Source organism: Crocosphaera sp. XPORK-15E, from assembly GCF_034931425.1.
In the GTDB taxonomy this organism is placed as follows: domain Bacteria; phylum Cyanobacteriota; class Cyanobacteriia; order Cyanobacteriales; family Microcystaceae; genus UHCC-0190.
Window position 1 is genome coordinate 1 of the sequence record NZ_JAYGHQ010000021.1, and the last position, 57,671, is coordinate 57,671.

51 protein-coding genes and 1 pseudogene (1 of these 52 running past the window's edge) are annotated in these 57,671 nt (G+C 38.1%); 26 read left to right on the forward strand and 26 right to left on the reverse strand.

Annotation, left to right across the window (positions count from 1 at the left end; genetic code table 11):
• Nucleotides 1-51: 51 nt before the first annotated feature.
• Nucleotides 52-1,356: an ArnT family glycosyltransferase gene (locus tag VB691_RS21095; protein WP_323293503.1), complete on the reverse strand. Its 1,305-nt coding sequence runs from the start codon at nucleotides 1,354-1,356 to the stop codon at nucleotides 52-54.
• A 176-nt stretch (nucleotides 1,357-1,532) separates the two neighbouring features.
• On the opposite strand from VB691_RS21095, the gene VB691_RS21100 reads away from it, so the two are divergent.
• From VB691_RS21100 to VB691_RS21115, 4 genes are all read left to right on the forward strand, one after another.
• On the forward strand, nucleotides 1,533-3,464 hold the full coding sequence (locus VB691_RS21100) for a cation:proton antiporter (RefSeq protein WP_323293504.1): 1,932 nt from the start codon (nucleotides 1,533-1,535) through the stop codon (nucleotides 3,462-3,464).
• A 126-nt stretch (nucleotides 3,465-3,590) separates the two neighbouring features.
• Nucleotides 3,591-3,713, forward strand: coding sequence for a hypothetical protein (locus VB691_RS21105; protein ID WP_323293505.1), 123 nt, complete (start codon nucleotides 3,591-3,593; stop codon nucleotides 3,711-3,713).
• A gap of 201 nt (nucleotides 3,714-3,914) precedes the next feature.
• Entirely contained in the window at nucleotides 3,915-4,352 is a 438-nt protein-coding gene (locus tag VB691_RS21110; protein WP_323293506.1) for a helix-turn-helix domain-containing protein, read from the forward strand.
• A gap of 82 nt (nucleotides 4,353-4,434) precedes the next feature.
• Nucleotides 4,435-6,108, forward strand: a complete 1,674-nt coding sequence (locus VB691_RS21115) for an MBL fold metallo-hydrolase (RefSeq protein WP_323293507.1) — start codon at nucleotides 4,435-4,437, stop codon at nucleotides 6,106-6,108.
• 30 nt (nucleotides 6,109-6,138) lie between these two features.
• Here VB691_RS21115 and VB691_RS21120 read toward each other — a convergent pair whose 3' ends face one another.
• The 3 genes from VB691_RS21120 to VB691_RS21130 form a co-directional block, all read right to left on the reverse strand.
• Nucleotides 6,139-6,429 carry a hypothetical protein gene (locus VB691_RS21120; protein ID WP_323293508.1) on the reverse strand — a complete coding sequence of 97 codons (291 nt, stop codon included), beginning with the start codon at nucleotides 6,427-6,429 and terminating at the stop codon, nucleotides 6,139-6,141.
• A 6-nt stretch (nucleotides 6,430-6,435) separates the two neighbouring features.
• Nucleotides 6,436-7,485, reverse strand: coding sequence for an ABC transporter permease (locus VB691_RS21125; protein WP_323293509.1), 1,050 nt, complete (start codon nucleotides 7,483-7,485; stop codon nucleotides 6,436-6,438).
• Nucleotides 7,486-7,585: 100 nt separating this feature from the next.
• The gene (locus tag VB691_RS21130) at nucleotides 7,586-8,104 is read right to left on the reverse strand and encodes an adenine phosphoribosyltransferase (protein ID WP_323293510.1); all 519 of its coding nucleotides are present in this window, start codon (nucleotides 8,102-8,104) and stop codon (nucleotides 7,586-7,588) included.
• A 164-nt stretch (nucleotides 8,105-8,268) separates the two neighbouring features.
• Between VB691_RS21130 and VB691_RS21135 the strand changes: the two genes are divergently transcribed.
• From VB691_RS21135 to VB691_RS21150, 4 genes are all read left to right on the forward strand, one after another.
• Nucleotides 8,269-9,771 (forward strand): serine/threonine-protein kinase, encoded by a 1,503-nt coding sequence (locus VB691_RS21135; RefSeq protein WP_323293511.1) that lies wholly within the window; start codon nucleotides 8,269-8,271, stop codon nucleotides 9,769-9,771.
• A 102-nt stretch (nucleotides 9,772-9,873) separates the two neighbouring features.
• Complete coding sequence (locus VB691_RS21140; protein ID WP_323293512.1) at nucleotides 9,874-10,164, forward strand: hypothetical protein; 291 nt, start codon at nucleotides 9,874-9,876, stop codon at nucleotides 10,162-10,164.
• A 75-nt stretch (nucleotides 10,165-10,239) separates the two neighbouring features.
• Nucleotides 10,240-13,512: a histidine kinase dimerization/phospho-acceptor domain-containing protein gene (locus VB691_RS21145; RefSeq protein ID WP_323293513.1), complete on the forward strand. Its 3,273-nt coding sequence runs from the start codon at nucleotides 10,240-10,242 to the stop codon at nucleotides 13,510-13,512.
• Between the two features lie 97 nt (nucleotides 13,513-13,609).
• Nucleotides 13,610-15,388 carry an EAL domain-containing protein gene (locus VB691_RS21150; RefSeq protein WP_323293514.1) on the forward strand — a complete coding sequence of 593 codons (1,779 nt, stop codon included), beginning with the start codon at nucleotides 13,610-13,612 and terminating at the stop codon, nucleotides 15,386-15,388.
• 125 nt (nucleotides 15,389-15,513) lie between these two features.
• On the opposite strand, the gene VB691_RS21155 is transcribed toward VB691_RS21150, so the two are convergent.
• Entirely contained in the window at nucleotides 15,514-16,311 is a 798-nt protein-coding gene (locus VB691_RS21155; RefSeq protein WP_323293515.1) for a DUF3153 domain-containing protein, read from the reverse strand.
• 47 nt (nucleotides 16,312-16,358) lie between these two features.
• Nucleotides 16,359-18,611 (reverse strand): annotated as a pseudogene (locus VB691_RS21160) (ribonuclease R family protein).
• 600 nt (nucleotides 18,612-19,211) lie between these two features.
• Here VB691_RS21160 and VB691_RS21165 point away from each other — a divergent pair.
• Complete coding sequence (locus VB691_RS21165) at nucleotides 19,212-20,252, forward strand: hypothetical protein (RefSeq protein WP_416245401.1); 1,041 nt, start codon at nucleotides 19,212-19,214, stop codon at nucleotides 20,250-20,252.
• A gap of 19 nt (nucleotides 20,253-20,271) precedes the next feature.
• Here VB691_RS21165 and clpP read toward each other — a convergent pair whose 3' ends face one another.
• A complete protein-coding gene (gene clpP, locus VB691_RS21170) occupies nucleotides 20,272-20,982 on the reverse strand; it encodes an ATP-dependent Clp endopeptidase proteolytic subunit ClpP (protein ID WP_323293599.1) in 711 nt (236 codons plus the stop codon).
• Nucleotides 20,983-21,010: 28 nt separating this feature from the next.
• On the opposite strand from clpP, the gene VB691_RS21175 reads away from it, so the two are divergent.
• On the forward strand, nucleotides 21,011-21,511 hold the full coding sequence (locus VB691_RS21175) for a hypothetical protein (RefSeq protein WP_323293517.1): 501 nt from the start codon (nucleotides 21,011-21,013) through the stop codon (nucleotides 21,509-21,511).
• Between the two features lie 62 nt (nucleotides 21,512-21,573).
• Nucleotides 21,574-22,344 carry a sulfite exporter TauE/SafE family protein gene (locus VB691_RS21180; protein ID WP_323293518.1) on the forward strand — a complete coding sequence of 257 codons (771 nt, stop codon included), beginning with the start codon at nucleotides 21,574-21,576 and terminating at the stop codon, nucleotides 22,342-22,344.
• A 6-nt stretch (nucleotides 22,345-22,350) separates the two neighbouring features.
• On the opposite strand, the gene VB691_RS21185 is transcribed toward VB691_RS21180, so the two are convergent.
• The 9 genes from VB691_RS21185 to VB691_RS21225 all read right to left on the reverse strand — a co-directional run bounded on the left by VB691_RS21185 (nucleotide 22,351) and on the right by VB691_RS21225 (nucleotide 29,215).
• Nucleotides 22,351-22,965, reverse strand: coding sequence for a Uma2 family endonuclease (locus tag VB691_RS21185; RefSeq protein ID WP_323293519.1), 615 nt, complete (start codon nucleotides 22,963-22,965; stop codon nucleotides 22,351-22,353).
• Nucleotides 22,966-23,029: 64 nt separating this feature from the next.
• Nucleotides 23,030-23,290, reverse strand: coding sequence for a hypothetical protein (locus tag VB691_RS21190; RefSeq protein WP_323293520.1), 261 nt, complete (start codon nucleotides 23,288-23,290; stop codon nucleotides 23,030-23,032).
• 379 nt (nucleotides 23,291-23,669) lie between these two features.
• Complete coding sequence (locus tag VB691_RS21195) at nucleotides 23,670-23,942, reverse strand: hypothetical protein (RefSeq protein ID WP_323293521.1); 273 nt, start codon at nucleotides 23,940-23,942, stop codon at nucleotides 23,670-23,672.
• Nucleotides 23,939-24,160 carry a hypothetical protein gene (locus VB691_RS21200; RefSeq protein ID WP_323293522.1) on the reverse strand — a complete coding sequence of 74 codons (222 nt, stop codon included), beginning with the start codon at nucleotides 24,158-24,160 and terminating at the stop codon, nucleotides 23,939-23,941. Before VB691_RS21200 ends, VB691_RS21195 begins: the two co-directional genes overlap by 4 nt.
• Nucleotides 24,161-24,324: 164 nt before the next feature.
• Nucleotides 24,325-25,059, reverse strand: a complete 735-nt coding sequence (locus tag VB691_RS21205) for a DUF726 domain-containing protein (RefSeq protein WP_323293523.1) — start codon at nucleotides 25,057-25,059, stop codon at nucleotides 24,325-24,327.
• A gap of 242 nt (nucleotides 25,060-25,301) precedes the next feature.
• On the reverse strand, nucleotides 25,302-27,338 hold the full coding sequence (locus tag VB691_RS21210; protein ID WP_323293524.1) for an elongation factor G: 2,037 nt from the start codon (nucleotides 27,336-27,338) through the stop codon (nucleotides 25,302-25,304).
• A gap of 738 nt (nucleotides 27,339-28,076) precedes the next feature.
• Nucleotides 28,077-28,262: a 30S ribosomal protein S21 gene (rpsU, locus tag VB691_RS21215; RefSeq protein ID WP_323293525.1), complete on the reverse strand. Its 186-nt coding sequence runs from the start codon at nucleotides 28,260-28,262 to the stop codon at nucleotides 28,077-28,079.
• Nucleotides 28,263-28,527: 265 nt separating this feature from the next.
• Entirely contained in the window at nucleotides 28,528-28,854 is a 327-nt protein-coding gene (locus VB691_RS21220) for a pentapeptide repeat-containing protein (protein ID WP_416245403.1), read from the reverse strand.
• A 73-nt stretch (nucleotides 28,855-28,927) separates the two neighbouring features.
• Complete coding sequence (locus tag VB691_RS21225) at nucleotides 28,928-29,215, reverse strand: RNA-binding protein (protein ID WP_323293527.1); 288 nt, start codon at nucleotides 29,213-29,215, stop codon at nucleotides 28,928-28,930.
• Nucleotides 29,216-29,462: 247 nt separating this feature from the next.
• Here VB691_RS21225 and VB691_RS21230 point away from each other — a divergent pair, with 247 nt between their 5' ends.
• Complete coding sequence (locus tag VB691_RS21230; protein WP_416245396.1) at nucleotides 29,463-31,277, forward strand: N-acetylmuramoyl-L-alanine amidase; 1,815 nt, start codon at nucleotides 29,463-29,465, stop codon at nucleotides 31,275-31,277.
• Here the strand turns inward: VB691_RS21230 and VB691_RS21235 are convergent, their stop codons facing one another.
• Nucleotides 31,278-31,460: a hypothetical protein gene (locus tag VB691_RS21235; RefSeq protein WP_323293528.1), complete on the reverse strand. Its 183-nt coding sequence runs from the start codon at nucleotides 31,458-31,460 to the stop codon at nucleotides 31,278-31,280. It lies immediately after the preceding gene.
• 396 nt (nucleotides 31,461-31,856) lie between these two features.
• Between VB691_RS21235 and rpsU (VB691_RS21240) the strand changes: the two genes are divergently transcribed.
• Nucleotides 31,857-32,039 (forward strand): 30S ribosomal protein S21, encoded by a 183-nt coding sequence (rpsU, locus tag VB691_RS21240; protein ID WP_323293529.1) that lies wholly within the window; start codon nucleotides 31,857-31,859, stop codon nucleotides 32,037-32,039.
• 348 nt (nucleotides 32,040-32,387) lie between these two features.
• On the forward strand, nucleotides 32,388-32,756 hold the full coding sequence (locus VB691_RS21245) for a response regulator transcription factor (RefSeq protein ID WP_323293530.1): 369 nt from the start codon (nucleotides 32,388-32,390) through the stop codon (nucleotides 32,754-32,756).
• 39 nt (nucleotides 32,757-32,795) lie between these two features.
• Here the strand turns inward: VB691_RS21245 and VB691_RS21250 are convergent, their stop codons facing one another.
• Nucleotides 32,796-33,002: a hypothetical protein gene (locus VB691_RS21250; RefSeq protein WP_323293531.1), complete on the reverse strand. Its 207-nt coding sequence runs from the start codon at nucleotides 33,000-33,002 to the stop codon at nucleotides 32,796-32,798.
• A gap of 512 nt (nucleotides 33,003-33,514) precedes the next feature.
• Here VB691_RS21250 and VB691_RS21255 point away from each other — a divergent pair.
• Nucleotides 33,515-33,958, forward strand: coding sequence for a hypothetical protein (locus VB691_RS21255; protein WP_323293532.1), 444 nt, complete (start codon nucleotides 33,515-33,517; stop codon nucleotides 33,956-33,958).
• Between the two features lie 75 nt (nucleotides 33,959-34,033).
• Here the strand turns inward: VB691_RS21255 and VB691_RS21260 are convergent, their stop codons facing one another.
• A complete protein-coding gene (locus VB691_RS21260; RefSeq protein WP_323293533.1) occupies nucleotides 34,034-36,181 on the reverse strand; it encodes a recombinase family protein in 2,148 nt (715 codons plus the stop codon).
• Between the two features lie 96 nt (nucleotides 36,182-36,277).
• Here VB691_RS21260 and VB691_RS21265 point away from each other — a divergent pair, with 96 nt between their 5' ends.
• On the forward strand, nucleotides 36,278-37,624 hold the full coding sequence (locus VB691_RS21265) for a proton extrusion protein PcxA (protein WP_323293534.1): 1,347 nt from the start codon (nucleotides 36,278-36,280) through the stop codon (nucleotides 37,622-37,624).
• 310 nt (nucleotides 37,625-37,934) lie between these two features.
• Here VB691_RS21265 and VB691_RS21270 read toward each other — a convergent pair whose 3' ends face one another.
• Nucleotides 37,935-38,294 (reverse strand): DUF760 domain-containing protein, encoded by a 360-nt coding sequence (locus VB691_RS21270; protein ID WP_323293535.1) that lies wholly within the window; start codon nucleotides 38,292-38,294, stop codon nucleotides 37,935-37,937.
• A gap of 83 nt (nucleotides 38,295-38,377) precedes the next feature.
• Nucleotides 38,378-38,851 (reverse strand): SMC-Scp complex subunit ScpB, encoded by a 474-nt coding sequence (scpB, locus tag VB691_RS21275; protein ID WP_323293536.1) that lies wholly within the window; start codon nucleotides 38,849-38,851, stop codon nucleotides 38,378-38,380.
• Between the two features lie 121 nt (nucleotides 38,852-38,972).
• Between scpB and VB691_RS21280 the strand changes: the two genes are divergently transcribed.
• From VB691_RS21280 to VB691_RS21290, 3 genes are all read left to right on the forward strand, one after another.
• Nucleotides 38,973-40,019, forward strand: coding sequence for an aromatic ring-hydroxylating dioxygenase subunit alpha (locus VB691_RS21280; RefSeq protein ID WP_323293537.1), 1,047 nt, complete (start codon nucleotides 38,973-38,975; stop codon nucleotides 40,017-40,019).
• Between the two features lie 207 nt (nucleotides 40,020-40,226).
• Nucleotides 40,227-40,880 carry a phosphoribosylglycinamide formyltransferase gene (purN, locus tag VB691_RS21285; protein WP_323293538.1) on the forward strand — a complete coding sequence of 218 codons (654 nt, stop codon included), beginning with the start codon at nucleotides 40,227-40,229 and terminating at the stop codon, nucleotides 40,878-40,880.
• Nucleotides 40,881-40,900: 20 nt separating this feature from the next.
• Nucleotides 40,901-41,818, forward strand: coding sequence for a serine aminopeptidase domain-containing protein (locus VB691_RS21290; RefSeq protein ID WP_323293539.1), 918 nt, complete (start codon nucleotides 40,901-40,903; stop codon nucleotides 41,816-41,818).
• A gap of 53 nt (nucleotides 41,819-41,871) precedes the next feature.
• Here VB691_RS21290 and VB691_RS21295 read toward each other — a convergent pair whose 3' ends face one another.
• Nucleotides 41,872-44,295 (reverse strand): peroxidase family protein, encoded by a 2,424-nt coding sequence (locus tag VB691_RS21295; protein WP_323293540.1) that lies wholly within the window; start codon nucleotides 44,293-44,295, stop codon nucleotides 41,872-41,874.
• Between the two features lie 267 nt (nucleotides 44,296-44,562).
• Between VB691_RS21295 and VB691_RS21300 the strand changes: the two genes are divergently transcribed.
• From VB691_RS21300 to VB691_RS21315, 4 genes are all read left to right on the forward strand, one after another.
• Nucleotides 44,563-45,468 carry a circadian clock protein KaiA gene (locus VB691_RS21300; RefSeq protein WP_323293541.1) on the forward strand — a complete coding sequence of 302 codons (906 nt, stop codon included), beginning with the start codon at nucleotides 44,563-44,565 and terminating at the stop codon, nucleotides 45,466-45,468.
• An 89-nt stretch (nucleotides 45,469-45,557) separates the two neighbouring features.
• Entirely contained in the window at nucleotides 45,558-45,872 is a 315-nt protein-coding gene (kaiB, locus tag VB691_RS21305; protein WP_323293542.1) for a circadian clock protein KaiB, read from the forward strand.
• Between the two features lie 97 nt (nucleotides 45,873-45,969).
• Nucleotides 45,970-47,529 (forward strand): circadian clock protein KaiC, encoded by a 1,560-nt coding sequence (kaiC, locus tag VB691_RS21310; RefSeq protein WP_323293543.1) that lies wholly within the window; start codon nucleotides 45,970-45,972, stop codon nucleotides 47,527-47,529.
• A gap of 111 nt (nucleotides 47,530-47,640) precedes the next feature.
• Nucleotides 47,641-48,990, forward strand: coding sequence for a GTP-binding protein (locus VB691_RS21315; RefSeq protein WP_323293544.1), 1,350 nt, complete (start codon nucleotides 47,641-47,643; stop codon nucleotides 48,988-48,990).
• On the opposite strand, the gene VB691_RS21320 is transcribed toward VB691_RS21315, so the two are convergent.
• From VB691_RS21320 to VB691_RS21330, 3 genes are all read right to left on the reverse strand, one after another.
• Nucleotides 48,956-49,990 (reverse strand): diguanylate cyclase domain-containing protein, encoded by a 1,035-nt coding sequence (locus VB691_RS21320; RefSeq protein ID WP_323293545.1) that lies wholly within the window; start codon nucleotides 49,988-49,990, stop codon nucleotides 48,956-48,958. The genes VB691_RS21315 and VB691_RS21320 overlap by 35 nt on opposite strands.
• Nucleotides 49,991-50,073: 83 nt before the next feature.
• Nucleotides 50,074-52,647: an ATP-binding protein gene (locus tag VB691_RS21325; RefSeq protein ID WP_323293546.1), complete on the reverse strand. Its 2,574-nt coding sequence runs from the start codon at nucleotides 52,645-52,647 to the stop codon at nucleotides 50,074-50,076.
• Nucleotides 52,647-53,792: a sugar ABC transporter substrate-binding protein gene (locus VB691_RS21330; RefSeq protein WP_323293547.1), complete on the reverse strand. Its 1,146-nt coding sequence runs from the start codon at nucleotides 53,790-53,792 to the stop codon at nucleotides 52,647-52,649. Before VB691_RS21330 ends, VB691_RS21325 begins: the two co-directional genes overlap by 1 nt.
• 417 nt (nucleotides 53,793-54,209) lie before the next feature.
• On the opposite strand from VB691_RS21330, the gene VB691_RS21335 reads away from it, so the two are divergent.
• Genes VB691_RS21335 through VB691_RS21345 form a run of 3 tightly spaced genes read left to right on the forward strand, consistent with a single transcriptional unit; the run spans nucleotide 54,210 to nucleotide 57,201 of the window.
• A complete protein-coding gene (locus VB691_RS21335) occupies nucleotides 54,210-56,462 on the forward strand; it encodes an ATP-binding protein (protein ID WP_323293548.1) in 2,253 nt (750 codons plus the stop codon).
• A 1-nt stretch (nucleotide 56,463) separates the two neighbouring features.
• Nucleotides 56,464-56,910, forward strand: coding sequence for a response regulator (locus tag VB691_RS21340; RefSeq protein ID WP_323293549.1), 447 nt, complete (start codon nucleotides 56,464-56,466; stop codon nucleotides 56,908-56,910).
• Nucleotides 56,911-56,949: 39 nt separating this feature from the next.
• Entirely contained in the window at nucleotides 56,950-57,201 is a 252-nt protein-coding gene (locus tag VB691_RS21345; RefSeq protein ID WP_323293550.1) for a hypothetical protein, read from the forward strand.
• A gap of 112 nt (nucleotides 57,202-57,313) precedes the next feature.
• Here the strand turns inward: VB691_RS21345 and VB691_RS21350 are convergent, their stop codons facing one another.
• Nucleotides 57,314-57,671: the 3' end of a phosphate ABC transporter substrate-binding protein gene (locus tag VB691_RS21350; RefSeq protein ID WP_323293551.1), read on the reverse strand. It continues 584 nt past the right edge of the window; only the last 358 of its 942 coding nucleotides appear in the window; the start codon falls outside the window, past its right edge — the gene reads right to left on this strand; the stop codon is at nucleotides 57,314-57,316.

A 57,671-nucleotide genomic window follows, 5' to 3' on the forward strand; every position in this document is an offset into this window, starting at 1 on the left:
GCGCTTCGTAACAACCTTTAAGAATCCAGGGCGTTTTAACCCCTGGAGAACTCAAAAGAGTGAACTAACATACATCCCCCACAATAAAATAGCTATAAATTGGGGATTTCGTCGATTAATCAGAAAAGCTGTTACCCAAAAAGTAAGAGCGATCGCCCCTAAAGTCAGGAGCAACGACAAACCATAGGGAAGTAAAGTAAAATCTAGGGGAAAATTGAGCCAGATGCTTAACCCTAATAAACTAAATCCTCCCGATAAACTATATAAAATTAAGCTCCACCATTGAGGATAAGGGCGATCGTCAGGCCACTGGGATGCCTCCCTTAACACCATGCCTCCTGCCAAAGCTAAAGGGGGATAAAAAGGCAGCAAATAAGTCATTTGAGCGAGGGGCAATAGACAAATCATGCCTAAATAACCTCCTCCCCAGACTAAAATTAACTTAGCCCATCCCCAAGTCAGGGACTGCCAGGCCCATTGTCCCCCAGTCCAAGCAAAGATTAACCAAGGCCAAGCAGAGGTTAACACCACTAAAGGATAGAAGCCCAACAGGGGGAAAACATTGCCCCTATCAAGGGCCGTCTCTGGCCACAATAGGGCTTGAATGGCCGGCTGTCCATAAACCAACCATTGCATCCAATACCAAGTTAGGGCTGGCAAAACCCCCAAAATTATCCCTAAGACAAAATAGCCACAACTCAAGAGACGGGGAGTATCCCAAGCCAGAAAAATTAACAATACTACCCCCAATAACAGGCCAATTAGTCCTTGGGTCAATAATAACCCCGTCAAACTTAAGCCTAACCCCAAAGACCAACGAAAATCCCGACGCGATCGCAAGCCACAAAAAACCGTTAAAATCACCCAAAATAAAATAAATCCATCGAACAAAGCCAACCTTCCCCAGTAAATTACTGGAAACAAAGTTAGATAAATTAAGGCAGAAAATAAAGCCCCTAACCAAGAGGCAAAAATTTCCCTGGCCAACCCATATAATAGCGGCACAGAAACCGCCGCGAACATAGCTCCAGGCAGACGAATCATCCATCCGTCAACCCCGCCCCAATGAGTTGCGATCGCCAAAAAAAGTAAGCCAAGAAAGGGTTGTTGATGATAAGCTTGGCCCTGTAAAGTGGGAAAGAGCCAATCTCCTGACCAAAAAGGCATTTGAGTCATTTCTTGAGCGACTTGAGCCAAGATAAGCTCTTGAGGCAATAAAGGGGTACTATCTAGGTTACAAACCAGTAAAATTAAAGCTGCGCCAAATAAGCCCCCCCAAGACAAAATATTGCCCCAAGATAGACGGCGATGACGTAGAGGTTTAGAGGGATACCAAGTAAAAGTTAAAGGATTCATCTTAAGAGGCGATCAAGAAAGGCTAAATGTTAAAATAGCAAAAGAAATCCCCAAGGGTAAATTCTCGCTCTTTTAACTTTATAATTTCTAGCTCAAATTGATTCTGTTCTTAACTAATTTTGGAGGTTATTGGGAAGCAAGTACACTGGTAGAAAGTGTCTGCCTTCAATAAGCCTATGGAAGTATCCTTTGAACTCACGCTGCAAATTGTGATGACTGTGCTTGCAGGCATCAGCGCCCAAGTGACTGCTGAATTTTTCAAAGTACCGAGCATTGTTTTTTTACTGCTGTTTGGTATTTTGCTAGGTTCGGATATGCTCAATTTGCTCCATCCCCATGAACTAGGAGTCGGATTAGAAGTTCTGGTGGCTCTGTCTGTAGCCATTATCCTATTTGAAGGGGGGTTAAACTTAGAATTACGGGATTTAGGCAGAGTTTCCGGCAGTCTCCGTAATTTAGTCACCTTTGGGACGCTCATTACCCTGATTGGTGGAGGAATGGCAGCCCACTGGTTAGCAGAATTTCCTTGGTCAATTGCCTTTCTCTATGCGGCCTTAGTTGTAGTCACTGGCCCAACGGTGATCAGTCCTCTCCTCAAACAAGTTCAAGTTGATCGCAAAGTCGCCACCTTACTCGAAAGTGAGGGAGTGCTAATCGACCCGGTGGGGGCAATTTTAGCAGTGGTGGTCTTAGATACCATCCTCAATAGTAATGCTAGTCCCTTAGAAATCTTTAGCGGGTTACTCCTCCGGTTTGGCATAGGGGCAGTTATTGGGGGAGTTAGTGGGGCATTACTCGGCTTTATCCTCAAAAATACTAACTTTTTATCAGAAGATCTAAAAAACCTCGTGGTGTTAGCGGGGGTTTGGGGCTTATTTGGTTTAGCGCAACTGAGTCGCAGTGAATCAGGGTTAATGGCCACGGTAGTAGCTGGTATTGTCGTGAGAGCATCATCCATTCCCGAAGAACGGTTATTAAGACGGTTTAAAGGGCAACTCACCGTCCTCTGTGTTTCGGTGCTATTTATTCTCTTAGCGGCAGATTTGTCAATTGATAGTATTTTTGCCTTGGGATGGGGCAGCATCTGGACTGTCCTCACCTTAATGTGGGTGGTACGCCCCATTAGTGTTGCCTTCTGTACCATTAATAGTGACCTTCATTGGCGACAAAAACTCTTTTTAGCTTGGATTGCCCCTAGGGGAATTGTCTCGGCTTCTGTTGCCTCTTTATTTGCCATCTTACTCACCAAAAATGGCATTAATGGGGGAGATTCTATTAAAGCGTTAGTCTTCTTAACTATCATGATGACCGTGTTTATCCAAGGGTTATCGGCCCGGTGGGTAGCCAAGGGTTTAAAAATTAACTCCCTAGAAGCGACAGGGGCGGTAATTATCGGTTGTAATGCTCTGGGACGGTTAATGGGGCGACTCTTTCAACAACAAGGGGAATCAGTGGTTTTAATTGATACTGACCCCGAAGCCTGTGATCAAGCCAAGGCCGAAGGCTTACCTGTATTTCAAAGTAGTGGACTGGATACGGATGTCTTGGAAGAAGCTGGCATTGATTCCATGGGAACCTTTATGGCCCTCACCAGTAATGGAGAAGTTAATCTTGTGTTAGCCCAAAGGGCCGTTGAGGAATTTCAACCGCCAAGGGTTTTTGCCGTATTTCCGAGCAATACTGGACAAAACACTGCCACCAACAAAACTAAAGTTAATTCAGCCTTTGTAGACCAACAGTTAATTAAAACCTGGAATCAATATCTTACGGAAGGACAAATCAAGTTAGGTAAAACCTGTTTGAAAGAACAGGGACTCTCTTTACAACAAGCTCATTTTCAAGCCTTAATTCGGACGGGAGAAATCTTACCCCTCTTGGTGAAACGACAAGGTAGTTTACAAGTGGTCAAAGCGGCGCAAGATTGGCAAGTAGGGGATGAAATTATTTATCTGTTACATGATCCTCGTCCCAAACTCCTAAAACGGCTGTCAGGGGGTGTTCAGCTTTCCCGTGAGTTGGTGGCTGAAGCATTGCCAGAAGTGGAAGAAGTCCCCATTGCTTCGCCTGTGGAACAACCTATACCAGATTCTGTAACTCCTAATATTTAGGACAATTTTGTTAAATATTTCGGTTGAAATAGCTCCATAACCAATGAACAGGTTCAATAATAGTAATTGTACCTCCAATCACAAACTGCTAACCTAGAAGATACTCAAGTGAGGAGCGCATTAATCATGGATGTTAAATTAATTCTGGTAATCCTAACTGGTCTGTTTATCGTGTCTTGTCTCTTTTTTGGCACAAAAAACGGCTTTTATGACTCAGATAATTATGATGGCAACGGTTCAGCCCATTAATAAAGGTTTTTTATTAATCTCCCGTTATAGCTAGGAAAGGAGCGATAACGGGATTGTTCACTTTTCAACTTGTTTAAAGAAAGATAAAGTCCCCCTAAAAGGGGGAGGCTTTAAACCCAAATTTTCGGTAAATGAGGTAAATTGCTGGACAAAAAAATCTTTGTTAAACTCAAAAAAAAACTATAGTGCTAGGGTAATGATATGGAATATGTGGGAACAATAAAAGCAGCATCTCTTCTAGGTATATGTCAACAACGGGTTCGCCAACTCTTAGCTGAGGGGAGAATAGAAGGAGCCTTTAAACAAGGAAGGTTCTGGCGTATCCCCCTATATGACGATATGCCTAAAATTGTTCCTGGGACGCGAGGGCCTCAAGGAACATGGCGCAAACGTCCTCAACGAGTGGCCACCTATATTCACGTGAATACCAAGCTGCTTCAAAAAAATATTAATAAGGAACATCCAGAAGCTGTAATCACCATTCATCGCGGCAGTCGGACAATTCGGTGTCATGAAGCGGAGATTCTCGGCAGTTGCAAGGTGATGTATTCCCCTGATAAAGCTAAGGGATGTGGTGCCAGAGTTTGGGTGGAAGTTGAGCCAGATATCCGAGTAATTGCGCGAATGTTTGCTGCTTGATAGTCGTTTTTAGTTAATATTGAAGAGCTTTGTTATCCTTGATACTGAATTAAACCCGTTCAATGGCTGACGGAAAAAGCCGATGATTCAACATCCCCCAAGCACTGAGCATAGTCCAACCCATTTATCCTGTTTGCCCTATGGGGTTGGTCATGGTCAAGAAGGGGTTTGTTTACAGGTACAGATGGGCCCCTATCGATTCCTGTTAGATTGTGGTTTAAACAATCTTGACCCCTTACTTACCCCATCTCAACCTCCGGCAGATGCTGTATTTTGTAGTCATGCTCACCCTGACCATGCCAGGGGTTTAATGGCACTACACCAAGCATTCCCCAAGTTGCCTATTTATGCCAGCGAGGTAACAGGGCAACTGCTGCCCCTCAACTGGCCAGAAAAAGGGCCCCTCAAAACAGAGGATTTCTGTCAAGTTTTGCCCTGGGGAACGTCGGTTGAGTTATTTAAAAATTTAACAGTACAATTATTTCGGGCCGGTCATTTACCAGGGGCAGCGGCCATTCTCCTCAGCTACCAAACCCCTCAACGAATCTATAAACTGTTTTATACTGGGGACTTTTCCCTCTCCAATCTTCAGCTAGTCGAAGGGTTATCGGTGGAAGGGTTGCGGGGGCTGTCCCCTGATGTGTTAATCATTGAGGGGACTTATGGCACTACTCGTCATCCCCACCGTCGTCAGCAAGAAAAACACCTCATGCAGCGCATTAATGAGTGTTTAACCCGTGGTTATCGTGTGGTGTTACCTGTACCAAGATTAGGGTTAGGCCAGGAAATTCTTAAATTATTGCGCTCTCATCATCAATTTACAGGACAAGACTTAGATATTTGGGTTGATGGCCAAGTGGCCAATGCTTGCGATCGCTATTTAGATTTATTACCAGAATTTCCTTTATCCGTCCAGAATTTTGCCAAACATCAACCCCTATTTTGGGATGAGCGCATTTGTCCCCGTTTACGTCGTTTAACCCCTCAACAACGGGGTAAATTAGGGGAAACCCCTTGCATTGTTTTAACGGATGATGTGATGGCCCTTTATGATGAAGGTTATTTAATGTTAGGCTCATGGGTGATGCTGATTCCTGCGGCACCGAATGAGGGACAGACGGATGAATCACCGGAAATTGTTACCTTCATGCAGGGCCATTCAATTCATTCTGAATCCTATCTTTTAGCGGAACATAGTGATGGACGCAATACAACACAGTTAATTCATAATTTACGCCCTCAACATATTCTTTTTGTTCATGGTTCTCCCATTAATTTAACGGATTTAACGAGCTTAGAAGAACTGCAAAATCGTTATCAACTTCATCTTCCTTCTGCGGGTAAATTGGTTGAACTTCCTCTTGGGGATAAGTTTATTCAACCTGCTGCTCCTTCTCCGAGCAGTTATGAGGGAGAATTAAATGAGTTAGAAACTAATATTACGATTACTTTACCCCAAACTATCCTTAAAGACCCCCATTGGCGTTATTTTGCGGATACAGGGCTAATTGAAGCCCGTTGGCAAGGGGATGAGTTGGTTTTGCGCGGAGTGTCTCAGCGGGAACTTTTAAGCCAAAGTAATTCTAATAGAGTAGTTAATGATTTAGATTGTTGTTTAACCTGTCGTCATTATCGGGGCCAAAAATGTTGGAATTCTCAATCACCTCTTTATGGGTTTAAGGTGACACCAGAGGGTTTTTGTCCGGTTTTTGAACCCGTAGATCAAGAAGAAGATTCACCAATTAATAATGAATAATTACTTCTTCCTAAAATTTATTAACTTTAATTAAATGGATAAAAACTCAATTTTTGGTAACAAAGGATCTTTCACTAAGCCAATACCTTGAAATCCCCAGCGTTGTAAAACCCCTTTTAATTGGGTTCCTGAAGTGGATTCTACCACAAAGCGATCGCTGACATCTGAGCCATGAGTATTAAGATAACTCAAAGCATCAAAATCCTCCTGAAACACCAATAAATAGCTGAGAGGGGCTTGATCTTCCCCTTGATTAAGTCGAGCAACTAAATATTTTCCATCAACCTTAGAACGCACTAAATAGTGGAGTTGTGACAGCATATTATCTTATTCCAGATTCTCCAACTTAATGCGAGGATCAACCGCTTTTAATAATAAATCAGCTAATAAATTCCCCACAATTAACATCGTAGCACCCATAGTTAAACTTCCCATAACTAAGTAAATATCTTGGGCCGTAACTGCTTGTAAAATTAACCGTCCTAAACCGGGCCAATTAAAGAAAAATTCAGCAATAAATGCCCCTCCTAATAAACTAGCAAATTCAAATCCCAATAGGGTAATTAAGGGGTTAATGGCATTTCGTAAGGCATGAACATAAATTACTTTATCTTCGGGTAATCCTTTGGCCCTTGCAGTTTGGATATAATCTTGTCGCATAACATCTAACATTTGTCCCCGCATTAACCGCATTAACCCGGCAAAACTGGTAATACTTAAGGCAATGGTTGGTAAGATCATGTGCCAACCAATATCTAATATTTTACCAAGGGGAGACAATTCTGCATGATTTAAACTGGTCATATCACCCACCGGAAATAATGGGGATAAATATTGAGCTAAAATTAGCAAAATTAAGGCAGTTATAAAACTCGGAAATCCTTGGCCGAAATAACTAATAACTCGTAAAATTCTGTCTGTCCAACTACCTTGTTTAACTGCACTTAAAATTCCTAGAGGTATCGCAATTAACCAGGTGATAATAATTGAAGAAATTGCTAATAGTAAAGTGGCCATAATTCGTTCTATTAACAAGGAGGAAACAGAACGATTATAAACAAAACTGTAGCCAAAATTAAAGTGAGTAACCACTTGCACTAACCATCGCCAGTATTGGATATGCCAAGGTTTATCGAACTGATATATAGTATTTAATTGCTTAATGGTTTCTGGGGAAATCTTTGGATTTTGTTTTAAGATATCTAGATAGTCACCAGGGGCAAGTTGAATAATAATAAAACTTAGAATTGATGCTAGTAAGATTGTTAAAAGTCCTTGTAAAACTCGTTTAACAATGTAGAAAATTGTTTCACTATCTAATAAGTTTTGTAATCTATTTAAAGGTTGATTAAATTGAGAAGAATGAGTTTGAGTCATAGTTTTAATCTGCTTTGTTATCAATTATTTATCGATAAATTTCTGGAGGAAGCTGAGGGTTTATCATGATAATTTGACTACAATGATAACTTATTCATGCTTAATACTCTACTAATGTAATAATAGGAAGATCAGGTAGTTTTTGACGGCCTTCTAAAGCTTTTAACTCAATAATAAAGGCAAATCCTAACACTTTACAACCAATTTTTTCTAACAATTCTGCTGTTGCTTTTGCTGTTCCTCCCGTTGCCATTAAATCATCAACAATTAAAACACTATGATGATTTTCTAAGGCATCTTGATGAATTTCTAGCTTATCTGTGCCATACTCTAACTCATATTCTACTTGATGCACTGGGGCAGGAAGTTTCCCTGGTTTACGCACAGGAATAAACCCTGCCTTGAGTTGATAAGCTAAAGGTACACCAAACAAAAACCCGCGAGACTCCATTCCTACTACATAATCAGGGGATAAGTTAGCTGTTTGGCACTTTTGGGTTAAAGTATCTATAGTGTAGCGTAATCCTTCTGCATCACCGAGTAAGGTGGTAATGTCTCGAAAGATGATGCCAGGTTTAGGAAAGTCAGGGATATCACGAATTAGAGCTTTAAGATCCATGAATTCTTACTCATAATATTTCTCTATCGATTATATATTAGTTTTCCTACTAGGACATCAAATTTATCAATTTTCTGCATTATGTTAAGAGAAAAACCCAATTCAATCAAGTCTGCTGTTAGTATAGAATAGAATCCCTGTTGCTCTTTTTATATTGACCTATCATGTTTCAAGTTGGGGATATTCTTGTTAAGCGGTATCAACTTTTAAAACCCCTAGGAAATACCGCAATGGGACATCAAACTTGGTTGGCGGATGATTTAGCTTCTCCTATTGAAGTATCATCTCAAAACCCAAAAAATTGGCTATGGTTAAATTGGATTTATCGGTTAAATAAACTGTTTAGTCCTAAAATTTATCAAAAAGTTACGGTTAAATTATTGGCCTTTAGTCCCCAAATGGAATGGGAACAATTTAAACTATTTGAACGAGAAGCCCAAGTTTTGCAATCTTTAGATCATCCTTATATTCCTCGTTATCAAAACTATTTTGAAATTGACCAAGAAGCAGGGTTAGATGTTCCTTGGTTTGGGTTGGTTGAAGATTATATTCCTGGAGATTCATTACAAGAATTGTTGGAAAAAGGAGAACATTTTTCAGAAAAAAGAATTCGCACTATTGGTCAAGAAGTTCTGAAAATACTAATTTATTTACATGAATTAAATCCACCTGTTTTACATAGAGATCTTAAACCCAGCAACTTGATTTTAGGGGATGACAATAATATTTATTTAATTGATTTTGGCGCAGTACAATCACAAACTTCGGGGACAAATATTACCTTTACTGTGGTGGGAACAAGTGGTTATACACCCTTAGAACAGTTTTGGGGCAAAGCAGTTCCATCTTCTGATTTATATGCTTTAGGAGCAACATTAATTCATGTTTTAACGGGAATTTATCCAACGGATTTACATAATCAAGATTATCAAATCATCTTTGAAGATAAAGTCAGGTTGAAAGCTTCCTTAAAAACCTGGTTGAAAAAAATGACAGAAATTAACATTTCTAATCGTTATCAAACCGCAAGGAAAGCATTAGAAGAACTCCAAAAAAGTCAATTTTATCAAGAAAATAGTGAGGGCGAAAATCAAAATAGTATCATTACCAAATATCCCCTTAATACTCGGATTAAACTAGATAAATCAGAGCAAGAATTGAAAATTTATCTACCGACTCCCCGACTAAGAAGCTTAAAGCAATTATGGGGAACTAGAGCATTTTTACAAGATGGAAGCTTAACCAGTAAGCAGTTAATTTTAACAATCATTATTTATGGTTTATTCTTAGCACCTTGTTCTTTAATTATGACGGGAATTTTGCTAAAAAATCCTGGGTTTATTGTTGCTTCCTTAGAAATCATGGGAGGTCTTAGTTTTGTGACAATTTCTGGGTTAATTGCTACCTATTCAATTAGGGGAATTGGTGGCAAAACTTGTTTACGACTTGATCAAGAAAACTTGAAGATACAAGAAAAAATCTTAGGTCTTGAATATTATCAAAATGAGGAAACAGTTAACAATATTGTGGGAGTCTTTATTCATCAAATGGTCAATCAATATAAAGTTAGTATCAATACCAGAAAGATGATTTATGTTTTAGGGGATAAATTGAATAAAGATGAAGCCCTTTGGTTAGCTAAAGAAATTCAAGATTGGTTAACTTAAATCGGATGACGATCACTCTTTATTCTTGAGCTAAACTTAAACGTAATCCCCTAACTGTTACTAGGGGAAATTGAAAAAATATATCTAACAGGAGTTTAATCCATGAGTGAACAGGAACAAAACAAATATATAAACCAGCTAAGAAGGCAGTTAGCTAACGCTGCTGAACGGATTAAAACCCTTGAATTAGATATTGAACCAGACGGACGAATTAGCCAAGCTTTTTCCGTTTTAGAAAGTCATATAGATACCCGTTTTGACCAGATGGATAACCGTTTTAACCGAATAGAATTACGCTTAGACCGTATGGAACATCAATTTAATCAACTACAAGCCAAGCTAGAAGTAGTTTTAGATGCTATTACAGGAATTGGGGACTTACCCGAAAATTGATTAAAACTCAGAGAGAGTTCAAAAAGATTCTGTGGAACAATAAGAAAGGAGCAACTTGAGAGGGAATCAATCAGCGTGGCGAATATTTACCTAAATTGGCGGAAAATTCTCATCCTAGGGTTGTTGATACTGACGACTAACATGATCGTTTTGGCCACCTCATCCCCTCCAGAAAAGCCCTTAAGGGTTACTGCTGCCGTCCCCCGCTATTTTCCCCCGATTTATTCCGTTGATAAGGAGGGGAACCCCGAAGGTTTCGCCATTGATATCATGGAAGCAGTGGCTCAACGGGCTAACCTCCAAGTAACATATAAGATCAAAGATACTTGGGCAGAAGCCGTTACCGCCTTAGAAACTGGCGTTGTTGATCTCATTCCCAGTTTAGGCATTACCCCGACTAGAGCGCAACAATTTAGCTATACAACCCCAATTGAAACTCTTAAGATTTGTGTCTTTGTCTTGCGGGAAAAAAAACAGATTACCCGTCTTGAAGATTTGTCGGGGTTTACAGTGGCCGTGGTGCAAGGAAATGAAGCAATTAATCAACTAGAAAAACATAAAAACATCAAATTAGAAATTTTTGATTCCCCTGAACACGCCTTATTTGATTTATTATCAGGGGACGTTGAAGCTGTTGCCTATCCTGAGAAACCTTTAATTTATTTGGCTCAAGCTATCTCTCTTGATTATCGCCTCAGAATGTTAGAACCCTCTTTAAAAGAAGTGCAGAGGGGAATAGCTGTTCAGCGAAAAGACACTAGACTTCATCAACGTTTAGAGTCAGCCGTTATCAGCTTAATTAATTCTCCAGATTATCTAAAGATTTATAATTATTGGTATCACCCTACTCCTGGTTTTTGGACAGTCTCCCGTTTACTGTGGGTCGCTACCATTATATTAGTATTAACGATTATTATTATGGCATTATGGCGACATTATTCTCTCAGGCCTTTTTATCTTCTTAAACAAACACAAAAGGCTTTAAAAGAAAGTGAAGCTCGTTATCGTGGCATTGTAGAAGATCAAACAGAATTGATCTGTCGGTTTTTGCCCGATGGTACTTTAACCTTTGTTAATCAAGCTTACTGTCGTTACTTTGGCAAACAATATGAAGATCTTATTAATAATAGTTTTTTGCTTTTTATTCCCAAGAAAGAACAACAAATTGTTATGAATAATTTGGCTCAATTAAATGTCCAAAACCCTTTGGTAATTCATGAACATTGTGTAATAAACTATCAAAGAAAAATCTGCTGTCAACAGTGGACAAATCGAGGTATTTTTGACGAAATAGGTCAACTCAAAGAAATACAAGCAGTGGGACTAGATATTACAGAACGGAAACAAATGGAAGAAGAATTACGCAAAACCTTATTGGAAGAACAAACTCTAAATAAGATTACAGACAAAATTCATCAGAGTTTTGAACTTGATATCATTCTTCAAGATGCAATTACCGAAACCCGTGATGTTTTGCAATGCGATCGCGTGGCGGTATATCAATTTAATGCTGATTGGAGTGGGGAATTTATTGCCGAGTCTGTGGGTGAAAAATGGGTTATTTTAGTGGGAGATAACATTAAAAAAGTTTGGCAAGATACTTATTTACAAGAAAACCAAGGGGGACGTTATCAAAATAATAAAACATTGGCAGTTAATGATATTTATGCCGTGGGATATCAACAATGTCATCTAGATTTACTCGAACAATTTCAAGCAAAAGCTTATATTATTGTAAGTATTTTTGTGTATAATAAACTATGGGGACTATTAGGCTGTTATCAAAATTCTGGCCCCCGTCATTGGCATTCCTCAGAAATAAAATTATTAAAACATATTGGCAATCAATTAGGATTAGCAATACAACAATCTGAATTACTTAATCAACTACAAAAAGCGAAAAATGCTGCTGAAGCTGCCAGTCAAGCAAAAAGCCAATTTTTAGCCCACATGAGTCACGAATTACGAACCCCTCTCAATGCTATTTTAGGGTTTAGTCAACTGCTTAGTAATGACCCAAATTTGAATCCTGACCAACAAGAATATCTGGAAATTATTAACAAAAGTGGAGAGCATTTATTAAGCTTAATTCGAGATATTTTAGATATGGCAAAAATTGAATCTGGACAAATTACCATCTATTTAAGTAATGTAAATCTTCATAGTCTGGTGCAAACTTTAGCCCTAATGTTTCAATTAAAAGCTGAAGCTAAAGGCTTAGAATTATTAGTAATAATTGGCACCAATGTTCCCCAACAAATTATTGCAGATGAAGCAAAATTACGACAAATTTTAATTAATTTACTCGGTAATGCCATTAAATTTACCCTGAGAGGACAAGTCCGATTAAATGTTCAAAAAATTTCAGAAGATCACTTAGAACAAAAAAATATCACCCATCTTCTCTTTGAAATAGAAGACACAGGGCCAGGCATTAATATTGAAGAAGCACCCAATTTATTTAACCCATTTTTCCAAACAGAATTAGGTCGTAAAAGTCAAGAAGGAACAGGCTTAGGGTTAGCTATTAGTCATCATTTTGTCAATTTAATGGGCAGTCAATTAAGGGTAAGTTGTCCCCTCACAGGTGGCAGTATTTTTCATTTTAGTTTACCTGTTGAAATCCCTGCCCGACAAGACTACCCGGCTTTACTCTCTAAGGGAAAAGTAAAGAGATTAGCCCCCGACCAACCATCTTATCGCATTTTAATTATTGAAGATCTTCGCAGTAATCGACAAGTATTATTGAATTTTCTGCAACCTCTGGGTTTTGAAGTCCGAGAAGCCAACAATGGGCAAGAAGGGGTTAAACTCTGGGAAACTTGGCATCCTCATTTGATTTGGATGGATTTGCAAATGCCTATCATGGACGGTTATGAAGCAACCCGACAAATTAGAGCTAAAATGGGACAAGTAGAACAACAACCACACACAAAGATTATCGCTCTCACTGCCAGTGTTTTTGCTGAAGAACGGGATGCTATCTTAGCTGTCGGGTGTGATGATTTTGTTAGTAAACCCTTTTCTGAATCAATTATTTTAGAAAAGATTGCTCAACATTTAGGGGTTTGTTACATTTATGAAAACTGCTTAATATCAAACAAACCCCCAAAAAAGACCCCATCAATTCATCTTCACACCTTAAAAACTCAAATTCAGAGAATGCCCTTACCCTGGCTTAATCAACTGTATAAAAGCGCAGCAGCAGCAGATGGTGAGCTTATTTTACAACTCCTGGAGAAAATTCCACCAGACCAAGAAATGTTATCAAAGGCGATCACTGATCTCGTTCAAAACTATCATTTTGATCAGATAATGGAGATCAGTAACTCATCAATTACAAACTAATAATTGTCCATTTTCCATTGTTGAACAGCAACTAATCAATCACCGTTATCACAAATTTCTAAGCAGTTTACCGCTTTAAAATAATCAGCTTGAATTCATGAGCAATTCCCCAGTTTTACATCCTCCCGCTAATATTTTGATCGTTGATGATAAACAAACAAATCTCCGTATATTATCAACAATGTTAGAGAAACAAGGTTATAAAGTACGGGCTGTAATGAGTGGCAAAATGGCAATTATGGCTTCTCAAACTATGCCCCCTGACTTAATTTTATTGGATATTAAAATGCCAGACTTGGACGGGTATGAAGTATGTCAACAACTAAAAAAGAACCCAGAAACTTGTCATATTCCTGTCATCTTCTTAAGTGCTTTACAAGATGTCAACGATAAAATCAAAGCCTTTCAAGTTGGCGGCGTAGACTATATTATAAAACCCTTTCAATTTGAAGAAGTCCTCGCCAGAGTTTCTACCCATTTAGCCCTCAAAGAAGCCCGTTATCAACTGCAAAAGTTAAATGAAGAACTGGAACAAAGAGTTAAAGAACGTACCTTAGACTTAGAAGAAGCCCAGGAAAAATTATTGTATGATGCCCTTCATGATAACTTGACAAAATTACCTAATCGTTCCTTATTTTTAGAACGAGTAGAAAGGGCCCGTAAAAGATCCCAAGAAGAAAATAATTATTTATTTGCCGTTTTATTATTAGATCTTGATCGCTTTAAAGTTATTAATGAAAGTGATGGTCATGCTGTTGGCGATAGCCTGTTAATTGCGATTAGTCGCCAACTCGAAAACTTAGTCAGTTCCGCCGATACCGTAGCCCGTTTAGGGGGTGATGAATTCGCTATTTTGCTCGACCCCATTGATGATATAAATGAAGCCCTCCGCATCACTCAACAGGTCAAAAAAGCCTTAACCAGTGAGTTTCAATTGCAAGAACGAACCGTCTTTACCAGTCCGAGTATTGGCCTGGCCTTGAGTCTTCCCACCTATGAATCAGCCGAAGAAATTTTGCGCGATGCTGATATTGCCATGGCCCGCGCTAAAGAAAAGGGACGAGGACGCTATGAGATTTTTAATCAACAGATGCACATCCAAGCCCTTAAATTATTGGACTTAGAAACGGATTTACGCAAGGCCATTGAGAAACAAGAATTTCAGGTCTATTATCAACCTATTATGGCTTTAAATCCTCTTAAGTTGGTGGGTTTTGAAGCCTTAATTCGTTGGCCACATCCCCATAAAGGGTTTATTTCTCCCGTTGAGTTTATTCCTGTGGCAGAAGATACAGGCTTAATTATTCCCATTGGTCAAATGGTTCTTGATCAAGTTTGTCGTCAAATTCAATCGTGGCAAAAACAATTTCCTCAAGCAACTGTTTTGAAGGTAGCAGTGAATTTATCCAGTCAACAATTGAAAAATTTAGAAATTATTCAACAACTTGATGAAACTCTGAAAAAAACTGGACTTACTCCCCAAAATTTAAAGGTAGAAATTACAGAAAGTTTATTAATGGAAAATACGGCCATTGCCACCCATTTGTTAACAGAATTAAAAAAACGATGTATTGATATTTGTCTCGATGATTTTGGCACAGGTTATTCTTCTTTGAGTTATCTTCATCGCTTCCCCGTTGATACTCTGAAAATTGATCGGTCTTTTGTTAATTGTATTGGCAGACCAGAAGAAAAATTAGAAATTATTCAATCAATTATTACCCTTGCTCACAATTTGAAAATGGATGTAGTCGCTGAAGGTATAGAAACTCACGAACAATTAGAATATTTGCGATCGCTACATTGTGATTTAGGTCAAGGCTACTTTTTTAATCGACCTTTGCCTCCCGAAGAAGCGCAAAAGCTTTTGTCTTAAACTGAGATCTTGCACCATGATTTAAAAATTACAAAACCCCGATTTTTCAAGACAGCAAACCAAGCATGACTTTCTTACTATTTGATACAAAATCGAGGTTTTTAAGCTAGGTGCAAGCTCTCAGATTAAACTGCTTTTTGTACCCCAGGAAAATGCTGATATTTAGCATAAAATCCCAGTAACATTAAGACAATAATTCCCACCGTTCCAATACCAATATAACTCGGAACCCAAAAAGATGCTTCAATGGTATTTAGTTGACCTGGTTGGAGTTGCCAAATCATAGTTTTATCGACTAAAGTTGAGTCAGGGTCTAAACTTTCACCATTTTTGAGCAAATTTTTAACAGTCCAGGGAGTAGTTAAAGCAAACTCTAAATCAACCAAAGATCCAGGACTAACAATAATATTACCTTGTTTAGATAAGACTCCTAAAGCTCGTAAATCAACCTGAATATTGAGGTGATTTTGTTCGACAAAAAGCCAATTACTTTGTTTAATTGACATCTCTGCTTTGAGTTGAACTAACTCTGAATTGTCTTGTTTAAGTGCAGGAGAAATCTGTGAGGGGTTGGGATTAAAAAATTGATTAAATTTTTTAGTTAAGTCTTTTCCATTACTAAAAGGAATTCTCACAATCATCTCCTCTGAAGAAATTTTATTGGCGGTTCCTTTTAATTCTTTGGCGCGACTTTCCAGACTATCTAACCATTTATTAGCCTCAGTTTGACTCAAACTTGTCAACTGTTCAGCTAAGCGAATATGTTGGACAATTTCCCCTTGATGTTGCTCATTAAAATTGATACCCACATCATAACGGACACATCCCGTTAAGACCATTAATAAACTAATAACTAGAGGCAGGAATAAGGATCTGAATAATCCTATTTTGGGGGTTTGGTTGAGGTTTTTTGAATGATTCACGGTTCTCTATTAACTATTAACTATAAACGATCAATTATTAACAACAATTAATCATCTTCCCAGTCATCACTTGTAGCAGCACTACCACCACCAACCGTGACTAAATCAATTTGTTGTCGATAATAGTCTACACTTTTTACTTCCACTTCGACTTCATCCCCTAAACGATAGGCAATGCGATTTTTTCGACCCACCAAACAACCATGACGGGCCCGATATTCATACCAGTCATCTTTGAGAGAACTGACATGAACTAACCCTTCTACGAATAAATCCTCAATTTCTACAAAGAAACCATAGGACTGAACCCCTGTAATTAATCCGCGAAAAACTTGGCCAGTTCTTTCTTTCATTTTCTCAGCTTTTTTTAACCCGTCAAGATCTTTTTCTGCATCTTCTGCTAACTTTTCTCGATCATTGAGATGGGTGACTAAAAAATGAAAGGTTTCTTCTAATTCTTCTTGGATAGTAGGAGGTAACACATTCCAGTTAATATTACCATGACTACTACTACTGCGAAGATCTACACCAGTTTTAGATTGTTTTGTGCGGCGATCGCGTCCTTCACTGAACAGTAATTTTAAGACCCGTTGAATTAATAAGTCAGTATAACGTTGTCCAGGGGAAACACAATGAGTGTAACAATCAGAATAAGCTAAGCCAAAATGAGGCCCCGGATGACTACTATATTTAGAAGATTTTAAGGTGTCATGGAGCAAATAATTCAATACCCGCACCTTAGAAGATTGACTGAAAGCTTGAGTTAAATTGTAGTAATCTGGAGGGGTAATAGGTTCTTCCGGGCCTAACTTCACATCTAAGCCTAAATTCTGAGCTAATTTGATTAAGTCTTCTAATTCTTCCCAATCAGGTTCTGATTGGGTACAATAAATCCCTGGAAGTTCTAATGCTAATAAATGATCCGCCACTAATTTTCCAGCAACAATGATCAATTCGGTCAATAAAGAACGAATAGGAACCGTAGAAGAAGCAATAATTGTTCCCACTCTTGCTTCATCTTGATAGGGAGATCTCGGTTCTAATTGGATTTCAAACCCTCCCCGTTGTAACCGTTGTGCTTTAACCAGGGGACTGAGGGTAAAGAATAATTGCTTCAGTCGTTCGGTTAAGTCTTGTTCTTGCTCAGGTATCTGATCTAAATTTGATAAAATAGTGTGAGCTTGTTGATAAGTTAGTTGATAATCAACATTAATAACGGTGGGTTGTAGATTAAATTCCATCAATTGACCATTCTTATCAAAGGTCATGATCACTGATAGAGTTAAACAGTCTTGTTGAGGTTTGAGGGAATAATGTTGAATCACCATTTCTGGAAATAAGGGCAGCACTTTTTCCCCTAAATAAACAGTGCTGCCGCGTTTTTTGGCCGATTTATCTAAAATAGAATCAGGTTGAATATAATGGGCTATATCCACAATATGAACCCCAAATTGTCAATATTGCTCCTCGGTTTTTTCTAGGGTAAAAGCGGTTTCTACAAAGGGAAGACAATCTCTTTTAACATCTTCAACAAAGGTAAAAGTTAGGCATTTTCGCCAATCTACCCTATTTTCTAATTCTTCAGGTTCAAAGGTTGGGGGTAAGGCCGCCGCTGCTTTCGTGATCGCCTCTGAGAAGATTTGGACTAAATCATGTTTACAACAAACAATGTCCGTATCAGCCGCGGCTTCTGCATCACTGCCTAAAATACGGGTTACTTGTCCCAGAGAAGGATGTTCACCAATAGGATAACGTACCACAGACACATGAACCAGATGATCCACCGCTTTTTCTAAATCTTCCCCATTTTGTTCGAGCATTAATTCAAATAACAAGCGATCGTCGAGGGGAACGGCCCGATAGTCTTCCTCTCCTTTTTTGACCTGAGCTAAAAGGGAAGGGTTGGCCCGTTCGAGGATCAGTCTCACTTCTCCTTCTGGGGAACGACGACGGGTTCCTTCTTTAATGATTCTCACTAACACGCGATCGCCATTCCAAGCATTACTAAGATGGGTTTCTCTGACATAAATGTCTTCCGCATCTTCTTCATCTTGAATGGCAAAACAAAACCCTTTACTAGAACAGCGCAATTTAGCTTCAACCACGTTTTCTTCGGGAATTCGTCGATACTTTCCCCTCTCCTTGACTAACATTCCCAGATTTTCCAGAGCTTCTAGGATAATTTGTAGTTTTTCGAGGCTTTCTTTGTCTTCACACCCTAATTTTTTTTCTAGCAGTTTGGCCGCGACTAATTTGTTATCACTAAAATGGGACAATAGTGTAGCGATTGAAAATTCCATCTATAGCAGTCCTTACTAATGTGAGTTGGCATTGTTTGTCTGAAGATAGGAAGGTCAGCACTCTGTCAATCATGAGTAATTCTTTCGTTTAAACTTCACACCTAAGTTACGAAGGTGTCCTATCTAAGCTGAAGATTTCCCTGTAATTAGGGCATTAGGTTGCTGATAGTGTTAACCTGATGTTTCCACCTCTAAACCCTGTTTTTGAATGGGACTAGCAAGGGTGAATCTTTCGAGTTTTGACCTCGCTAGAAGGGTTAAGCTGGCATTCCATCACCATGAATGACGTTGCCTCTCGGAACCTGGGATTTTGTTGATGAGAAGTAACCCCTTAAGAGCAAAGTGAGAGTTGTATCTTTGAAAAGGACGACTCTCGTTCGAGATTAACCTTGCTTAAGATTAGGATAATCAACTAATCTGGGGTTGCTTCCCTCTACAATCTCATCTAATCTCCCATTTTACCAAGGGAAGGGACAATCTGAATATTTATCCTGTGGATTCAGCTAACGGGGCAATTAAGTTAAAATTTACCCAGGATTTATTGTAACATAGTACATAAGAACTTTAAAGCCCCAGGTAGAGACTGACAACTAAACAATGATGCTAACCCAATTCCGAATCAAATACCCTCAAGGCAGTCTAATTAGTGAGTTAATCACCATTAATCATGGTAAGTATATTGTGCGGGCCTTAGTACAAGTCGATGGTGTGATCTTAGGGACAGGATTAGCGGCAGATGATACCATTGAAACAGCAGAAGAACGTGCCAAAGAGCGAGCTTTAGAAAGTCTCCAACTTGATCAGCCGTTGATTGAACCGTCTCAAACTGTTGTTTCTCCCACCCAAACACCTCTTAAAGAAACAATAAATTCTGTTGAACCAGAGGAAAAAATACTGGAACCAGTACCCAAAAATTATCCCAGAGAAGAAGAAGAAAAAAAGCAGCAACCATCAGTTGCAACTAAGGTTAAAACATCATTATCTTCTCAAAAAAATTCCTCTAAATCAACAAAAAAAGCCTCAAATTCTGCTGTGACTTCTCAAAAAGTTGAGCCGATAACCCCTGAAGAAAAATCTATTTCTACTGTTGAAACTGTCATGGAACCTGAAATAGAAGAAAAATCTATTTCTACTGTGGAAACTGTCATGGAACCTGAAATAGAAGAAAAACCTATTTCTACTGTGGAAACTGTCATGGAACCTGAAATAGAAGAAACATCTATTTCTCCTGTGGAAACTGTTATTAAACCTGAAGTAGAAGAAACATCTATTTCTCCTGTAGAAACTGTTATTAAACCTGAAGTAGAAGAAACATCTATTTCTCCTGTAGAAACTGTCATGGAACCTGAAGTAGAAGAAACATCTATTTCTCCTGTGGAAACTGTCATGGAACCTGAAATAGAAGCAAAAACCCTCCCCATTTTAGAAACATCTGAAGCATCAAAAATAGAAGAAGAAGCCCTAGATTTTTCTGATATTATTGCCCGTTCTAATGTAGAATTAAAGCGTTTAAAATGGACAACAGATCAAGGTCGAGAATATTTATTAAAAACTTATGGGAAGCGATCGCGTCAAGTGCTGTCGGATGAAGAATTACTGGAATTTCTTCATTATTTAGAAAGTCTCCCCACTCCATCTTAGAAAGTAGGGAGAGTGTCAATTAAGCCACAGCAACGGGAGGATTACTTGCTGAAGGACGACGGTTAATCACTTGATCAATTAACCCGTATTCCTGTGCTTCCTCAGCAGACATAAAGAAATCCCGTTCTGTATCTTCAGCAATCTTATCTAAAGATTGTCCAGTATGACTGGCTAAATGACTATTCAAGAGTCCTTTGAGATAAAGAATTTCTTTGGCCTGAATTTCAATATCCGTCGCTTGTCCTTGGGCCCCACCGAGAGGTTGGTGAATCATAATGCGAGAGTTGGGGAGACTCATACGCTTACCCTTAGTCCCTGCACTGAGGAGAAATGCTCCCATACTGGCCGCGAGTCCAATACATATCGTAGAAACATCAGGACGAATTTGATTCATGGTATCAAAGATTCCCAGTCCCGCAGAAACAGAACCCCCAGGAGAATTGATATAGAGGTAAATGTCTTTATCGGGGTCTTCTGCTTCGAGGAATAACAACTGGGCCACAATGAGGTTAGCATTCTCGTCTCTGACTTCTTGTCCCAGAAAGACAATACGTTCTCGCAAGAGACGGGAGTAAATATCAAAAGCGCGTTCACCACGGCCAGAGGTTTCGATAACTGTAGGAATCATGGAGTCTTTATTTTTTGTCGTGTTTCTTTTGATTTTAGCGAGTTTATCTCCCTGATGGTTGACATTCTCTCCTCGCCCATTTTTTCGATAAAATGGAAAAATGCCAGTTTAGAGGATGAGGAGTGATACTATGTTCAAATACTTTTTACCCATGACAGCCTTAGTTATATCCGTGACAGGGGTTGGGGTTTCCTTAGCGCGAGAAGAAGTCAGATGCTATCTGGGGTTATCTTCGGCAGCTTGTCATACTTCAGAAGTCAAATCAGTCTCTCCTTCCCCATTGAAACCGCTTTTTAATCATAAACCGATTCAGGAAACTATTGCCCCAAACAACCATCAAGAGAGTCAAGTAAGTCCTGAAACTTCTGAAACTCAAAACTCATCAGAGGTTAACTCGTCTGAGTCAGAAAAGCAAGATCTAACGACGACTCAAGACATGAATACTGCCTCATCAGAGGAGAAAAAATCGGAAAGTAAATTTATTCCAGTTGAGGAACTTTCTGCCATCAAAGAGAGTCAACCGCCAGCTAATTCTGATAATTTTTCCTCTGTATCTCCAGAAGAAACTGTCGCCATTCCCATTGAAGTTCAACCTTATCAAGAACCTTCAAATTCTCAACCTCAAAACTAAAAAGAAGGAGATTAAAATATTAAGTAATTTGACTAATTTCAGGAGAATTAGTATGAATAAAAATGCTAGATAACATTTTGATTTTGATAGTTAGTGGTTTATTTTCAGGACTACTAGCAGGAATTTTAGGCATTGGCGGAGGAACGGTTTTAGTTCCTCTTTTAGTCTCATTAAACTATACCCCTTTACAAGCAGTTGCTACCAGTAGTTTAGCAATTGTCATTACATCTTTATCGGGAAGTATCCAAAATTGGCGCATGGGATACTTAAATTGGCGGCAAGTTCTTTTATTAGGAATTCCTGCTATTATTACGGCTCAATTAGGGGTAAAAGTTGCCAATTATTTACCCGATTATATTTTATTAACTGCCTTTGGTACGTTCTTGATTTTTAATATATTTTTAGGGAATTTGCGCCGTCAATTAATCGCTAAAAATTCAGATTTATCTTTGTCTAACTTTTCAGTAAAAATGGCAGGATTGTTAACAGGTGCGATGGGAGGATTTTTAGCTGGTTTATTTGGTATTGGTGGCGGAGTTATTATGGTTCCTCTGCAAATGTTATTATTAAAAACAACGATTAAAGTTGCTATTCAAACCAGTTTAGGCGTGATTGTGATTACTTCAATTTCTTCTACTATTGGTCATGCTTTTAGTGGTAATGTTTTATTTACGGTTGGCATTATTTTAGGATTAGGGGGATTAGTCGGGGCGCAAATTAGCACCCGTTTTTTACCCAGATTACCTGATAAAGTTGTAAGCTTTTGTTTTTATGGAATGTTAGGAATTTTAGCAGTTTATATCTTTATTAAGGCTTGGATGAGTTATCAATAAATATCACTACAAAGCAGAATTAAAAATTTGTTGTGCTGTCAGGTTGAGTTGGGGAAATAAAGGCGATGCAATAAAATTATTTCCCCTAAATACAGTCATTTGATAATCTCCCTCAACTAATTCGCAAATTGTAATAGTTGGTTGTTTAGGATTACCAGTAAATCTTTTGCCACCGAGCGCGGCATAGTCCACAATCCAATACTCAGGAATCCCTATGTCTTCGTAGTCCCTTAACTTGTCGTAGTAATCGTCTCGCCAGTTAGTGCTAACAACTTCAACGGCTATTGGGATAGATGCAGCTTGAACAACAGTCGATTGCTTGCTCCACAGAGGTTCATTAACGAGATTGTCATGATTTAATAGCAAAATGTCGGGAGAATAGGTTGAGTTATTGCTCTGAATTTTGACAAAGGCAGTTTTGGGGATACGAAACGGAAGTCCCATTTGCAAGAACTGGAAGGTTATCTGTGCCGCCAAAAATCCAACAACATTTTCGTGTTCGCCAGTTGGGGGTGGCATTTCTATGATGACTCCTTTATGTAGTTCGTATCTTACCCCGTTTGAGGGGTACCATTCGATAAATTGTTCAAAGGTTACTAACTTGGATCGGGTTTGGGTCATAGTTACCACCTCCACAGATATTTGATGTCTTTCTTAAAAGAATTTTCAAAAATAGGAGATAACATTAAATTCCTAATTCATGATAAAGCTCATTTTTGTTGCTGCAATAGGTTAAGTTCTTTTGTTCTTCTATATTCTTGATTGCTTGTTGAGTTTCTTCATTAAAGTCGTCAGTAGTATAATTTCCTTCTGCAATTCGTTTTTCTTTTTCGGCTTGTTCTAAAAATTCATCTAAATGTTTCCGTAGATAAATGGCAAGGGTATTTTGCTGCTCTTCAGGAAGCTGTAAAATTTGCTCAAAGGTTTCTTGGATTAATTTAGTCATGATTATTTGGATATTTTCAATAGAGTTTTAATTTAACTGCAATAATATCTCAGGGTCTATAGGCAGATATAGATAACCCAACATACATCTACTATCGTTCATTAGCATACAAAAAAGTAGTATACTTTGTCAAGCTTATTCTGTCGTTAATTATTGATAATCTTTTTCACATTTTTTTGATCATATTGAACAGTTTTAGGGCTGTTTAGTATAAATGGTTACTCTTTTTGGTCGAATTTTTAACTTAAAAAATACAAATATAATACATTTTAAGAAATAAAACAGTCTTATTGTTTAGGGGTTAAAAGGTGCGTTACATTTCATTAACGCACCCTACAAGAGCGGCGCACCGTGAAGCGGATCTCGAAGAGATCACACTCTATAATTTTTTCAGTAATTTATCATATTCGCTATGCTTTCCTATCCAAAACCAAACAATTGTATCCGATGTTTTCATGACTCCTACAGCACGCCAACCGATTCCTACTCTTACAGAATATACAATTTCTTTGGTGTTAAGTCTCTTAAACTCTAAACTGGGATGTGTTGGGTTTTCTTTCCATAGTTTATAGTTTTTTCGTGCTGTTTGTTTAACTGTTTCGGGTAGTTTAGCAAAACATTTTAAGAAGTCATCTGTTAATTCTGACTTCATATTTCATCAAACCCTATTTTCTTTGTTTTTCCTTGTGATGATTCATTTAAGGCTTTCCTTGCTAATTCATCTAAAAAAGAACTTTGGGGTTGCTCTAGGGTTTGTTGCCATTGATATTCATTTTCAATATCTTCGATTAAATGTTTAGCGATTTCATCTTGTATATCTTCTGGTAAGTTTTGGGCTTTTTGAAATGCTTCTGTTAATAAGTCTGTCATCACTTAGATCACAATTATTTTAATTGAGTTACTTTGATTATAGCGCGATCGCTCATTCCCAATCTAGTTGATGATTCTTGGGTTTCGTCCCTCAACCCAACCTACACTTGTCGGCGATCGCACTAAATTTTATTCAAATAAATCGGAATGGGAACCTGAACGCACTAAAAAAAGAATTTAGTGAGTACCTTTAAATAAAGTTCTAAATCATGGGATTTTGTATTGATTAATTGAGTAATATCAATATTTTCAATATTTTGACATTGTGTCTTAATTTTTTTGACTCCACAAGGCTTATAGGGATAAGCCCCAAAATGAGTAAATAAGTAATTTAAAACATCATCATCTCTGTTGTATAAATTGTAAATTTTGCCGGTTATATTTATGGCAATTTTTTCCCATCTTATTGTGCGAATTGCTCCAGCTAATAAAATAATGTTTTTGAGCGATGTCAAACTCAATCTACTATCAAATTCTTGTAATCCATAATGAATTAAACGACAGCCTAAAGAATATCCAATAAATGAAACTTCATTTTCTGGGATAGATAAGAGCAGTGAAGGTAAATATTTTGAGCCACTTATTTTTGCTCTTTTTAAAACCATGCGCCAATGAGGATAAGAATGAACCAGTTCATTAAGTATAGGAATCTTGCCTAAAGGTGACATGGAGTATTTTCTCCCATATTCACTACCTGAATCCCACCATAACTGATAAATTGAACCCTTCCAATTTGCTCGACGTAGATAGGAAGACCAAAGCTTAGAATTTTCGTTGTCTTTCATCTGATATCCATTAACAAAAATTAAGGCTTCATTTCTGCCTTTATTTGCTTGTATCAACTTAATATAAGGCTTTTGCATTGCGTAAGTTCCTATAATTTTTTGGAGAAAAAGCATTAATTTTTATTTTCTAGTTCATTCATTCGAGCTTCAAGGTTTCTAAATCTTTGCTCTATGTCAAGATGTTCTGATTAATTGGTAATACTATAACCAATTAATTGTTCTATTCGTCTTTCATTTCGGTTAGTTACTTATATTGTTTAAATTACACTGACTATTAATAATAATACACAAAAAGGGCAGATATCAATCTACCCTAATTATAATTAAAAACCACCTAAATCAATCAGAAAAAAGCGTTAATTTTTCCCGTTACCATTAGCAGCTAAAACATTATTAGTCACCTTATCAGGAACCTCTTGTAAATGATCATAATTCCAGGTAAACGTACCCACACCCATAGTCAGCGATCGCAGTTCAACAATAAAATTGTGCATCTCTGCTTGAGGTAAATAAGCACTTACCTGATCCCATCCTTTCCATTGGGCTAAACTCTCATAACCGAGAATTTGGCCCCGTCGTCCACTCACCAACTGCAACACTTTTGAAGTACATTCCGCAGGAGCAGACACCACCACCGATAAAATGGGTTCTAATAAGATCGGATGACATAAAGGCATTCCCTCCGTCATAGCAATGCGGGCCGCCTGTTTAAACGCCTGTTCCGAACTATCCACCGCATGGTAGGAACCGTCCGTTAAAGTCACATCTACATCCACCACAGGGAAACCCAAGGGGCCATGGTCTAAATACTCTTTAACCCCCATTTCTACCCCAGGAATGTATTGTTTTGGCACCACACCCCCCACAATAGTTTGATGGAAGTGGAAACCCTCACCCCTGGCCAAAGGTTTAATCTCTAAATGAACATCTCCAAACGCCCCATGACCTCCCGTTTGATGTTTATAGCGGCCATGGACTTTATGACCCTGACGGATAGTTTCTTTGTAGGGAGTTTGGGGTAAATGAGTGGACATAGGCAGGTTATATTTACGAGACAACCGATCTAACGCTACCCGTAAATGAATCTCTCCCTGTCCCCACAGAATCACTTCCTTGGTGTCTCCATGATGCTCCCAATACAATGAGGGATCTTCTTCCATCAGTTTACCTAAAGCCCCACTCAGTTTCACCTCATCTTTGCGATGTTCTGGAGTCACGGCTAACGCATACACAGGTTCTAAAGTATCCGCTTTGGGTAACACTTCACTGGGTTGGGCTTGACTGGATAGGGTGTCTCCTGTTTTAATACTTTCTAAGCGTCCAATGGCTACAATATCCCCCACAGAAGCCCGTTGCACTGACTTTTGTTGTTGTCCCATCAACCGATAAATACCACTGGCCCGAACGCCATTTAGGGACATCCCATCGTTTAGTTCTCCTTGCCATACTCTGACTAAGGAAAGTTGGCCTCCTTGGGGAGTAAAATAAGTTTTGAGAACCTGTACTAAGGTTTCCGCTTCAGTAGTGGATTTTAAGCCGCGACGTTCGGCCGTAATAGTAGGGGCCGGGGCTTCTTTACATAAGGCATTGAGTAAGGGCCTCACCCCATAGTCTTGTTCGGCAATGCCAAAGAAGACGGGAACAATTAAATCAGCACCTAGATCCTGTTTTAAATCTTTGAGAATTTCTGCTTGAGGCGGTTCAATATCTTCAATTAATTCTTCTAAAAGATGATCATCAAAGTCCGCTAAGACTTCTAACATTTCATGGCGGGCCGCTTGTTCTTCTGCTTTGAGGCGTTCAGGGAGAGGAACGGGGTCGGCGGGACTACCTGCATGATAATGATAGGCTTGTTCGGTGATTAGATCAATATATCCCACTAATTCTCGATCTTGACGAATGGGATATTGTTGGGGTAAAACGGGACGGGTTGAGACATCTTTGAGGGCGTGAAGAACCTCCATAAAACTGTCTTTAAACCGATCCATTTTGTTGATAAAAATTAGATGGGGAATTTCCCAGTCATCCAAAAATTTTAATAAGGGGGCCAGGGTTAACAGGCGATCGATCACGGGTTCACAAACTACAATGGCCGCCCCTGCACCTACTAGAGCATTATAGGTTTCTTGGGCAAATTCGATGGAACCGGGACAGTCAAGAAAGGTAAATTCAATGGTTTCGTGGGTGGTACTCGCGGCAGAAACTTCCACACTCATTTGCCGTTCTCTAGCTTCTGGGGAACTATCGCTGACGGTGTTACCATCTTTAATACTTCCTTTGCGGGTAATGGCACCACTAACCGAGAGTAAGCTTTCGAGTAGGGTGGTTTTGCCGCTTGAATAAGGGCCCACGATGGCCACATTCCTAACATTTTCCAAAACTTTGTGGGTCATAAAATACCTCCTTTGAGCCAATTTTCAAGGGACGCTCAACACAGAGAGGTTGGGGAGGTTTCCCTAACATGGCGTGCTAAGCACAAGGAAAATCAAGCTCGCACTATATGGGTTTCTATCTTTTAATGTAGTGAGTTTAACGCATTTTGGGTAGGGGAAAACACATCTTGCAATGTCTTTTAAACTAAGGTCAAAATTTAGTTAAGAAATAAAAATAAATGTAAATTAATGTTACAAATAAAAAAGCAGAATAACCTCGATGTTGCTTATCCTGCTTCCTCAATTCTTGTGGTGACATACCCACGCATTCCGCGTAGCGACCTACGGGGCTTCCTCTTTCAACGGGATCAGCCTCCACAAAACAAGTTTTGTTTTGGTCTTACGTTCCCTCCGCAGGTCTTACTCACAAAAGTGGTACGCTCCTGGCGTACAGTTTTCACTGCACCGAGGCAGACTCCCTGTGTCCCAAGGAGTATAAATTGTTCTTCGACAAATCACTGTTTGGACTTACGCTATTGCTGCCGACTTTTTGATTCTGAGCGCGATTTCTTTTCCCGATCTGACAATGTTCCTGCGCCGAAAGTATTGCTACTTTGCTTTGATGTTAGGCTGTCTGTCAATCCAAAGTTCGGGTGGGTCGCAACCAGAAGACAGTATATCACAAAAGTGCTGCCTTGGCTATCATCCCTCGATTTTCGTTCCTCAATCGGGGATTTCTCGCCAAGAATTGGTTAATTTTTAGCGATAATTTCTTTTCCGTTGTCGCTGTTTAGCGAGAGCTTTTCGTTTACGCTTTTCTATAGGGGTTTCAAAATGACGATGTTTCTTCATATCGGGGAAAATTCCCGCTTTACTCACTTGTCTTTTAAAACGACGTAGGGCTGATTCAATGCCCTCATTTTCGCCACGGATGATTTGGGTCATTAATTTTTTACTCCTAGATTGATCAAAACAATTGGCCTCAATAAAATTAACAGTGAATACTCACCAATAGAGAGAAAATCTCGTATCTTTAGGTTTCAGTCTACCGCCTAAAATACCTGGACAACAATAAACTTTGGCTTGATGTTTAATAGTTAATAGTTAATTGTTCATGGTTATTTTTTGATAGTTGATCCTTGATGGTCAGTTGAAGCAAAATATTACTATTGCCCATGAACAATGACCAAAATAGCTACGGATTTAACTCCTATTTCAACATTAAGGCAGCTTCTATTTGGGCGTTCATCATAGCTCTTGAAAGGTGAGTTTGACTTAAATCTAAATCACTTAAATCAACCCCACTGAGATCGGCTGAAATTAAATTCGTTTCAGTCAAATTGGCTCCTTTCAAACTGACATCCGTTAAGTTAGCATGACTAAGATTTGCTTTACTCAGATTCGCTCCTCTGAGATCAGCACCAGTTAAATTAATGCCACTCAGATTGACACTTCTCAGGTTGGCGGCAATGAGGTTAATATTTCTAAAATCCCTCTGTCCAGCACCATATCGACTTAAAAGTTCTTTAATATTCATCATGAGGCCCTCATAAATTGGGTTGAATTGGACTGGATCTCTTGGCAAGCTACACCAGACAGTAGGTAGAGCTTTAATAACGACGGGTAGAACCTCCCCGACCAGGGGATTTTCTGTCTTCCCTCGGTTTCGCCTTATTAACCTTCAGAGCGCGTCCCATCCATTCAGCACCATCTAGGGCTTCAATGGCTGCATCTTCCTCTTCTTCTGTTTTCATTTCGACAAAAGCAAAACCTCTCATTTTGCCTGTTTCTCGATCTAAAGGAAGTTGAACACGATTCACTGTGCCGTATTCTTTAAAAGCGTCTTCGAGGTCATCTTGTGTTACCTCGTAGGATAAGTTACCGACGTAAATTGACATAAAATGAGAATCTATATTGGATATTGTGGAGATTTACATTCACTCGGATGCTTGCCAAAAGAGTTTGACAAAACAGCGAAGGAAAATAATTCTTATGAGCTTATCCTAGCACAGTTTGCTAATCTTATCCGAAAATCTCTGCCGTAAGTCTTATGTTAACCCCTTAGAAACAATTTAAAATGGCCAATTATTGCTATCATGAACAATAACTAAATTTCTTTGTTCTAACTAATCTCTATTTTTCCCCATGATGCTGAAAGAGCAAGCCATGACCAAAAGCTTATTGGGATTTACCATCTCAACCTTAATCCTTCTAGATTGTAGCCTTATTGGCAGTTCAATGGCGAATAACAAACCTTCTTTCTTTTTAGTTTATCCCCCTAATAATCATCAAACAACTTCCGACAAAATTTTCTTGATTGGCACGGCTTCTCCAGCCGGGGATGTTACCATTAATGGTCAAAGAATTCAGCAGAGTACCCAAGGACATTTTGCCCCAACTTTTCCCTTGACAATGGGAGCCAATAAGTTTACATTACGCCACAATAATAAGACGATTAATCTCACTGTAACCCGTTTAAGTTCAACTCCTGTTATTCCTCAAGGGGCGGCCTTGGCTAACAATTCCTTAACCCCAAATCAAGCAATAGCAATACTACCAAATAAACTGGTTTGTTTTGGGGCGATCGCTGCTCCTAATGCTCAAGTTTCTGTTAGTCTCGCTAATCAAACGATTCCCTTATTACCTCAAAACAACTCGGTTGAACTTCCCCCTAATTCTGCTATTCTGACTGATTCTAATAACCCTATTTCCTCTCCAATCACTCAGTATCAAGGCTGCACAACATTTACAACAGTGGGCAATTTAGGAACGCCGATTTTTCAACTTAATCTTAATCAGAAAACCGCCAATCAAAAAGGGATGGGAACAGTCGAAATTTTGAATCCCAATCAATTAACAATTATTGAAGTAATAGCAGATGAAGGGGTCGCCAGGACTGGCCCTAGCACTGATTATTCACGCCTTACGCCCTTACCAAAGGGGACAATTGCTTCAGTGATTGGTCAAACGGGAGAATGGTTACAGCTTGATTATGGGGGGTGGATAAAACAAAAAGAAACTAAAGTTTTACCAAATTTAACGTCGCCGAATGGGTTAATTAGGAGTGTTAAATTCAAAAAAAATGATGAAGAAACTCAGGTTATTTTTCCCTTAACCCTTCCCGTTCCTGTAACAGTGACTCAAGAAAATAATAAACTGATCCTTACCTTATATAATACTACAGCCCAAACTGACACCATTCGCCTTGAATATGAACCGATGATTAAAAGTTTTTCTTGGGAACAAGTAAGTCCCGATAAAATCGAATATCGCTTTGATTTAACCTCAACTCAACAGTGGGGATATGATTTAAAATATGAAGGTACTAACTTAATTTTTACCTTACGTCATCCCCCCCAAATTAAACCCAATGGTGATCAGCCCTTAAACAATATTAAAATCTTACTTGATCCTGGTCATGGAGGTGACGAATTAGGTTCAGTCGGCCCCAATGGTTATCCAGAAAAGTCTGTTAATTTAACCGTTTCTCAACTGTTAAAACAGGAATTGATTAAACGAGGGGCTACAGTTTATCTCACCAGAGAAACAGATCAAGCGGTGTCTTTAGAACAACGGGTGGCAATGATTGATCGCCTTAAACCTGCGATCGCCCTTTCTATTCATTATAATGCTTTACCCGATGGAGGGGATGCCATGAATACGTCGGGAATTAGTACCTTTTGGTATCATCCCCAAGCTGAAAACTTATCAAAATTTCTTCATGATTACTTAGTCAAAAATGCCAATCGCCCGAACTATGGGGTATTTTGGAATAACCTGGCTTTAACCCGTCCCCATACCACCCCGGCCGTTTTATTAGAATTGGGTTTTATGATCAATCCGACGGAATTTGAATGGATAACAAATTCTCAGCAGCAAACAATTCTTGCTCAAACCTTAGCCGACGGGATTACAGAATGGTTTAAACAACAAGCAACTTCATCAATTCTTGACAAATAATTAAGTCCAGAAAGATTGTACGGAGGCGGTATTCTCGGAGTCTAATAAATGGGGTTGTCTCTCAGAAGATAAACCCCCCGCCATAACAGGGGTTGATTTAATCACTACCCATAACCCTGTTTGGGGATCTCGGTAGGTACAAAAAGGATTCGGTTGCAGTGGTTGTTCAGATGTTTTAGCCATAATACCGTCACAGTTCACTTCTGTTGATCCATTGTAATATCTAAGAGGGAATACGGACAGTGACTGAGACATTCCTGGGGTTGTGATTGTGATCACATTATGAAGTGATCCTAAAGATTACCCAAGAGTTATGTATTATTTTGATAAAGCTAAGTAGTCAGACACAATTAAAGTAGGGCGAAGGGCTGTTTTTCCCTACTACCTCGATTAGTGAACAGAACAAAAAAGGTGTCAGCTTTATAAATTGTTATATTAATCTTATCCCCTGTAAATAGGATATACTTGACGGGTTGAGAAATTGTAGCTCAACTGACTTTAATCAGAATAAAGTCCCTCAGTCTTCGGGCTGATAACTGTCCAACTTATCGAAACAAACAGGAGGTGTAAAGTTAAATAATGACCCAAGTAGTCGTTGGTCAAAATGAACCCATCGAATCTGCGTTACGTCGGTTTAAACGGCAGGTTGCTAAAGCGGGAATCTACACAGACCAGAAAAAGCACCAATTTTTTGAAACGCCACAAGAAAAACGAAAGCGTAAAGAGGCAACTCGGCGGAGACAGCGATCGCGCCGAAGTTAAATGCCAGGAATATATATGACAACCAGATGTTAAGTCATATTGTAGCCCTTCTCTGTTGCTTTGGGGAGGAATAAAAAGCCCCAACGAAGTCATCGTCATCTAGTTGGGGTTTTTGTATATTTCCCCAATTTTCGGCCAATTTTTCGACAAGATGATAGTTCCATAAGTTATGTGGGTATTCTATTATTGAGACAGACTCAAAGGTCTTGGCACAAATTCCTGGAATTTTTTGCCAGTATCTATTCCTTAACTGTCAGATAATGGGAAATGATACTTAATACTTTCTCTTGTCATTTGAGTATACAATAAAAGATACAAATTTACTAAATTTATTCCTAGTGATTTCTCATGCGAACCATTTTAGTGGCCGATGATAGCACCGCCCAGCGAGAATTAATCGCTGGTTTATTAATAGAAAATGGCTTTTCTGTGACAACAGCAATTAATGGGGCTGAAGCGTTAGAAAAGTTAGAATCTCTGTCTCCTGATTTAATTATTTTAGATGTTGTGATGCCGAAACTCAATGGCTATCAAACTTGTCGCAGCATTAAAAATGATCCAAAAACAGGGCATATTCCTGTGATTCTTTGTTCAACAAAAAGTACAGAAGTTGATCATTATTGGGGGTTAAAACAAGGGGCCGATGCTTATATTGTTAAACCTTTTCCCCATGAGGAGTTATTAGGCACAGTTAAGCAGTTATTGAGGAATTCTTAGTTATTTAACGACAAATTTCTTTGAATAGAAGAAACTTAACTAATTACAATCAAAGTCTTCATAGGAGAATATTTTACTATCACGATAGGATAGGTTATCACTATCAATAATAAATTTTATTCGCTTTTCTAGAGCTTCTTGAGCATCAGATTTAGTTTTAAATCCAGTGCAGTGCTGGACTTCGTTTTCATGGAATTTCCACTTTGTGTACTCTTCAATTAAATATCCGAATTTTTGAATTGTCATAGGTCGAAAATTCTCGCTATTTAAGGGTAGTTTTGTGGTGAGATGTCGCTTGATTATTTGATGACTCGCGTAGGCAAAAATGCTATTTTTTAGCTATATGATCGGATTCTTTACGACTTTTTAGCCGTCTTAGTCGTTATTTTTTCCCAGAAAATTGGTTGAGGGAAAAAACCAGATTTGTAACTACTATTGCACAGTAATTATTTTTAAGTGTAATCAAAGATACTGTTTAAGAAAAAATCAGAAGATCAAGGAATAAAGGGTTAATATCTACATAGGTTTGGCGACTAATGAATGTAAACTTTTGTTTCTGGGATATGAAATAGAGACAAATTAGTTTTGACATTTAGATAAAAAGTGCCGGGGATACATTAAATCGTTCTCCCAATGCTTTTTATACATTATATAGTTTAGAAAATTTTTATAGTAGGGTGTTAATTTTAAGAAGCTTTATGGGTATTTTTATAATAAGACTAAATTGTCTCAAACACCAATAACAATCATAGGTAATCATGCTAGAAATCTTTTTGATTGCTCAATGTTCTTTAACACTTCCTAATGGCAGTATCCAGACTTTTGAATTTTGTGGAAATACACCAAAACCAAATTCTGCACCATCTCAACCGTCTTATAAACCTGCTCCATCGTCTGAATATTATGAACTTACTCAATCCTCGGATGAATCGTCTAATGTCCCTGTTTCTTATCAATATCTTACCAAAGAAAATTACTCTGAATGGCAAGCTTTAGCTAAGAATTTTGATCCTATCAGTCATAATTCTTCAGCAACTTTAAATGAGGCTCAATCTCTTTTTGGTTCTGGCAAAGTTATCCAAAGAAAAGGAACAGTAATGCAAAAGATTAAATGGGAAGAATTAAATCGTTCTGTTGAAGCTTGGTTTAAGTTTGAAAATAATAATTGGATTTTAATGAATTGGAATGGCAAAGGATTTTGAGTCAAGTATCAATATTAATACATAACACTGTAAGCAATCATATAACATAAATTTTATGATTGCCTGTTCCCTTTCCTATTTAATTAATTCTTGTTCCTCTACTACTTCTTGACAACCATTAACTAAGGTTAATAACGGGCCAGTTTGTTCGGTTCCCTTAACACTTAAATCGCTGTGACAGAGAATAACTTTTTCTTCTGCTCTACCTAACAAATCCCTCAGAATACGCTTTAAACGGGCTTGATCTTCCTCAAATTCATCTTCAGGGGTTAGGGTACGTCCTGACCATTCTTGTAAGAATAAAGGGGCGCAAAATAGCACTGATGCCCCGCCTTTTTCCCACAAATTTGATGAGGCATCTAACCAAAATTGCCAAGGATGAGAACTCCTTAAAGAACGATATTGGAAAATGGTTGCTAAGGTAACATAACCAGGTTGTTTTCCTAAATAACGAATTGGTCGAGGATTAGCTGTAATTGTTCCTTTTCGTAATAATTGAATAAACTCCATCAAGGTTTCTCCTTGAGGTTTTGGGTTAGGATCATGTTGTCGTAAACGGCGATCAATTTCCCAAAAATGTTGAGTGGTTTCTGTTAATTCTCGTAGGGCTGATAATTGTCCATAAGATAACTTTATTTTGACTTCAATTAACTCCTTAATTGCTTTATCTAACACCATCATGGGACTGTTTAACTGTTCTTGCTTAACGAGATTTTTAGTAGATTCAATCCATTGACAAATCCTTTTGTAAGCTTCCGTTGCTCGATTACCAATTCTATCCCAACGGCTATATTTTTCAACAGGCAATAATTGAGGATGTTCACTATTAATTTGATAACAAGCATCAGCAATTAAGCCAGATCTTACGGGATCAATTGCAGGAGTTTTCTGGTCAGAATCTTGACTTAAAACTGTTAACATTTGAGCCACATCGTCTGCTCTTACCAGTTGCCCTAATCCTGGATAAACTAGCCCCAATAATGACAATAAAGCTTGAACAATGGGAAAACTAATTAAGGGGCGTTGTTCATTTAAGGGTTTAATAGGAATACCCGCCGAGGAAATAATTTCTATTAAAGTATAGCGAGCAATTTCGTCTAATCCTGGGGCAATAATAGCAATATCTTCAGGATTAACTTGACTTGTTTTAATGGTTTTAATGATCAAGTTTGCAGTTTTGCGGAGTAATTCAGCACGGGCAATAGTTTGAATAGATGTAAAACTATCGGGAAGATTGGTAATATAAAGGGGATCGGTAGCTAAGTTTACAATTAATTCCCCATATTCCTGGGCAATTCCTGAAGAATTTGGTAATATTTTTACCTGGCAATCAGATGCTAATTGAGATAAATATTGAGGATCAGCATTCAATCCTAACCGAATTTGTCCCTCTGGGTTGTAAGTAAATAACCCAAAGGCCCCTTGATCTAAAAGAAACTTAAATAAATCTTTAGCGATCGCCGGATAATCATCCACATCATCGGCAAAAATAGCCTGATAACGATTAATTAAATGTTGTTTATATTGAGGATGAGGTAAAAGATATCGCCAATAAAGAGTATAAATCAGTCCATAAGTCAATAAACCACGCTGTAAACACCATTGCTGCCATTGTAAGATTAAATCTCCCCGTAATTGCCCTAAATTACCGAGGGAACCCTCAGAATTATTTAGCTGTCCTAAAAAGCCATCCCCCTCCCCTAAACCATGTTCTAGAATATAAGGGATATCCTCGACCCTGATGCCACTTGCACCGGCCAACTGTAATAAATCCAAGGTCTGGCGAACAAAACGGGACTCGCTGCTGCCACTCACTGATTCCTGATACTTGTCTAACTGCGATCGCCATAATTGGGTAGCCAAGGTTTGTTCTGTTTCGGGACGCAACAATAGGGGAAATTGGGCCTTTAAGTTGAGTTCTTCAAACAGTAGGGGCCAAAACAGGTTAACCTCATCTCTCATCAATCCTAAGAGGGTTTTACATAAAATGGGATAGCTTCCTCGGACAGATAAGGAGAGTTTGTCCCCCAATTGACGACGATTTTCATCGTTTGCTGATAAGACTAACACAGATGAGGCGAGATTTTGGGTAACGGAGGGAATGGGAGAGGTATTTTGGGGTTGATATGGTTTATTTTCCACCCAATGGCCAAATTCTTCCATTAAACGGGTTGTTTTTCCACTGCGGGTAGTTCCTTCGATCCAAAGAGAGTTTAATTTCATGGAGATTCCTTGATTTAATTTGTTAGTATACAATCACTTTCAGTTGGTTGGTTTGTTGTTCCTGTTCACCTATTTTCTTCCCTATTTGCTACTAATATGAAACTGAGTTCCCTAATTAGAAATACTTCTGACTGGTTAACTGCTACTCCTGAAAGATCCTTAGATCGAGCTTATAAGGCAGCGTTAAAAATCAAAGATATTGAAGATAAACATTTTCGAGGGCAAAAAGTCTCTGCTGAAAATGCTGACTATGGTGAGAGTGTTATTGCTTATTTTAAAACAGAAGTAAATGGTAACATACAAAAGATTAATATGGGCTTAGGCGTGTTTAAGGCTAGTCGCTTATTTCTCAATATATCTAATCTTCAGGAATCATCGGAAACCCCAGAAACCCAACGAGAGTTACAGGAAAAAACTACCAAAGCGGCGATTATTCTAGAGAAGTTAAAGGTGATTGATGAGATAACATCTAAATATCATTCTCCTGATGTTGATGAGCTTTCATCTAGTTCTCTGGTTTTAAATAAAGCCTCTTTAGCTAGTCAAAATGATTCTCAAATTGTTTCCGCAAAATCTAACCTGAATCTTAACCAAAATGGTACTAATAAAGAGATGGATCTCCGTTTAGAATCTGCTTCACAAAAAACAGGTGTACTTCCCAGATCTTTTATTAATACACTCAATAGAATTAAGCAGGAAATTGATCCAAAATCAGGGGAAACTGAAGAACAAGTCATCAACAAGTATCGTAAATCTCGCTACAAAACCGCCCTATCTATCAAGTTTATCCTATTACTCATTATTGTGCCTTTATTGACCCATCAACTCACGAAAACCTTTATCTTAACTCCGGTTATTAATCATTATTTCCAACAACATGAACAGATTATTTTTATTAATCGGGACTTAGAAGAAGAAGCGTTTCAAGAATTAAGTCATTATGAAGAAATTCTTCGTTTTCAGAACTTAATTGGTTTAAAAGAACCCTTGAATCATGAAGAAATAGAAGAAAAAGTCAAAGTAATGGCGGGGGAAATTACTGAACACTATCGTGAGCAAGGAGTTGATTCTATTGCTAATATTTTTGCCGATTTGTTTTCTGTTGCTGCTTTTGCAGTTGTGATTAGCATTAGTAAAAAAGAAATTGAGGTTTTGAAATCATTCCTCGATGAAATTTTATACGGTTTGAGTGATCCTGCTAAAGCTTTTCTGATTATTTTGTTTACGGATATGTTCGTCGGTTTCCACTCTCCTCATGGCTGGGAAGTTATCCTGGAAGGGGTATCTCGTCATTTTGGTTTACCAGAAAATAAAGAGTTTAATTTCTTGTTTATTGCGACGTTTCCGGTTATTCTAGATACGGTTTTGAAATATTGGATTTTCCGGTATCTCAACCGCATTTCTCCCTCTGCTGTGGCCACTTATAAGAATATGAATGAGTGATTTGAGAATGACCAATTAGTTAGTTGTTAAAAGTTAATTAAATTAGGAAAATTCTCCCAAAAATACGTTACCTTAACAGAGGAATGTATTAGAATTTGGAATAAAGACGATGACAGTCGATCAACTATTACTCCTGATTGCTTTGTTGACTCCAGGAATTTTACTGTCTGCTTTAGTGATGGGAAGCTTTGCTAAAGGGGGTTAAATCCTCTTTAGGGGGACAATCAGGGGACAAGGAAGACAAACATCAACTATCGCGCCTAAACTAGATGATAAGGGTTCCTTGTCCCAACTATAGCATCCCACTGTTTTAATCCTTGGCTTGACGATTAGGGGAAGGATTAGGATGTAATGACTCTGTATTAGAGAGTGTTGCCTCTAGATTTTTTCGCTGTTCCATTTGACCTAGGAAATATCCCGTCATCATGGCGGAGGCCAAAAGATTGGCTAAATTTTCTCGATCAGTGGTAATGGCCATGTTAAAATCTTCAGAGGGTAGCATTCCCACCAATCCCTGGACGTTCTGGGTGATGATTTGCTGAATTTCTGGACTGGCAGATTGAGCAATGCGGGTTAGGGTTTCAGGGTGTTGTTGTTGTAAGTATTGAATTAGGGCGTTTGCGTTTTGTTCTTCTGGTTCAGAAGCGAAAAAGTCAAAATTTAATACCATTAGAACTCCAAAATTGGGGTTTACTTACTTTCCACTGTTACATACTACCCACTATAAACGCTACTGGGAGAAATCGCTAAAAATTACTCGCTAGATTCAGAAAGTTGCTCAATCTCGAAATACTGATGGAATTTGCTAGTAACTTCCAATAAGTAGGAACGACCATTTTCTTGACGACGTTTACGGACAAATCCTAATTCAACTAATTCCTGCACTTGTTGATAGGCTGTACTTCCCCGCAACTCAATTAAATCAGTCTGCACAATGGGGTTTTTAAGAGCAATGGCCGCTAAAGTTCTTAAGGTTCCTTTTCCTAACTCAGCGGGAACTAGATCGTCCATCAGAGCGTCATAAACAGAGCGCAACTGTAGGCTGTATCCAGTTTCTGTCTCTACGACTTCTAAGGCACTGTCTCGGTAGGCATAATCAGAAATCAATTCCATGATCGCTTCCTGTGCTTCTTCTACCGATGAATCTGCCCATTGAGCAATGTCAACTAATGTTAAGGGTTGACCTTTCAAGTACAGAATCGCCTCAATTTTGGTCGCTAATTTCATCGTTATATTTATTATACCTCAATTAAGGAAAATAGCAATTTCTTGGGGGTTAATTTCGAGTTGGACGCGATTCCCTTAATTGTAATCCACTCACGTTTCATGATATTTGTTTTGACGGTATATGGATATTCGTACCTGTGAAATTAATTTAAACTATTGGTATGTGGTAGCTCGTAGTACAGAAGTGACAACGAAACCGTTAGGGGTTCAAATATGGTATCGTTCCATTGTACTCTATCGAGATAGTCTGGGAAAAATTCATGGGCTTGATGATCGTTGTCCCCATCGACAAGTAAGACTAAGTGAGGGTCAAGTTGTCGAAAATTCTCTCGAATGTGCTTATCATGGGTGGCAATTTAATCAAGAGGGAAACTGTATTCTTATTCCTTATTTAACTGACAATCAAGCTTTACCAAATTGTCAAATTAATACCTACCCTGTTCAAGAATCTGATGGATTTATTTGGGTCTTTCTTGGGGATAAACAAAAATTAGAAGCCAATAATATTAAGCCATTAAAAATTCCTGAATGGGAACATCTTAATTATTTGGGAACGGTTTCAGTCATTGATTGTCAAGGGCATTTTTCATTTTTGATTGAAAATTTAATGGATATGTATCATGGTCATCTCCATAATAATTATCAGGCTTGGACTGGGGCCAAATTAAAAGAATTATCCACTGACAACCATCAAGTTAACGCTCTTTATGAAGCCCAAAGTTATTATAAAATAGATAAAATTTGGTCAGTAAGTCAATTATTTTTTCCTCAATTACGACGGTTACATCCTGAACCCTTAACCGTCAGTTATTTTTATCCCCATTGGCTATCAAAATTAGGTAATGATTTTACTATTTATTGTTTATTTTGTCCGATCAATTTGACCCATACTCGCGCTTACTTGATTCATTTTACCTCTTTAAATGCCTTTTGGCGACTACATAAATTACCGATTTGGTTTCGACAATTGATCAAAAATAGTTTAGGGGGAACAGCACAAACCATGTTAGATGGATTAGTCGCGCAGGATGTTAGAATGATTGAACAAGAACAACAAGCTTACTTACAAAATAGAAACCAGAAAACCCATGAAGTGAATCCTACTATTGGTCAAGTGCAAAAACTGATTAGAATTCGGGAAGAAATCGGTAAAAAGGTAGATTTTTAGTTCTATAGCTATACCTCAAAAGTCAGAGACAAAAAGCCAAGAAAAATCTTAGTTTTCGGCAAAATTTTCCCTGGGATTTATAGAAAAAAGTCATCTAAGAAAAATGTACCTCAAGAGCAAAAAAGGAGGAACGATCCTGGTATAATTAACAAAGACTAAATCAAACAAACCCAATTAAATCGGTTAATCATCCAATTTTGAGTTCCTATGGACACTTCCTTGCAATTAGAACACACCCCTAGTTTTATCTCTCCTCAATTATCTCCTAAAGAACTGCACATAGAAAAAACTTTAAAATTGGGAGTATTAGCATCAGGAAGTGGTACTAATTTTGAAGTAATTGCTCAAGCCATTAATCATCAAGAACTCAATGCCAAAATTCCCCTATTAATTTATAATAATCCCCAGGCAAAAGTTGCAGAAAGAGCGCAGAGATTAAACCTAGAAGCAAAATTACTCAATCACAGAAAATTCAAAAGGAGAGAAGACCTAGATCAAGCCATTGTCAACCTATTTAAAGAATACGAAATTGACTGGGTAATCATGGCGGGATGGATGCGAATTGTGACCCCAGTTTTATTAGAAGCATTTCCCAACCATGTCATCAATATTCATCCTAGTTTATTACCTAGTTTTAAAGGAATTAATGCCGTTGAACAAGCCTTAGAATCTGGAGTAAAAATCACAGGTTGTACAGTTCATCTGGCCAGTATAGAAGTAGATAGTGGTCCAATTTTATTACAAGCTGCCGTACCAATTTTGCCCCATGACACCCCAGAAACCTTACAGGCTAGAATTCAAATTCAAGAACACAAAATTCTCCCCCAAGGTATTGCTTTAGCTGCCCAACTTTATCCTTAAGTATCAGACTAAATAAACCCATGATTGACGCGCCTGATTTCATACTTTTTGCCCAACATGGCTGGGCGGATACCAATGAAGAAATTAGTCAACTTGCCACCACATTAGTCACCCCAAAGACAAAAATCATTGCCCCTAATTTGGGGTGGTTAAAAACCTGGCTGAGTCTTGACGATCTTCTGGAAACCGTTGAAACTTCTTCCCTAGAAATTATTGAGAAATATCCAACAACTCCTTGGCGAATTATTGGTCACTCCCTGGGGGGATTAATTTGGTTAGAACTCCTCAATAAACATCCCAAATGGTGGTCAAAAATCAACTCCTTAGTTCTCATTGCCTCTCCCGTAGGCGGGGCAGATATCGCCAGAATTATTGACCCCTTATCCCTTGGTATTGGCATTGCCAAAGACTTAGGAAAAAACCGCCGAATTATGGCTGATAGAGTCACTAAAATCATTCCCACCTTAGTGATTGCGGGTAATATTGATAATGGCAGCGATGGTACTATTCCCGTCTCATCAACTAAATTATCCTATGCTCATTTTGTTGGTTTACCAGGCATTTCTCACGCCCAACTTAAAAATCATCCCCATGTCGTTGAAGTGATTCAAAAGTTTTGGCAAACTTCCCCTAGTCCCGCCTTATTCGAGAAAGATTTGCCTAGCATTTTAATTGAGCGACTGCAATTAATTCCTGGAATGACTGATGCTCATCCGCGAGATTTTGAGAGAGCGCAAACCTATTTAACCTTTGAAAAAGGAGTCAGTATTCGACTGTGGACAAATCCCCTCAATGTGCTTCATATTTTTGTGGCGAATGAGCAAGAAGAATGTCTTTATGCAGGTTTTGTGGGTTGGATTCATTCTGACGCATTAAATCAAGCCCTCGAAGCCATTCATCAAGACTACTATGAGTTAGTTATTCATGGATTTGAGTAATATTAATAATAACGAAGGTGGGCAATGCCCACCCTACGATAAAAACTTTGTGCTTAAACAAAGGTAAATCCTTGGTTTAAGTTAGTAATAGTCTTCTCGAAAGCAGCGATCAGATCATCCCCTGTGGTGAGTGTACCAGAACTATCGGTATCGACGAAGATACCACTTTGCTTACCCGCGATACCACTAGCAGCCAAGACGTACTGGACATCATTATTAAGTTGGATGAGATCTTGGTCTTTGTTAAAGTCTTTAATGGCCACATAGTCCAGAGAACCATTACCCACATAGAAGACGTTATTAACATCTCCTAAGATGAAGGTATCTTTACCGCCATTTCCTTCAAACTTATCGATCTCACCGACACCAAGGCTATCACCAGTCCCTCTCAGGATGTCATCACCGTCACCCCCTTTGAGGGAATCATTACCATCGCCACCTACTAAGAAATCCTTTCCAGCGTTTCCGTCAAGCTTATCATCACCAGCACCACCAAATAACTGGTCATCGCCAAAACCTCCTTTGAGGGAATCATTGCCAGCACCCCCCTTTAAGAAATCTTTACCAGCATCTCCTTCGAGGGAATCATTACCAGCACCACCATAAAGGACATCGTTACCGTCTTTTCCTTTGAGGATATCATTTCCCTCGTTACCATATAGAATATCGTCACCATCTTTTCCGTTGAGGGTATCATTCCCACCTAACCCTTCAATTAAATCATTGGCACTGGTTCCAACGAGAAGCTCACTAGCCCCCGTTCCTGTGATACGGTTATCATAAGGAACTTCAAAAGCATTATCCGCAATGAAAAAGTCATCGGCAGTATTAGCCCGGATAACTTCAGATAAAGAAACGTTTTGGAAGTTAGGATCGAGAATTTGGAGATAATCTGATTGAGTTTGATCCAAGAAGAAGAAGCGATCGCCGTTGCGGGTTCTCTCAAATTGATCAGAAACAATTAAATTAAAAGTAGGGCCAAGTAATCCCCCATTAATCGCATTCTCAGAAATACCGCCCAACCATAAATCAATTTGGCTAACATCGGTATAAACATCATCTATCTTGTCTACGACTTCTGCGGTAAACAGTCCACTGCTGACAAGATCACTAAAGCTATTGAGGTCCCCAAATACTGAATCTAAGCCAAGAGCATTATAAACTTCGACGTAACCAGGAATACCGACTTCCCGTCCCCGTTGAATGTTCACTGCGGGTAAGTCAAATCCCCCTGTACCTGCGGGGAATAAGAACTCACGCACCCCATCAACCACAAAATTGTCAATATCTTGAGCTTGTTGCAGGGTTAAGCCAGAGTATAGAGAATCAACCCCGTTGTCTTCTACATCAGCAATATTGAAGAAAGCTGCTTGAGTGATATCGTCTGGGTTGCCTAACGGAGTGGAGGTGATGCCATTTTCATCAGCCCGTAATAGCTGATTATTGAGTAGAGTGTGACCTACCCGATAGGCAGCATTAGCGAATTCATGACTAACACTAGGATCAACCGTGTCATCATATCCGGTATAGGTTTCTATGCCAAAACCACCCCCTAAGAGTCCATTAACCGCCGTGAATTGAGGGCCAACCATGAAGGGAAGGAATTCTTGATAGGTAATAGCTTGAATTTCAGCACTCACCACGAAGCGAGCATTTTGGTAAACCCATTCATCCGTAATTTGGGCGGCCGTGGCCGTGGGATCTGCTACAAGAGCAGCCGTTTCAAAATCCTCAAAAGCTTGAACAAGAGCGGTTTCTCCCCCTTCGAGTCGGCCTAAGAGATCGGTAGCGATCCGATTGTGTTCCCGAACAAACAAGTTATGAACAGCCGTTAACCCGATTTGCTCATTAACACGAGCATCTCCCGCGATAAATAAATCTGCAGATGGGAAGCCAAAGGGGTTAGCATTAGCAAGCCCTGCGGTATTGTAAGGGAGTAAGATTTCTCCATTGCTACCAACACTGACCTTTAATAAACCATTATCAAAGCTCCGTAAAAAGTCAGCCCGGACTTCATCAGAACCATAGACACTAGACCCATCAATAAAAGAGGTAATGTCATTGTCTTGTTGCCGAGGATTACTGGGATCTGTCCCTGTTCCTGGAGCAGCCGGAACTCTGGTTAAAGGGAGAAAGGGAAAATTTGCATTATATAGGGGATCATTGGGATCGTCAACAGAAATGAAAAAGGTTTGAGAACCCCCTTCATTGAGATCTAAGTCATGGTCAATAAATTGTCCCCACTGCCATAACCAATCACTAGCATTGAGGGTGTTGGGAATAGATTCGGTTTGAGCAACAACTGTATTACTTATAGTTCGAGCGTTAGGAAGGGTTGAGACAAATCCTCCTCTTGGCGTATTAAACCCGTCTTCGTAAGCGGGTAAGGTCAATCGAATTAATTCGGTATGAGTGGAGCCTAAAGTGGGATCATTTAGGTTATTGCCTAAGCCATTAATAGTACGAAATTCAGTCACTTTAGTTGTCCTGTTTGTTCAAGGTTTCACCCGCAATTTTATATTTGGTTTTGGGAAACAAAAACCAAAATTTGGGTTTATTTTAGATTTATAGCCAGTAACTCTCTTTTTTCGGCAAAGTTATTTTGTTGAGGTAGAGAGTATTGAATGTCGGTTTGGAGATACCCGCGATCGCATAAAAATTGTAGCTTGGCCTAAGTTGATTATGTTAACTTCTTAAAGGGGAGTTGTCCTCCGATTTATTTTCGTCTATTTACCTGAAGGACATTGCATACTCGACTATCTATTTGTCTTTATAGCGGTGATAGAATGCTCGCTCAGTCTCTGACCAAATATCTGAGCGATGAACGCTATCGTTTATATATCATAGAGGCAGCAGAAGAATTATTGACTTTCGTTACCCAGCAAAGCGAAACCATAGATTGTCTGATTGTCATTCGAGAACCCGCTATCCTACCGTTGTTTAACCAACTTTATGAACAGGGAACCCTGTTACCCGTTATAATTATTGAGCGAGAGGCAGAATTTGAGGAAAACTTGAAAGAGAAAGAGTCTCCGACTTTTTTGTATCATAGCGCGGAAATTAATCATGTTGCCCGTGAATTAGATGATATTCCTATCACCATTGACCGTGCTATTACCAAGTTTCTCGCCCTTGGCCCCAGTTGTTTTCTCAACAATCGTCTCGTGTCTCCTCAACAAGAAATGATCGCTGAAAATCATCAGAGTTTTTTATTATTACAACAGCGTCGGTTAGCAGAAAAGCTAAAAGAAAGACTGGGATATTTAGGCGTGTATTACAAACGGAACCCAAAATATTTTTATCGTAATCTTTCCCCGGAAGACAAAAAAGAGTTAATTAGACAATTAAGTGCTAGTTACCGAGAAATTGTCCTTAATTACTTTAATGATAATTCTGATGTTAATCAAGCGATCGATCAATTTGTGAATCAGGCATTTTTTGCCGATGTTTCTGTATCTCGTGTCTTAGAAATTCACATGGAGTTAATGGATAAATTTTCTCAACAACTCAAATTAGAAGGGCGTAGTGAGGGAATTTTGCTGGACTATCGCTTAACAATTATTGATATTCTAGCTCATTTAGGAGAAATGTATCGTCGTTCCATTCCCAGAGGAGATATTCTCTTTGATTTATTAAATCAAATGGATTAAAGTAAGAAAATAATCTGAGATTTTCTCCCCTTTTTATGTTCCCTGTAAACTCAAGATCCTTACTCAATAATTTTTCCTAACTTGCAGCCATGATTAACTTTAAAAAAACCTATGTTCTCAAGCTCTATGTCGCGGGTAACACTCCCAACTCTGTACGAGCTTTAAAAACCCTCAAAAATATCCTTGAAGATGAATTCAAAGGGGTTTATGCTTTAAAGGTTATTGATGTTCTGAAAAATCCCCAACTCGCTGAAGAAGACAAAATCTTAGCCACACCAACCCTCGCCAAAATTTTGCCGCCACCCGTTCGTAAAATTATTGGCGATCTCTCAGATAGAGAGAAAGTATTAATTGGCCTAGATCTTCTTTATGAAGAGATCAGAGAAAGGGAAAATGAACTCTAAAACTTTAGTTATAAAGTCACGATATTCCATGTTCAGCTTTCAGTTTTTTTCTAATTTGTGAGTAATTTTCTTTCTAAAATAATTAAATAAAGCGATCATGAATCAAGCTCTTTCTAGCGGCAACAAGAAACAAGAATTATCTCCCAAAGGAGTCCGAAAAATTCGGACAATGATTGAAGGATTTGATGAAATTACCCATGGTGGTTTACCCATCGGGAGAACAACCCTTGTCAGTGGAACATCAGGAACAGGAAAAACCTTACTTGCGGTACAATTCCTTTATCATGGCATCAAATATTTCGACTATCCTGGATTATTTGTTACCTTTGAAGAATCTCCCACTGACATTATTGAAAATGCCTATAGTTTTGGTTGGGATTTACAAGAACTTATTGATGAAGGAAAATTATTTATTCTCGATGCTTCCCCCGATCCTGATGGTCAAGAAGTGGTAGGAAGTTTCGATTTATCAGCTTTAATTGAACGCATTCAGTATGCGATTAATAAGTATAAAGCCAAACTTGTTTCTATCGATTCTGTAACAGCCGTTTTTCAACAATATGATGCGGCCCCTGTAGTCAGACGAGAAATTTTTCGCCTTGTTGCTCGTTTAAAACTGCTCGGTGTCACCTCAATTTTAACCACAGAACGGATAGAAGAATATGGACAAATTGCTCGTTTTGGTGTAGAAGAATTTGTCTCGGATAATGTTGTGATTGTTCGCAATGTTTTAGAAGGAGAACGTCGCCGTCGTACCGCAGAAATCCTGAAACTTCGAGGGACAACCCACATGAAAGGAGAATATCCTTTTACTATTACTAATGATGGCATTAATATCTTCCCATTAGGGGCGATGCGACTAACACAACGCTCATCTAATACGCGAATTTCTTCCGGTGTTAAAACTCTCGATGAAATGTGTGGGGGAGGGTTCTTTAAAGATTCGATTATTTTGGCAACAGGAGCTACGGGAACTGGTAAAACTTTATTCGTCAGTAAGTTTTTAGAAGAAGGATGTCGTCAAGGAGAAAGGGCGATTTTATTTGCCTATGAAGAATCCCGGGCCCAGTTATCTAGAAATGCTTTTTCTTGGGGCATTGATTTTGAGGAAATGGAACGTAAAGGACTCTTAAAACTCCTGTGTACCTATCCAGAATCAGCCGGATTAGAAGACCATTTACAGATTATTAAATCAGAAATTTCTGAGTTTAAACCCTCTCGAATTGCCATTGATTCTTTATCAGCATTAGCAAGGGGCGTGACAAATAATGCTTTCCGTCAATTTGTAATTGGGGTAACAGGATATGCCAAACAAGAAGAAATTACGGGATTTTTCACTAATACCACCGATAAATTTATGGGGGCCCATTCTATTACAGAATCTCATATTTCTACAATCACAGATACAATTTTAATGTTGCAATATGTCGAAATTCGTGGGGAAATGTCCCGGGCCATTAATGTCTTTAAAATGCGAGGATCATGGCATGATAAAGGCATTCGGGAATATATGATTAATCAAGATGGCCCCATTATTCAAGATTCCTTCCGTAATTATGAAGGGATTATTGGTGGTTCTCCAACTCGTATTAGTGTGGATGAGAAAAGCGAATTATCTCGGATTGTTCGGGGGGTGAAGGATAAGGCAGAGGATTAGAGAAGTCGAAATACAGTACAAGTCGCTCAGTAACAAGTCAGAAGTTAGTAGGGGATTAATAATATTAAGCCCCTACGGAAGTCAAAAATAATTAGGAGTTTGAATCAAAAATTGACTCAACAAGAAACCCATTTACAACAAGCTCGCGCCAGTCTTCAACAGGCCTTATCCTGGTATAGTAGTATTCGCCGTCATTGGAATTATCCCCCGAATCTGGAACTTCAAGCGGCGGTTAGGGAAGATTTACAGGCCCTAAAAGCTTCCTTAGAAAAGCTGGAACAAAATATTATTAAAATTGCTACCTTTGGGTTAGTAAGTCGGGGAAAATCTGCGGTAATTAATGCCTTAATGGGTCAAAATATTCTTGAAAGTGGCCCCATTCATGGGGTAACAAAATGGCCAAAATCTGTCCGTTGGACTCCCCCTAGTGGCAAAATTCAAATTGAGTTTATTGATACCCCTGGCTTAGATGAAATTGATGGGGAACAACGGGAAATTATGGCGCGGGCAATTGCTGAACAAGCGGATTTAATTTTGTTTGTGATTTCTGAGGATATTACTCGCACTGAATATGAGGCATTATTAGGGTTAAGAAAAACTTTAAAACCTTTGATTTTATTGTTCAATAAGATCGATCTTTATCCTGAAAAAGATTGTCAAGAAATCTATCAACAATTGCAAAAAATTGGTCAACAATCTGCAAAAAATAATCAATTACAGATTCCTCCAGAAGATATTGTTATGATTGCTGCGGCCCCGCAACCTATTCCTATTTTAGTTAAATATCCTGATGGTACAACGGCCGAAGAATGGGAAACCCCTGCCCCTCAAATTGATGCTTTAAGAAACAAAATTTTAACTATTTTAAATCAAGAAGGTCGTTCCTTATTATCTCTTAATGCCTTAAGACAAGCTGAAAAAGCAGAGGAAAATATTGCAAAGAAAACTATTGAAATTCGGCAAAAAGAAGCAGAAGAAATCATCTGGAAATATGTTAAATATAAGTCTTTAGCGGTTGCTGTTAATCCTATTGCTATTTTTGATCTAATTGGGGGAGCTATCACTGATTTAGGCTTAATTCGGTCTTTAGCTCAATTATATGGTTTACCTATTACCAGTTATGAAGCAGGAAAATTATGGCGTAAAATTCTTTTAAGTTCAGGGGGATTATTATTAGGAGAAATTGGTAGCAGTGTAATTTTAGGATTAGGAAAAACGGCTTTAGCTGCTTCTAGTTTGTTTGATAATCCAGGAATGTTAACAACTTATAGTAGTACGGCTATAATACAGGGAGGAATTGCTGGCTATTTTACTTATATTATTGGTAAAGCGGCACAAGAATATTTGGAAAAAGGCTGTAGTTGGGGGCCATTGGGGCCAAGTATGGTAATCAAAAATATTCTTAATCAAGTTGATCCTAATACCATTATTTATCGATTACAACTGAATCGTTATGATTAAAATATTCAACAGCAGAAACATCTAAGACAAAACAATTTTTCCCTTGGTGTTTAGCTTGATAAAGAGCCTTATCACTTAAATTAATCAAGATATCAGATCTTAAATTACTCTGAGGAATAATACTAGCAAACCCCACACTAACAGAAACTGAAGGAGAAACAGAGGAGCGAAGGTGAGGAATTTGTAATTGTTGAATCTGCTCAACTATTCTTCGACAAATGGGTTTTCCTCCCTTAATATCCGTATGAGGAAGAATGATGGCAAATTCTTCGCCCCCATAACGACAGACAAGATCAGTGGCCCGTAAAACGGCTGTTTTTAGCCCTTGTGCCACTTGATAAAGACAGCGATCGCCTTCTAAATGTCCATAGGTATCATTATACTTTTTGAAGTAATCAACATCGCATAAAATGAGTCCTAAAGGTTGTTCTTCCCTGATAGCTCTTTGCCATTCTCTTTCCATACAATCATTAAAATGGAGACGGTTGCCAATTTGGGTCAATGGATCAAGACGAGACAATTTTTCTAGTCGATCATTGGCTTCTCTTAACTCTTGAACCAGTCTTTCTAGATAAAAATTTCTGCTTTGTAATTCCTGTTGTAATTGTCTAATTTTTAATTGATTTTGTACCCTGGCTAAAACTTCAACCAATTTAAAAGGTTTGGTAATATAATCACAACCCCCCACAGAAAAAGCTTTGACCTTATCTAAAGCTTCATCACTAGCACTAATAAAAATTACCGGAATATCTTGGGTTTTAGGATTAGCTTTTAATTTTTGACAAACCGTATAACCATCCATCCCAGGCATACGAATATCAAGCAAAATCAAATCAGGAGGAGCTAATTCAATGGCTTTTAAAGCAATGGGGCCATTAAGAGACTGACGCACCTCATACCCTTGCTCATCTAACATACTAGACAACAATGCGAGGTTATCAGCAGAATCATCAACGACTAAAATGACGGGTTGGGAAACAATGGAAGATGGCGGAAACATAATTAATACGGGTTAGTTTAATGAATAAGAACATGGTAAAAAAACAACAGAAAATAGGGAAAATTTAAGATAATTATAACATCTCATTGTTTAGATTCTGAGTGATGAGAATCAATGAGTTCTGTAATTCTGGCAAATTGATAAGTTTCTGCCAATTCTTTCAGGGATTTTGCTAAAACTGGATGAGACAAAGAAACCTGCTCAATGAGAGATAAAACTTGTTTGCCATTGAGGTAAAGACTCCCTTGATAGAGTTGCTCTAACCAGTCTGTAGGCATGGCTTTTAATGACTCTGCGGTTAATATTGAAGAAGCTTCCTCCTGTTGTCCCGAATGATCAACCGTCATTTTTAACGGTTCATAAATATATTGTAACCCCAAATATTCAGACATTTTTTCCCAAATTACCTTTGTCCGAAAAGGTTTACCAACAAAATCATCACAGCCGCAAGATAAAGCCATTGTCCGCCTTGTTTCCGAAAAATCAGCCGTTAAAGCCAGGATATAGCAACTATGTTCCTCTGCCGTCTTTTTAATCCGTTTAGTGGCTTCACAACCGTCCATGATAGACATTTCCAAATCCATCCAAATGAGATGAGGTTGCCATTTTTGCCATAAATCAAGGGCTTCTTGTCCATTTGTGGCTGTTTGCACTGATAAACCCACAGATAAGAGCAAATTCGCTAAAAATTGACGACTGGCAACATGATCATCTACTACTAAAATACGATAAAGGGGTTGATTGGGAGCTAAACCAATTACTTTATACTCAATTGCTTGAGGAAAAATTGCCCCAGCTTGGCTCAATTTAATGGGGAGTTCAATAGTAAAAATTGTTCCCTGATTTAACTCACTTGTAACGGTAATTTTGCCCCCCATTAATTCAACAAATTGACGACTAATATATAAGCCTAAACCTGTGCCTATTTGGGTATTAATACTACTTTTGGTTTGTTCAAAGGCGTTAAATAATTTATTGATTTCTTCTGGGTAAATTCCCTGTCCTGTATCTTCTATTTCTAATTGGATAAATTGTAATTCATGAGCATTATTATTCAGAGAGTTTGCTCGTAAGGTTATGGTTCCTTTCTTGGTAAATTTAATGGCATTAGAGAGCAAATTAATTAAAACTTGACGCAGTTTGCCTTCATCTGCATATATATAGTGACAATCATTATTTAGCCTGTTTTCTAGAATAAGATTAAGTCCTTTTGATTGAGCAGTGAGATCAAACATTTCTTTGATTTTATCTAATAATTGATAAAGATCAAAGCTGTTTTCTTTAAGCTCAATTTGTCCGGCCTCAATTTTAGAAATATCTAAAATTTCATTGATCAATGACAGAAGATGTTCCCCACTACGGTTAATGATTTCTAATTCTTTTTTTTGTTCATTATTCAGAGATTTATCCTGATTTAATCGCTCAGTATAACCGAGAATTAAATTTAAAGGGGTTCTCAGTTCATGATTCATTTTGCTTAAAAATTCTTGTTTTGCTTGATTGGCTTTTTCTAGTTCTAAGGTGCGTTGTTTAACGCGAGTTTCTAAGGTTTCAAAAGATTCTTTTAGTTGTTTTGCCATCTGATTAAATGCCTTAGCTAATTCCCCTAATTCATCATCATTTTCTATGGCAATTGGTTGATTAAATTGATTATTATTTAGGGAGATAACCGCTTTTTGTAAATTATTAATAGGTTTAATGACACGATTTTTGATAAATTTAATGATCGAAATAACAATAATAATAACGATGATTAAAACAAGCGTAAATGTCAGTATTAACGGAACAAATGGCAAAATTGCTTCAGAAAAAGGTTCTTCAATAGTCGTTACCCAAATCACATTATTTAATGGTTCTATCCATTGATCAGAAAGAGAAATTTCAAACGCCTCATGATAAGCAATAACTAACTGTTGATTAGGAGATTGTTCAATAGTTAATTTTCCAATATTTTTTAAAATACTATCATGAGAAGAAATTTCAGTATTTAATAAACGAATATCTCTATGAACAATGATCCGTTTTTTATCATTACTTTCATCCGTAATATAAATATTAGTTGTCCCAATTTTTGTCTCTACTAATTTTCGCCAAAGTTCTGTTAAATCAATGCGGGCCACTAAAGTAAGATTTTCAATGGGTATTCCTAATTCATCGGTTACTTTCACGGCCATTGTTACTGAATAAGTATTGCGGTCATATTCTACAGAACCAAACCAAACTTGAGTTATTTCTTTAAGCTTAGATAACCAAGGTTGTTGTTCTAATTTAGTAATATTATAACGAAAACTACGACTACTTTGGGCAATAACTGTTCCATTATTTTCTACTAAAAGTACATCTAAAATTGAGGGATTACGCCAACGAATTTGACGTAATAGTTCTTGTTTTTCTTTTTTGCTAGTTCTAGCAGATACAACTCTATTTCTTAAAAGATCAATGGTTAAGGTCGTAAAAAATAGCTTAAATGTATCAATTTTTTGTTCACTGATTTGTTCCATCGTCCATTCAATTTTTTTTGTCATAAATAGAGAAGACAAAAAGATCGTGTTAACAATTCCTAGTAAACTAATGACACTCAATAAGACAATTTTTTGAGTAATTTTTTGGATGAGTGATTTTTTGAGTTTTGGGTTTTGTTGACCGATTGAATTCATTATTTTAAATATTGATCTATATTTTCAAAAGTAATCAGTAAAGAGGCTTCTGTGTGATTTTCCCAAATTAGTTGACAAGGGGGAAACTGTTGCTTTTTCCCTTCTAAATAATCAATCATCAATTGAGTCGTTAATTTAACTTGGATTTCAGGAATTTGATTAACAGTAGCGTGAATTTTTCCGGCTTTAATGGCATTTAATCCTTGATTCATGCCATCAAAACCAGTAATAATAATTCCCGTCCTTTGGGCCTCTGCTACTGCTTGACTAGCACCGATCGCCATCTGATCATCTGCTGCCATAATAACATCAATATCTGGAAATTTGTCTAACCAAGCGGCTGTAATTTTTTTCGCTTTTGATGTTTCCCAATTTGCAGGTTTCATATCCAAAATATCAAGATTATTCGCTTTTTTCAGGGTTTTTAATCCTTCTAAAAATCCTTGGCGACGTTCAACGGTATTTTCTTCATGTAACGAACCTTCTAAAATTAAAACATTAACATTGCCCTCAGAAGCATGAGACTTTTCTAATTGTTGAATAACCCATTTACCCATCATTTTACCTGCCTGAAAGTTATCAAAACTGACAAAGGTTAAAATCTCTTTAGTATCGATAGGCGTATCAATGATGATGACAGGAATGCCCTCCTCTGTGGCTTTTTCAACCACAGGAATTAACTGAATAGAATCTTCTGGGGCAATAATTAATCCATCAACTTTTTTATTCTCAATTAAATCAAGAATTAGAAGAATTTGGTTTTTAACATCTCCTTTAGTATCGGGTTTGTCTGCCGTATATTTGACAATTCCTTGAATGCCAAAGTCTTGACTAATTTCTTTTATTCCTTGATCTATCCGTTGCCAAAAAGGATCACTACTGGTTTTAAGAAGATAACCAATACGCCAGGGTTTTGTTGGCTTTAAACGCTCTTTTATACTATCAACATCTAGGGGTTGACAGAGCTTATGTTGAGAAAATTCTGAGGGATTTTTCTCTTGATTTTGAGTTAAAATAGATGACTGATTCGGTGTTTGACAGGCAGCTAATAAGGAGTTTATACCTATCAGGAGTGATAGCCAGATCAGTTTAAACTGGCTTAGTATTGGGCGTTTATGAATAGACTTGAAAGATTTTAAGATCAATTGCCTAAAGATTTATACTTAAGACTACTACAAGTATATAGTCTAAAATTTCAATCGTCATTACTTATGTTTTTTTGTTAAGAAATATATGGTTTTATTTATGAGGCTTTACGCAGTAATGCCCTATACAGGCTACCATTTTCCCAATGTAGGGGCGCAAGGAACCTGCGCCCAAAATGTATAAGCTCCTGTTGATTTTAATTGATAATTATATCGGAATACTTGATTTTTTAGATTAATTTAATTTTGCGTTATACTTAAATATAAAGGTAGGTTTAGGCGAAATATGATGAGCTTAAAAGGGAACAACATCACCAGGAATTAAAAGACGCTACAGATTAATCCTTAATAAAACTTAACGATTTTTAAGCTCAAAAACAGACAGAATTATTGACCAAATAATCGAGGGAAACTTTAATGATAGTGAATTCTGATATTAATCAAGATATCAATCTAAAAAAACTAGAAGAATTACAGATTCATTTATGGGGAAAAATTCAAGCCCATGGAGTCTTGTTTGTTTTAGAAGAACCCAGTCTTCGCCTTGTTCAAACCAGTACCAATACAACAGAAGTATTTGGCATTGCACCGGAAGAAATAATTAATCTTACTTTAGAAGATATCTTTGATTCTTTCCAAATTGAACAATTAAGAACAGCCTTAGAAAGTGATAACCTAGACTTTATTAATTCTACCAAACTTTGGGCAAGGGTTGAGGGGGACAACTATGTTATTTTTGACGGAGTTTTTCATCGTAATTCGGCTGGTTTCTTAATTCTTGAATTAGAGCCTGCAATTTCTCAAGAAAATATTCCCTTTTTGAGTTTTTATCACCTAGCCAAAGCTTCCATTACCCAACTGCAAACTAATGTTAACTTAACAGAGTTTTGTCAAATCATTGTCAAAGAAGTTCGTAAGATGACTGGGTTTGATCGGGTCATGTTATATAAATTTGATGAAGACGATCACGGGGAAGTCATTGCCGAAGATAAACTAGAGCAATTAGAACCCTATTTAGGCTTACATTATCCTGCATCTGATATTCCCTTACCAGCCCGCAGACTGTTTATTTCTAATTATATCCGTTTAATTCCCGACGTAAAAGCCACCCCAGTAGATTTATTTCCTAAACAGCATCCCCTCAATAAAACAGCCTTAGATTTAACAATTTCTATCCTCAGAAGTGCCTCCCCTTGTCATCTTGAATACCTCCATAATATGGGTGTTAGGGCATCCTTAACCATCTCCTTAATTGATGATGGAAAACTCTGGGGATTAATTGCCTGTCATCATTTAACACCCAAATATATACCTTATGAATTACGGAAAGCTTGTGAATTTTTAGGACGGGTTGTCTTCTCCGAAATTTCTGCAAAAGAAGAAACGAAAGACTATGAATATCCCATGCAATTAAACGCCATTCAAGGGGTATTAATTGAATCAATGACCCAAGCAGACAACTTTATCAATGGGTTAATTAAGAGTCAGCAAAACCTACTCAATTTAACCAGTTCCCAAGGGGCAGCAATTTGTATCGGTGATGACTATACCTTAATAGGAAAAACCCCCCAACAAGAGGAAGTTAAATATTTAGTACAATGGCTGAAAAAAAATGTAGATGAGGAAGTTTTTTCGACTCCATTCTTACCCCATTTATATGCTGATAGTCGAAACTTTAAAGACATGGCTAGTGGGTTATTAGCCATTAAAATTTCCCAACGAAACTATCTTTTATGGTTCCGTCCCGAAGTCATTCAAACAGTAAATTGGGGAGGAGATCCTAGCAAAGCTTATGAATTGAAGAATTTAGACGGGAATGTGCGTTTATCTCCCCGAAAATCCTTTGAATTGTGGAAAGAAACCGTCCGCTTAACCTCCCTATCTTGGAAACCCGTCGAGATCAAAGCGGCCTTAGAATTGAAAAAAGCGATCACCAATATTATCCTCCGACAAGCGGACGAATTAGCCCAATTAGCCCAAGATTTAGAACGATCTAACGCCGAATTAAGGAAATTTGCCTATGTTGCATCCCACGATTTACAGGAACCCTTAAACCAAGTTTCTAACTATGTACAATTGTTAGAATTGCGTTATGGGGAAGAACTTGATGAAGATGCCACAGAATTCATCACTTTTGCGGTAGAAGGGGTCAGCTTAATGCAAACTCTGATTGATGATGTGTTAGCCTATTCCAAAGTGGATATGCGGGCCGTAGAATTTCAGTTGACAGAAGCAGAAAAAGCCCTCGCCAAAGCCCTCGCTAATCTACGGGGACGCATTGCGGAAACTGGGGCCATCATCACCCATGATCCCTTACCTAATGTGATGGCTGATAGTACCCAATTAATGCAGTTATTTTTGAATTTAATTTCTAATGCGATTAAATTCCGCAGTGAAGAAACCCCCGAAATTCATATCATGGCCAAACGCTTAGAAGATGCTTGGTTATTCTCAGTTCAAGATAATGGTATTGGGATCAATTCTCAATTTAGCGAGCGCATTTTTGTCATCTTCCAACGGTTACATACCCGTGACGAATATCCAGGGACAGGAATAGGTTTAGCGATCTGTAAAAAAATTGTAGAATGTCATCGGGGCCAAATTTGGGTAGACTCAGAATTAGGCCAAGGATCAACATTTTATTTCACCATACCAGTAGGAGGTAAATAGGGTGATCGCAAGAGAGAGCAACCAAGATAAAATTATCCTCTTAGTTGAAGACTCAAAAGCGGATATTCGCTTATTTCAAGAAGTATTAAAAACCAGTACCATTCCCCATCAACTGATGGTTGTAAGGGATGGAATAGATGCGATGGCTTACTTACGTCAGGAGGGGGAATTTAGTGATTCCCCCCGACCTAATTTGATTATCCTTGATTTGAATTTACCCCGCAAAGATGGACGGGAAGTGGTAGCGGAAATTAAAGCTGATCCCAGTTTAAAACGCATTCCTGTTATTGTTTTAACTACCTCTAGTAATGATGAGGATATTAATCAAAGTTATGAGCTATATGTTAACTGTTATATTACTAAATCTCGTAATCTCAAAGATCTGTTTAAACTGGTACAAGGGATTGAATCATTTTGGTTAAAAACAGTTACTTTACCCTTTGAATAGTGTTAAAAAAGGACTAAAAAATTAAGATGAATCCTCAATATGAAGCGGTTGCCAAACAATATCAAAAACTCCATTCTTTGCCTATATAGTAATCAAACCTTTAGTGTAACTGATTATTATTTAAGTAAAGCGACCTATGAACAAGCATTAACGAAAGCTGGATTAACAAATGTTCGCTTTTTGTTTCCGACAGTATCAGCAGAAGGGCAAGAAAAACTAGGACAAGAATTTTGGCAAGATTTATTAGATTATCCTCCTTTAATTATGATTGAAGGTGTTAGGAAAAGTTAGGGAAGATCGGGTTTCTGTAATTTTTAATCATGGTGCAAGATCTCAGTTTTAGCAAGTCATTCGTCCGTAGGGGCTTAATAATATTAAGCCCGTTAATTATTAAGCCCGTTAATTATTGAGCATCTTGAATCACTTGTTGTCCTGTCGGAGAAGTAGCATAACCTAAAAAAACTTTAACAACCTCAGACGGTGGGTTTTTATAAGTATAAAATAAGGTTCGTTGATAGGGATAAGTTGAAGCTTCAGGGGTTAACCCATCAATGGATAACGATCGCACCGTTTGCTGATCTGTGACTTGAGCGTAGGTGGCGTAACTAATGCCATTCATCCCTAAGCGTTGTAAAATCGGTGTGGTAGCATCGTGATCTAAGGTGGTTATATTGGGCGTATTGCCAAAATTTTCCCCATTTAAGACTAATTCTGCAAAGGTTTGTCGCGTCCCACTTACCGAAGGCCGATTAATTACCTCA

Excerpts from the sequence above, each read along its gene's own strand:
- VB691_RS21095 (WP_323293503.1), bottom strand. The coding sequence starts at position 1,356 with ATGAATCCTTTAACTTTTACTTGGTATCCCTCTAAACCTCTACGTCAT.
- VB691_RS21100 (WP_323293504.1), top strand. The coding sequence starts at position 1,533 with ATGGAAGTATCCTTTGAACTCACGCTGCAAATTGTGATGACTGTGCTT.
- VB691_RS21105 (WP_323293505.1), top strand. The coding sequence starts at position 3,591 with ATGGATGTTAAATTAATTCTGGTAATCCTAACTGGTCTGTTTATCGTG.
- VB691_RS21110 (WP_323293506.1), top strand. The coding sequence starts at position 3,915 with ATGGAATATGTGGGAACAATAAAAGCAGCATCTCTTCTAGGTATATGT.
- VB691_RS21115 (WP_323293507.1), top strand. The coding sequence starts at position 4,435 with ATGATTCAACATCCCCCAAGCACTGAGCATAGTCCAACCCATTTATCC.
- VB691_RS21120 (WP_323293508.1), bottom strand. The coding sequence starts at position 6,429 with ATGCTGTCACAACTCCACTATTTAGTGCGTTCTAAGGTTGATGGAAAA.
- VB691_RS21125 (WP_323293509.1), bottom strand. The coding sequence starts at position 7,485 with ATGACTCAAACTCATTCTTCTCAATTTAATCAACCTTTAAATAGATTA.
- VB691_RS21130 (WP_323293510.1), bottom strand. The coding sequence starts at position 8,104 with ATGGATCTTAAAGCTCTAATTCGTGATATCCCTGACTTTCCTAAACCT.
- VB691_RS21135 (WP_323293511.1), top strand. The coding sequence starts at position 8,269 with ATGTTTCAAGTTGGGGATATTCTTGTTAAGCGGTATCAACTTTTAAAA.
- VB691_RS21140 (WP_323293512.1), top strand. The coding sequence starts at position 9,874 with ATGAGTGAACAGGAACAAAACAAATATATAAACCAGCTAAGAAGGCAG.
- VB691_RS21150 (WP_323293514.1), top strand. The coding sequence starts at position 13,610 with ATGAGCAATTCCCCAGTTTTACATCCTCCCGCTAATATTTTGATCGTT.
- VB691_RS21165 (WP_416245401.1), top strand. The coding sequence starts at position 19,212 with ATGCTAACCCAATTCCGAATCAAATACCCTCAAGGCAGTCTAATTAGT.
- VB691_RS21175 (WP_323293517.1), top strand. The coding sequence starts at position 21,011 with ATGTTCAAATACTTTTTACCCATGACAGCCTTAGTTATATCCGTGACA.
- VB691_RS21180 (WP_323293518.1), top strand. The coding sequence starts at position 21,574 with ATGCTAGATAACATTTTGATTTTGATAGTTAGTGGTTTATTTTCAGGA.
- VB691_RS21185 (WP_323293519.1), bottom strand. The coding sequence starts at position 22,965 with ATGACCCAAACCCGATCCAAGTTAGTAACCTTTGAACAATTTATCGAA.
- VB691_RS21190 (WP_323293520.1), bottom strand. The coding sequence starts at position 23,290 with ATGACTAAATTAATCCAAGAAACCTTTGAGCAAATTTTACAGCTTCCT.
- VB691_RS21195 (WP_323293521.1), bottom strand. The coding sequence starts at position 23,942 with ATGAAGTCAGAATTAACAGATGACTTCTTAAAATGTTTTGCTAAACTA.
- VB691_RS21200 (WP_323293522.1), bottom strand. The coding sequence starts at position 24,160 with ATGACAGACTTATTAACAGAAGCATTTCAAAAAGCCCAAAACTTACCA.
- VB691_RS21205 (WP_323293523.1), bottom strand. The coding sequence starts at position 25,059 with ATGCTTTTTCTCCAAAAAATTATAGGAACTTACGCAATGCAAAAGCCT.
- VB691_RS21210 (WP_323293524.1), bottom strand. The coding sequence starts at position 27,338 with ATGACCCACAAAGTTTTGGAAAATGTTAGGAATGTGGCCATCGTGGGC.
- rpsU (WP_323293525.1), bottom strand. The coding sequence starts at position 28,262 with ATGACCCAAATCATCCGTGGCGAAAATGAGGGCATTGAATCAGCCCTA.
- VB691_RS21220 (WP_416245403.1), bottom strand. The coding sequence starts at position 28,854 with ATGAATATTAAAGAACTTTTAAGTCGATATGGTGCTGGACAGAGGGAT.
- VB691_RS21225 (WP_323293527.1), bottom strand. The coding sequence starts at position 29,215 with ATGTCAATTTACGTCGGTAACTTATCCTACGAGGTAACACAAGATGAC.
- VB691_RS21230 (WP_416245396.1), top strand. The coding sequence starts at position 29,463 with ATGATGCTGAAAGAGCAAGCCATGACCAAAAGCTTATTGGGATTTACC.
- VB691_RS21235 (WP_323293528.1), bottom strand. The coding sequence starts at position 31,460 with ATGGCTAAAACATCTGAACAACCACTGCAACCGAATCCTTTTTGTACC.
- rpsU (WP_323293529.1), top strand. The coding sequence starts at position 31,857 with ATGACCCAAGTAGTCGTTGGTCAAAATGAACCCATCGAATCTGCGTTA.
- VB691_RS21245 (WP_323293530.1), top strand. The coding sequence starts at position 32,388 with ATGCGAACCATTTTAGTGGCCGATGATAGCACCGCCCAGCGAGAATTA.
- VB691_RS21250 (WP_323293531.1), bottom strand. The coding sequence starts at position 33,002 with ATGACAATTCAAAAATTCGGATATTTAATTGAAGAGTACACAAAGTGG.
- VB691_RS21255 (WP_323293532.1), top strand. The coding sequence starts at position 33,515 with ATGCTAGAAATCTTTTTGATTGCTCAATGTTCTTTAACACTTCCTAAT.
- VB691_RS21260 (WP_323293533.1), bottom strand. The coding sequence starts at position 36,181 with ATGAAATTAAACTCTCTTTGGATCGAAGGAACTACCCGCAGTGGAAAA.
- VB691_RS21265 (WP_323293534.1), top strand. The coding sequence starts at position 36,278 with ATGAAACTGAGTTCCCTAATTAGAAATACTTCTGACTGGTTAACTGCT.
- VB691_RS21270 (WP_323293535.1), bottom strand. The coding sequence starts at position 38,294 with ATGGTATTAAATTTTGACTTTTTCGCTTCTGAACCAGAAGAACAAAAC.
- scpB (WP_323293536.1), bottom strand. The coding sequence starts at position 38,851 with ATGAAATTAGCGACCAAAATTGAGGCGATTCTGTACTTGAAAGGTCAA.
- VB691_RS21280 (WP_323293537.1), top strand. The coding sequence starts at position 38,973 with ATGGATATTCGTACCTGTGAAATTAATTTAAACTATTGGTATGTGGTA.
- purN (WP_323293538.1), top strand. The coding sequence starts at position 40,227 with ATGGACACTTCCTTGCAATTAGAACACACCCCTAGTTTTATCTCTCCT.
- VB691_RS21290 (WP_323293539.1), top strand. The coding sequence starts at position 40,901 with ATGATTGACGCGCCTGATTTCATACTTTTTGCCCAACATGGCTGGGCG.
- kaiB (WP_323293542.1), top strand. The coding sequence starts at position 45,558 with ATGATTAACTTTAAAAAAACCTATGTTCTCAAGCTCTATGTCGCGGGT.
- kaiC (WP_323293543.1), top strand. The coding sequence starts at position 45,970 with ATGAATCAAGCTCTTTCTAGCGGCAACAAGAAACAAGAATTATCTCCC.
- VB691_RS21320 (WP_323293545.1), bottom strand. The coding sequence starts at position 49,990 with ATGTTTCCGCCATCTTCCATTGTTTCCCAACCCGTCATTTTAGTCGTT.
- VB691_RS21325 (WP_323293546.1), bottom strand. The coding sequence starts at position 52,647 with ATGAATTCAATCGGTCAACAAAACCCAAAACTCAAAAAATCACTCATC.
- VB691_RS21335 (WP_323293548.1), top strand. The coding sequence starts at position 54,210 with ATGATAGTGAATTCTGATATTAATCAAGATATCAATCTAAAAAAACTA.
- VB691_RS21345 (WP_323293550.1), top strand. The coding sequence starts at position 56,950 with ATGAAGCGGTTGCCAAACAATATCAAAAACTCCATTCTTTGCCTATAT.